This is a genomic window from Stenotrophomonas rhizophila, assembly GCF_007667275.1.
Taxonomy (GTDB): domain Bacteria; phylum Pseudomonadota; class Gammaproteobacteria; order Xanthomonadales; family Xanthomonadaceae; genus Stenotrophomonas; species Stenotrophomonas maltophilia_AE.
In genome coordinates, this window is sequence record NZ_VDQT01000002.1 from 286,956 (window position 1) to 343,950 (window position 56,995).

General features: G+C 66.5%; 52 protein-coding genes and 2 tRNA genes (2 of these 54 only partly in view). 26 read left to right on the plus strand and 28 right to left on the minus strand.

All coding sequences use genetic code 11. The annotated features are described in order from the left end of the window. The 4 genes from FSZ13_RS07385 to FSZ13_RS07400 all read right to left on the minus strand — a co-directional run. A protein-coding gene (locus FSZ13_RS07385) for a Na+/H+ antiporter subunit C (RefSeq protein WP_145478909.1) crosses the window boundary here: on the minus strand, positions 1-105 show its beginning. 282 nt of this gene lie to the left of the window's left edge; only the first 105 of its 387 coding nucleotides appear in the window; the start codon lies at positions 103-105; its stop codon lies off the left edge, out of view. Beyond that, positions 105-2,933: a monovalent cation/H+ antiporter subunit A gene (locus tag FSZ13_RS07390; protein WP_145478910.1), complete on the minus strand. Its 2,829-nt coding sequence runs from the start codon at positions 2,931-2,933 to the stop codon at positions 105-107. Before FSZ13_RS07390 ends, FSZ13_RS07385 begins: the two co-directional genes overlap by 1 nt. A gap of 387 nt (positions 2,934-3,320) precedes the next feature. Next, the gene (locus FSZ13_RS07395; protein WP_145478911.1) at positions 3,321-3,806 is read right to left on the minus strand and encodes a DUF962 domain-containing protein; all 486 of its coding nucleotides are present in this window, start codon (positions 3,804-3,806) and stop codon (positions 3,321-3,323) included. A gap of 292 nt (positions 3,807-4,098) precedes the next feature. Then, a complete protein-coding gene (locus FSZ13_RS07400) occupies positions 4,099-5,025 on the minus strand; it encodes a phosphoribosylaminoimidazolesuccinocarboxamide synthase (protein WP_186308870.1) in 927 nt (308 codons plus the stop codon). A gap of 143 nt (positions 5,026-5,168) precedes the next feature. On the opposite strand from FSZ13_RS07400, the gene FSZ13_RS07405 reads away from it, so the two are divergent. From FSZ13_RS07405 to yegS, 5 genes are all read left to right on the plus strand, one after another. Beyond that, positions 5,169-5,498 carry a J domain-containing protein gene (locus FSZ13_RS07405; protein ID WP_070207432.1) on the plus strand — a complete coding sequence of 110 codons (330 nt, stop codon included), beginning with the start codon at positions 5,169-5,171 and terminating at the stop codon, positions 5,496-5,498. 40 nt (positions 5,499-5,538) lie between these two features. After that, complete coding sequence (gene rpe, locus FSZ13_RS07410) at positions 5,539-6,216, plus strand: ribulose-phosphate 3-epimerase (protein ID WP_068854293.1); 678 nt, start codon at positions 5,539-5,541, stop codon at positions 6,214-6,216. Positions 6,217-6,218: 2 nt separating this feature from the next. Continuing rightward, positions 6,219-6,710 carry a GNAT family N-acetyltransferase gene (locus FSZ13_RS07415; protein WP_145478913.1) on the plus strand — a complete coding sequence of 164 codons (492 nt, stop codon included), beginning with the start codon at positions 6,219-6,221 and terminating at the stop codon, positions 6,708-6,710. Between the two features lie 193 nt (positions 6,711-6,903). Next, the gene (locus FSZ13_RS07420; protein WP_145478914.1) at positions 6,904-7,608 is read left to right on the plus strand and encodes an NYN domain-containing protein; all 705 of its coding nucleotides are present in this window, start codon (positions 6,904-6,906) and stop codon (positions 7,606-7,608) included. 130 nt (positions 7,609-7,738) lie between these two features. After that, complete coding sequence (yegS, locus tag FSZ13_RS07425; RefSeq protein ID WP_145478915.1) at positions 7,739-8,665, plus strand: lipid kinase YegS; 927 nt, start codon at positions 7,739-7,741, stop codon at positions 8,663-8,665. Between the two features lie 65 nt (positions 8,666-8,730). On the opposite strand, the gene FSZ13_RS07430 is transcribed toward yegS, so the two are convergent. The 5 genes from FSZ13_RS07430 to FSZ13_RS07450 form a co-directional block, all read right to left on the minus strand. Beyond that, positions 8,731-9,573: an ankyrin repeat domain-containing protein gene (locus tag FSZ13_RS07430; protein ID WP_260844115.1), complete on the minus strand. Its 843-nt coding sequence runs from the start codon at positions 9,571-9,573 to the stop codon at positions 8,731-8,733. A 72-nt stretch (positions 9,574-9,645) separates the two neighbouring features. Further along, positions 9,646-10,470 carry an ankyrin repeat domain-containing protein gene (locus FSZ13_RS07435; RefSeq protein ID WP_145478916.1) on the minus strand — a complete coding sequence of 275 codons (825 nt, stop codon included), beginning with the start codon at positions 10,468-10,470 and terminating at the stop codon, positions 9,646-9,648. Between the two features lie 93 nt (positions 10,471-10,563). Next, complete coding sequence (locus FSZ13_RS07440) at positions 10,564-11,442, minus strand: ankyrin repeat domain-containing protein (RefSeq protein WP_260844116.1); 879 nt, start codon at positions 11,440-11,442, stop codon at positions 10,564-10,566. A 35-nt stretch (positions 11,443-11,477) separates the two neighbouring features. After that, a complete protein-coding gene (locus tag FSZ13_RS07445) occupies positions 11,478-12,287 on the minus strand; it encodes an ankyrin repeat domain-containing protein (protein ID WP_186308871.1) in 810 nt (269 codons plus the stop codon). A gap of 108 nt (positions 12,288-12,395) precedes the next feature. Then, complete coding sequence (locus tag FSZ13_RS07450) at positions 12,396-13,256, minus strand: ankyrin repeat domain-containing protein (protein ID WP_260844117.1); 861 nt, start codon at positions 13,254-13,256, stop codon at positions 12,396-12,398. A 113-nt stretch (positions 13,257-13,369) separates the two neighbouring features. Here FSZ13_RS07450 and FSZ13_RS07455 point away from each other — a divergent pair, with 113 nt between their 5' ends. The 7 genes from FSZ13_RS07455 to FSZ13_RS07485 all read left to right on the plus strand — a co-directional run bounded on the left by FSZ13_RS07455 (position 13,370) and on the right by FSZ13_RS07485 (position 21,694). Next, positions 13,370-15,775, plus strand: coding sequence for an XVIPCD domain-containing protein (locus FSZ13_RS07455; RefSeq protein WP_260844118.1), 2,406 nt, complete (start codon positions 13,370-13,372; stop codon positions 15,773-15,775). Positions 15,776-16,131: 356 nt separating this feature from the next. Then, a complete protein-coding gene (gene trpE / locus FSZ13_RS07460; RefSeq protein ID WP_145478918.1) occupies positions 16,132-17,607 on the plus strand; it encodes an anthranilate synthase component I in 1,476 nt (491 codons plus the stop codon). A 65-nt stretch (positions 17,608-17,672) separates the two neighbouring features. Beyond that, positions 17,673-18,467 carry an SIMPL domain-containing protein gene (locus FSZ13_RS07465; RefSeq protein ID WP_145478919.1) on the plus strand — a complete coding sequence of 265 codons (795 nt, stop codon included), beginning with the start codon at positions 17,673-17,675 and terminating at the stop codon, positions 18,465-18,467. Between the two features lie 2 nt (positions 18,468-18,469). Then, entirely contained in the window at positions 18,470-19,048 is a 579-nt protein-coding gene (locus FSZ13_RS07470; protein ID WP_145478920.1) for an anthranilate synthase component II, read from the plus strand. A 31-nt stretch (positions 19,049-19,079) separates the two neighbouring features. Further along, positions 19,080-20,117 carry an anthranilate phosphoribosyltransferase gene (trpD, locus tag FSZ13_RS07475; protein ID WP_145478921.1) on the plus strand — a complete coding sequence of 346 codons (1,038 nt, stop codon included), beginning with the start codon at positions 19,080-19,082 and terminating at the stop codon, positions 20,115-20,117. A gap of 63 nt (positions 20,118-20,180) precedes the next feature. After that, positions 20,181-20,984: an indole-3-glycerol phosphate synthase TrpC gene (gene trpC, locus FSZ13_RS07480; RefSeq protein ID WP_145478922.1), complete on the plus strand. Its 804-nt coding sequence runs from the start codon at positions 20,181-20,183 to the stop codon at positions 20,982-20,984. After that, positions 20,981-21,694, plus strand: a complete 714-nt coding sequence (locus FSZ13_RS07485; protein ID WP_145478923.1) for a haloacid dehalogenase-like hydrolase — start codon at positions 20,981-20,983, stop codon at positions 21,692-21,694. Before trpC ends, FSZ13_RS07485 begins: the two co-directional genes overlap by 4 nt. Before the next feature lie 147 nt (positions 21,695-21,841). Here FSZ13_RS07485 and FSZ13_RS07490 read toward each other — a convergent pair whose 3' ends face one another. Continuing rightward, positions 21,842-22,603: a sulfite exporter TauE/SafE family protein gene (locus FSZ13_RS07490; RefSeq protein ID WP_145478924.1), complete on the minus strand. Its 762-nt coding sequence runs from the start codon at positions 22,601-22,603 to the stop codon at positions 21,842-21,844. A 77-nt stretch (positions 22,604-22,680) separates the two neighbouring features. Then, positions 22,681-23,346 carry a cAMP-activated global transcriptional regulator CRP gene (crp, locus tag FSZ13_RS07495; protein WP_145478925.1) on the minus strand — a complete coding sequence of 222 codons (666 nt, stop codon included), beginning with the start codon at positions 23,344-23,346 and terminating at the stop codon, positions 22,681-22,683. A 171-nt stretch (positions 23,347-23,517) separates the two neighbouring features. Here crp and speD point away from each other — a divergent pair, with 171 nt between their 5' ends. Both speD and FSZ13_RS07505 read left to right on the plus strand, forming a co-directional pair. After that, positions 23,518-24,312, plus strand: coding sequence for an adenosylmethionine decarboxylase (speD, locus tag FSZ13_RS07500; RefSeq protein WP_017354544.1), 795 nt, complete (start codon positions 23,518-23,520; stop codon positions 24,310-24,312). 169 nt (positions 24,313-24,481) lie between these two features. Then, positions 24,482-24,799, plus strand: a complete 318-nt coding sequence (locus FSZ13_RS07505; RefSeq protein WP_068854281.1) for a DMT family transporter — start codon at positions 24,482-24,484, stop codon at positions 24,797-24,799. Positions 24,800-24,883: 84 nt separating this feature from the next. Here the strand turns inward: FSZ13_RS07505 and coq7 are convergent, their stop codons facing one another. Then, positions 24,884-25,528: a 2-polyprenyl-3-methyl-6-methoxy-1,4-benzoquinone monooxygenase gene (gene coq7, locus FSZ13_RS07510; protein ID WP_145478926.1), complete on the minus strand. Its 645-nt coding sequence runs from the start codon at positions 25,526-25,528 to the stop codon at positions 24,884-24,886. Positions 25,529-25,710: 182 nt separating this feature from the next. Here coq7 and rplM point away from each other — a divergent pair, with 182 nt between their 5' ends. Both rplM and rpsI read left to right on the plus strand, forming a co-directional pair. Next, positions 25,711-26,139: a 50S ribosomal protein L13 gene (gene rplM, locus FSZ13_RS07515; RefSeq protein WP_145478927.1), complete on the plus strand. Its 429-nt coding sequence runs from the start codon at positions 25,711-25,713 to the stop codon at positions 26,137-26,139. A gap of 2 nt (positions 26,140-26,141) precedes the next feature. Further along, positions 26,142-26,534 (plus strand): 30S ribosomal protein S9, encoded by a 393-nt coding sequence (rpsI, locus tag FSZ13_RS07520; protein ID WP_017354549.1) that lies wholly within the window; start codon positions 26,142-26,144, stop codon positions 26,532-26,534. Positions 26,535-26,634: 100 nt separating this feature from the next. Here the strand turns inward: rpsI and FSZ13_RS07525 are convergent, their stop codons facing one another. Then, positions 26,635-27,270, minus strand: coding sequence for an RNA pyrophosphohydrolase (locus tag FSZ13_RS07525; RefSeq protein WP_145478928.1), 636 nt, complete (start codon positions 27,268-27,270; stop codon positions 26,635-26,637). Between the two features lie 119 nt (positions 27,271-27,389). On the opposite strand from FSZ13_RS07525, the gene FSZ13_RS07530 reads away from it, so the two are divergent. From FSZ13_RS07530 to FSZ13_RS07540, 3 genes are all read left to right on the plus strand, one after another. After that, positions 27,390-27,466, plus strand: a tRNA-Met gene (locus FSZ13_RS07530). A gap of 49 nt (positions 27,467-27,515) precedes the next feature. Continuing rightward, positions 27,516-27,590: transfer RNA gene (locus FSZ13_RS07535), tRNA-Gln, on the plus strand. Positions 27,591-27,772: 182 nt separating this feature from the next. Beyond that, positions 27,773-27,982, plus strand: a complete 210-nt coding sequence (locus tag FSZ13_RS07540; RefSeq protein ID WP_068854279.1) for a (2Fe-2S)-binding protein — start codon at positions 27,773-27,775, stop codon at positions 27,980-27,982. Positions 27,983-27,986: 4 nt separating this feature from the next. On the opposite strand, the gene FSZ13_RS07545 is transcribed toward FSZ13_RS07540, so the two are convergent. Next, positions 27,987-28,940, minus strand: a complete 954-nt coding sequence (locus tag FSZ13_RS07545) for a hypothetical protein (protein WP_145478929.1) — start codon at positions 28,938-28,940, stop codon at positions 27,987-27,989. Positions 28,941-29,082: 142 nt separating this feature from the next. Between FSZ13_RS07545 and bfr the strand changes: the two genes are divergently transcribed. Continuing rightward, entirely contained in the window at positions 29,083-29,553 is a 471-nt protein-coding gene (bfr, locus tag FSZ13_RS07550) for a bacterioferritin (protein WP_145478930.1), read from the plus strand. 1 nt (position 29,554) lies between these two features. Here bfr and FSZ13_RS07555 read toward each other — a convergent pair whose 3' ends face one another. The 3 genes from FSZ13_RS07555 to FSZ13_RS07565 are packed head-to-tail and all read right to left on the minus strand — an operon-like array spanning position 29,555 to position 34,413. Beyond that, positions 29,555-31,855 carry a hybrid sensor histidine kinase/response regulator gene (locus FSZ13_RS07555; protein WP_186308898.1) on the minus strand — a complete coding sequence of 767 codons (2,301 nt, stop codon included), beginning with the start codon at positions 31,853-31,855 and terminating at the stop codon, positions 29,555-29,557. A gap of 38 nt (positions 31,856-31,893) precedes the next feature. Then, positions 31,894-33,795 (minus strand): EAL domain-containing protein, encoded by a 1,902-nt coding sequence (locus FSZ13_RS07560; RefSeq protein ID WP_428999977.1) that lies wholly within the window; start codon positions 33,793-33,795, stop codon positions 31,894-31,896. Beyond that, positions 33,796-34,413 (minus strand): DUF4126 domain-containing protein, encoded by a 618-nt coding sequence (locus FSZ13_RS07565; protein ID WP_145478933.1) that lies wholly within the window; start codon positions 34,411-34,413, stop codon positions 33,796-33,798. Positions 34,414-34,596: 183 nt separating this feature from the next. Here FSZ13_RS07565 and FSZ13_RS07570 point away from each other — a divergent pair, with 183 nt between their 5' ends. From FSZ13_RS07570 to ampE, 5 genes are all read left to right on the plus strand, one after another. Further along, positions 34,597-35,352: a DUF6776 family protein gene (locus tag FSZ13_RS07570; protein ID WP_145478934.1), complete on the plus strand. Its 756-nt coding sequence runs from the start codon at positions 34,597-34,599 to the stop codon at positions 35,350-35,352. Between the two features lie 4 nt (positions 35,353-35,356). After that, positions 35,357-35,821 carry a bactofilin family protein gene (locus tag FSZ13_RS07575; protein WP_145479497.1) on the plus strand — a complete coding sequence of 155 codons (465 nt, stop codon included), beginning with the start codon at positions 35,357-35,359 and terminating at the stop codon, positions 35,819-35,821. A gap of 46 nt (positions 35,822-35,867) precedes the next feature. After that, positions 35,868-36,257 carry an iron-sulfur cluster insertion protein ErpA gene (erpA, locus tag FSZ13_RS07580; protein ID WP_145478935.1) on the plus strand — a complete coding sequence of 130 codons (390 nt, stop codon included), beginning with the start codon at positions 35,868-35,870 and terminating at the stop codon, positions 36,255-36,257. A gap of 36 nt (positions 36,258-36,293) precedes the next feature. Beyond that, a complete protein-coding gene (gene nudC, locus FSZ13_RS07585; protein WP_145478936.1) occupies positions 36,294-37,199 on the plus strand; it encodes an NAD(+) diphosphatase in 906 nt (301 codons plus the stop codon). 114 nt (positions 37,200-37,313) lie between these two features. Next, positions 37,314-38,207 (plus strand): regulatory signaling modulator protein AmpE, encoded by an 894-nt coding sequence (gene ampE, locus FSZ13_RS07590; protein WP_145478937.1) that lies wholly within the window; start codon positions 37,314-37,316, stop codon positions 38,205-38,207. Positions 38,208-38,278: 71 nt separating this feature from the next. On the opposite strand, the gene FSZ13_RS07595 is transcribed toward ampE, so the two are convergent. From FSZ13_RS07595 to FSZ13_RS07640, 10 genes are all read right to left on the minus strand, one after another. Then, positions 38,279-38,707, minus strand: a complete 429-nt coding sequence (locus tag FSZ13_RS07595; protein WP_145478938.1) for a DUF2752 domain-containing protein — start codon at positions 38,705-38,707, stop codon at positions 38,279-38,281. 64 nt (positions 38,708-38,771) lie between these two features. After that, positions 38,772-39,050, minus strand: a complete 279-nt coding sequence (locus tag FSZ13_RS07600; protein ID WP_145478939.1) for a CD225/dispanin family protein — start codon at positions 39,048-39,050, stop codon at positions 38,772-38,774. 43 nt (positions 39,051-39,093) lie between these two features. Then, positions 39,094-39,384 (minus strand): CD225/dispanin family protein, encoded by a 291-nt coding sequence (locus tag FSZ13_RS07605; RefSeq protein ID WP_260844119.1) that lies wholly within the window; start codon positions 39,382-39,384, stop codon positions 39,094-39,096. A 199-nt stretch (positions 39,385-39,583) separates the two neighbouring features. Beyond that, positions 39,584-41,473: an MFS transporter gene (locus tag FSZ13_RS07610; protein WP_145478941.1), complete on the minus strand. Its 1,890-nt coding sequence runs from the start codon at positions 41,471-41,473 to the stop codon at positions 39,584-39,586. A 51-nt stretch (positions 41,474-41,524) separates the two neighbouring features. Next, on the minus strand, positions 41,525-43,708 hold the full coding sequence (gene yccS, locus FSZ13_RS07615) for a YccS family putative transporter (RefSeq protein ID WP_145478942.1): 2,184 nt from the start codon (positions 43,706-43,708) through the stop codon (positions 41,525-41,527). 94 nt (positions 43,709-43,802) lie between these two features. After that, positions 43,803-44,768: a hypothetical protein gene (locus FSZ13_RS07620; RefSeq protein ID WP_145478943.1), complete on the minus strand. Its 966-nt coding sequence runs from the start codon at positions 44,766-44,768 to the stop codon at positions 43,803-43,805. A 112-nt stretch (positions 44,769-44,880) separates the two neighbouring features. Next, on the minus strand, positions 44,881-46,965 hold the full coding sequence (locus tag FSZ13_RS07625; RefSeq protein WP_145478944.1) for a TonB-dependent siderophore receptor: 2,085 nt from the start codon (positions 46,963-46,965) through the stop codon (positions 44,881-44,883). 180 nt (positions 46,966-47,145) lie between these two features. Then, the gene (locus FSZ13_RS07630; RefSeq protein ID WP_145478945.1) at positions 47,146-50,268 is read right to left on the minus strand and encodes an efflux RND transporter permease subunit; all 3,123 of its coding nucleotides are present in this window, start codon (positions 50,266-50,268) and stop codon (positions 47,146-47,148) included. Further along, complete coding sequence (locus tag FSZ13_RS07635; RefSeq protein WP_145478946.1) at positions 50,265-53,495, minus strand: efflux RND transporter permease subunit; 3,231 nt, start codon at positions 53,493-53,495, stop codon at positions 50,265-50,267. The genes FSZ13_RS07630 and FSZ13_RS07635 overlap by 4 nt, the downstream gene beginning before the upstream one ends. 86 nt (positions 53,496-53,581) lie before the next feature. Beyond that, complete coding sequence (locus tag FSZ13_RS07640; protein ID WP_145478947.1) at positions 53,582-54,826, minus strand: efflux RND transporter periplasmic adaptor subunit; 1,245 nt, start codon at positions 54,824-54,826, stop codon at positions 53,582-53,584. Positions 54,827-55,079: 253 nt separating this feature from the next. Between FSZ13_RS07640 and FSZ13_RS07645 the strand changes: the two genes are divergently transcribed. Further along, entirely contained in the window at positions 55,080-56,396 is a 1,317-nt protein-coding gene (locus tag FSZ13_RS07645) for a M20 family metallopeptidase (protein ID WP_145478948.1), read from the plus strand. A 151-nt stretch (positions 56,397-56,547) separates the two neighbouring features. On the opposite strand, the gene queF is transcribed toward FSZ13_RS07645, so the two are convergent. Beyond that, positions 56,548-56,995, minus strand: the 3' portion of a protein-coding gene (gene queF, locus FSZ13_RS07650; protein WP_145478949.1) for an NADPH-dependent 7-cyano-7-deazaguanine reductase QueF. 371 nt of this gene lie beyond the right edge of the window; the window shows 448 of its 819 coding nt (coding positions 372-819); the start codon falls outside the window, past its right edge; its stop codon occupies positions 56,548-56,550.

The following is a 56,995-nucleotide window of genomic DNA, read 5'->3' on the forward strand; positions in this document are numbered from 1 at the left end:
CAGGAACGTCATGCCGAGGATGACGTCGAAACTGCGCGCTCGCAGCAGCAGGTAGATGCCGATCGCACCGAGTACGCCGATCGCACTTGCCAGGGCCAGTTCCATCAGTGCATCTCCCCGGTGCGTGCCGAACGGCGGTTGGGATCGATCTCACCCTTGCGGGCGTTGCGGGTGCGCGAAGGCTTCACCGTGGCCATCATCGACAGCATCAGCATCGCCCCGCCGAACACCACCAGGTACACGCCGGTGTCGAAGCCGATCGCGCTCGCCAGCGGCACCGTGCCGATCAGCGGAATGTCCAGGTCGAGATGGCCGCTGGTCAGGAACGGGACCCCGAACAGCATCGAGGCGCTGCCGCTGACAATGGCGATCAGAAGACCCGCACCGATGCACCGGATGTAGTCGAAGCCGAAGCGGGATTCCACCGACGCGGTGCCCTGGATGACGTACTGGATCAGCAGCGGCACCGCCAGCACCAGGCCGGCGATGAAGCCGCCGCCCGGCGCGTTGTGGCCGCGCAGGAACAGGAAGATCGACACGGTGAGGGTCAGCGGGAACATGATCTGGGCAAGATCGGCCGGCACCGGCAGCTTGACCGGCGGCCCTGGCATGACCTGCTCCGGCGCCATCCGCGTGCGTCGCAGCATCGCGTGCACCACCAGCGCGGCGATGCCGAACACGGTGATCTCGCCGAAGGTATCGAAGCCGCGGAAGTCCACCAGGATCACGTTGACCACGTTCTCACCGTAGGCTTCGGGCAGCGCGCGCGCGACCAGTTCGCCGGCCATGGTGTTGGGGGGCAGGGTCATGGCGCTGTAGGCCATTGCCGCCAGTCCGCCGCCACCGATCACCGCGATCAACGCGTCGCGGCGTTTGCGCCAGCGCGACCGCTCCGGCGGCGACTGCGCCGGCAGGTAGTTCATGCCCAGCAGCATCAGTACCAGGGTGACCATTTCCACCAGCAGCTGGGTCAGGGCCAGGTCCGGCGCGGACAGGAACACGAAGGTGAGCGACACCATCAGCCCGACGCCACCGACCACCAGCACCGCGAGCAGGCGCTGCCGGTAGACGAACAGCGCGCCCAGCGCGCAGGCCATCATCACCCCCCACAGCGCCCAGCCCAGCAGCGGAATCGGCTGCGGCGACGGCCAGTTGGGCGAGACCGGGTTGGCCACGAACGGCGCGGCGGCCACCACGATGGCGACCACCACCAGCGCCATCAGCATGCGCTGCAGGCTGCCGTTGGCCAAGCCCTGGGTCAGCCGGTGGGCGAAGCCGAACACCAGGTCCAGCTGCTTGTGGAACAGGTTGCGCCCAATGGCATGGCTGACCACGGCATGCAGGTTGATCAGCCGGCGCAGCCCGAAGTACAGGGCGATGCCACCGAGCACGCCGGCGATGCTCATCACCAGCGGCAGGTTGAAGCCGTGCCACACCGACAGGCTGTAGGCCGGCATGGCCGGACCCAGGATCGAAGAGGCCGCCGCGTGCAGCACCGGTGCCACCGTGATCGCCGGGGCAACGCCGACCGCCACGCACACCACCACCAGGATCTCCACCGGCACCTTCATGAAGCGCGGCGGCTCATGCGGCACCCGGTCCAGGTCGTGCGGGCCCTTGCCGAAGAAGGTGTCGTGCACGAAGCGCAGGCTGTAGGCAACGCCGAGCACGCCGGCCAGCAGCGCGGCGATCGACACCGCGATGCGCATCGGCTCCGGACCCTGCGCGGTGATCGCCTCGGCAAACAGCATTTCCTTGGACAGGAACCCATTGAGCAGCGGGATGCCCGCCATCGCCAGCGAGGCGATGATTGCCAGCGCGCTGGTAAAGGGCATCAGCCTGCGCAGGCCACCCAGCCTGCGCATGTCGCGCGTGCCGGTTTCATGGTCGATGATGCCGGCGGCCATGAACAGCGAGGCTTTGAAGGTGGCGTGGTTGAGGATGTGGAACACGCCGGCCACCACCGCCATCGGCGTGGACAGGCCGAACAGCAGGGTGATCAGGCCCAGGTGCGAGATCGTCGAATAGGCCAGCAGCCCTTTCAGGTCGTGCTGGAAGATCGCGTTCCAGGCGCCGATCAGCAGAGTCAGCGCGCCAATGCCGCTGACCGTATAGAAGAACAGGTCGGTGCCGGCCAGCGCCGGGTGCAGGCGTGCCAGCAGGAACACGCCGGCTTTGACCATGGTAGCCGAGTGCAGGTACGCCGACACCGGGGTCGGGGCAGCCATGGCGTGCGGCAGCCAGAAGTGGAACGGGAACTGCGCGCTCTTGGTGAAAATGCCGGCCAGCACCAGGAACAGGGCCCACGGGTACAGCGCGCTGGCGCGGATCGCATCGCCGGCGGCCAGCACCGCGTCCAGTTCGAAGCTGCCCACGATGCGGCCGATCAGCAGCACGCCGCCGAGCAGGGCCAGGCCACCGCCGCCGGTGACCACCAGTGCCATCCGCGCGCCTTCGCGGGCATCCTGGCGATGCGACCAGAAGCCGATCAGCAGGAACGAGCTGATGCTGGTCATTTCCCAGAACACCATCAGCAGCAGCAGGTTGCCTGACAGCACCATGCCCAGCATGGCGCCCATGAACAGCAGCAGGTAGCAGTAGAAGCGGTGGGCGTTGTCGCGCGGGCTCAGGTAGTAGTGGGCATACATCACCACCAGCGCGCCGATCGCCAGCACCATGCCGGCGAACATCCAGGCCAGCCCGTCCAGCCGCAGCGAGAAGGCCAGCCCGATCTGGGGCAGCCAGTCCCCGAAACTGCGCACCACCCCGCCTTCGAGGATCGCGGGGGTGAGGGTGGCGAGCAATGCCAGTCCGCCCACGGGCGCGGCCGCAGCCAGCCAGGCGGCGGTGGCACGGGAACTGCGGCGGAGCACAACCACTGCAACCGCCATCAGGAAGGGCAGCGCGAGCAGCAGGAGAAGGGTCGGATTCATGCAGGGAATGCGGGATTCACGAGCAGGCCTTTCAGTCTAACAGGCGGGGATTTGTCGCCGATATACTCGATTACGCCATCAACTGCATGCAACGTGCGTGATTCATCTTTTTGCGGCGGCGTGCGCGGTCCATTCGGGCCCGTTCAAGGCCGTATGGAAACGCTGCCAGCGTGGCGTTCCTGGCCATGTGGCTCCGGTTCAGCCCAGCAACCACGGGGCCTCCCCCCGGTGCCGGCCTTACCGCCGATGAATGCCCCGATCTCCCCCGGAGGCCACCCACAGCCATGCTGGACCCGCAGCCGTGGAGCAGGGGTGAGCTTCATTTCGTTCAGGTTCGGCAGCGATGACGTAATGCCACGCCCTGCGTGGCAAGCGCAGTCCAATGAATCAGTATCGCCATCCCATCTGGCGATAGCCCTTGGCCATCACCCAGGCCGGTCCGATCAGCAGATAGGTCAGGTCGGTCAGGAAGCTGGGCTTGCGCCCTTCGACCTTGTGGCCGATGAACTGGGCAATCCAGGCCACCACGAACACCCCCAGCCCCAACCAGCCCAGGTTGGCCAGGCCGATTTCCGCTTCCAGCAGGCGGCAGGTGCAGCCGCACACGAACAGCAGGGCCAGCATGCCCAGCCCGAGCCGGCGCGAAAGCTTGTTGTAGAAACACCACGCGGTGAACATCGCCAGCCCCGCCCACACCCCGTACTGGAACCAGGTGATCAGCGGCGGCACGCACCACAGCAGGGCAATCACCGACCACAGGATCGCCGGCACTGCCACCACATGGATGCGCTGGTTCAGCGTGTTGCGGTGGTCGTTGGAATAGCTGGCGAAATAGCGATCGATGGGTCGCACAAGCTGGGTCGTGGTGGACATTGAGCCTCCGGAGTGACCACAGAATACTCCCGACAGCGGACGGGTAGGGCAGGGCAGGGCGGGACGGGACGGGTAGAGCGGACTGCTAGTCCGCTGCTCCGCCGCAGCCGACTAACAGTCGGCTCTACCCCGCAGCCGACTAACAGTCGGCTCTACCCCGCAGCCGACTAACAGTCGGCTCTACCGCGCAAGCCGACTAACAGTCGGCTCTACCCCGCAGCCGACTAACAGTCGGCTCTACCGTTGGAGTGCAGCACGCCGCACTCCATGCCGCCGGCTTCGACCGGCGGCATCAATCGACCGAAATACCCGCCAGCCTCTGCAGGGCCTCGGCGTACTTGGCCCGGGTGCGTTCGATGACCTCGGCCGGAATGCTCGGGCCCGGGGCGGTCTTGCCCCAGTCCAGGGTTTCCAGGTAGTCGCGGACGAACTGCTTGTCGTAGCTCGGCGGGCTGGTGCCCACTTCGTACTCGTCGGCCGGCCAGTAGCGCGAGGAGTCCGGGGTCAGCATCTCGTCCATGATGTACAGGCGACCATCGGCATCGGTCCCGAACTCGAACTTGGTGTCGGCCAGGATGATGCCGTGCTCGCGGGCGTAATCGGCGGCGAACTTGTAGATGCGCAGGGTGGCGTCGCGCACGCGCTCGGCCAGGTCCGCGCCGACGGTCTTCACCATCGCATCGAAATCGATGTTCTCGTCATGGTCGCCCACGGCGGCCTTGGTCGACGGGGTGAAGATCGGCTCGGGCAGCTGTTCGGCCTGGCGCAGGCCGTCGGGCAGTTCGATGCCACTGACCTTGCCGGTACGCTGGTAGTCCTTCCAGCCACTGCCGATCAGGTAGCCGCGGGCAATGGCTTCCACCGGCACCGGCTTGAGCTTGCGGGTCACCACCGCGCGCCTGGCGTACAGCGCCGCGTCCACGCCCTCGGGCAGCACGCTGGCCACGTCGATGCCGGTCAGGTGGTTGGGCATCAGGTGGGCGGTCTTGGCGAACCAGAAGTTGGACACCTGGCAGAGCATTTCGCCCTTGCCCGGGATCGGATCGGGAAGCACCACGTCGAAGGCCGACAGACGGTCGGTGGCGACCATCAGCAGGTAGTCCCCCGGCGGCGTGCCGGCGGGCAGCCGTTCGCGCGGAATGTCGAAAACATCACGCACCTTGCCGCGATGGCGCAAGGGCAGGCCGGGGAGATCGGATTGCAACAACGTGGTCGGCACGGGCACTCCTGGGGCTTCGTCGAGACAGCTGTCCAGGGCACCCGGAGGGCCCGCAGGGACAGCGGGCGGCCTAGTGTAAAGCGGGTTGGGGCCGCTGTGACGTAAAATGAGGTTCCTTTGTTGCCGCGGCCGACCCGACGACCATGCGCTGGTACGGAAAACTGCTCGGATTCATCGCCGGGGCCCTGCTTTTCAGGCCCAATCCGCTGTTTGGTGCCGTGGTCGGCCTGCTGATCGGGCATGCCTTCGATTCCGACTGGTTCCGGCTGAACAGGGAGAACCCCTACCGCGAGCTGGGGCTGACCTCCGAGGCCACCGATGCCGAGGTCGACCTGGCCTACCGCCGGCTGATGTCCCAGTACCATCCCGACAAGGTCGTGGGCGCCGCCCCGGAGCTGCGCCAGCAGGCCGAGCGCAGGTCGCGCCAGCTCAATGCCGCCTACGACCGCATCAAGACCCTGCGCAAGCGCTGAGCGCGCGCCGCCCCCTCTCCACGTCCTGAAGGCCCCGGCCATGTCCAACTGCATCATTGCCCCGTCCATCCTGTCCGCCAACTTCGCCCGCCTCGGCGAGGAAGTGGACAACGTGCTTGCCGCCGGCGCCGACTGGGTGCACTTCGACGTGATGGACAACCATTACGTGCCGAACCTGACCATCGGCCCGATGGTCTGCCAGGCGCTGCGCAAGCACGGCGTGACCGCGCCCATCGACGTGCACCTGATGGTGGAACCGGTGGACCGCATCATCCCGGACTTCGCCGAGGCGGGTGCCACCTACATCAGCTTCCACCCCGAGGCCAGCCGCCACGTGCACCGCACGATCCAGCTGATCCGCTCGCTGGGCTGCAAGCCGGGCCTGGTGCTCAATCCCGGTACGCCGGTGGATATCCTGGACTGGGTGCTGGACGACCTGGACCTGGTGCTGCTGATGTCGGTCAACCCCGGTTTCGGCGGCCAGGCCTTCATTCCCTCGGCGCTGGACAAGCTGCGCGTGGTGCGCCAGAAGATCGATGCCAGCGGCCGCGACGTGCGCCTGGAAATCGATGGCGGGGTCAAGGCCGACAACATCGGCGCGATCGCCGCCGCCGGCGCCGACGCCTTCGTGGCCGGCTCTGCGATCTTCAACGCGCCGATCAGCTACAAGGACGTGATCGACCAGATGCGCCACAACGTAGCCAAGGCACGGGGCTGAGCATGGGTGCGCCGGCGCTGCAGATCCGCGAGGCCACCGCTGCCGATGCCGCGCTGATCCTGCGCTTCATCCGCGAACTGGCCATCTACGAGAAGGCGGAATCGTCGGTGCAGACCGACGAGGCCGGCATCGTCGCCAGCCTGTTCGGCGAGGGCGCCAAGGCCCGCGCGCTGGTCTGCGAAGCCGGTGGCGAGGCGATCGGCTACGCGGTGTACTTCTACAACTATTCCACCTGGCTGGGCCGCAACGGCATCTACCTGGAAGACCTGTACGTGAGCCCGGCCAGTCGCGGAAGTGGCGCCGGCAAGGCGCTGCTACAGCACATCGCACGCCTGGCCGTGGCCCAGGGCTGTGGTCGCTTCGAATGGTCGGTGCTGGACTGGAATGAGCCGGCCATCAAGTTCTATGAAGCCGCCGGTGCCAAGCCGCAGAGCGAGTGGACGGTGTACCGCCTCGAGGGCGAAGCCCTGAAGGCGTTTGCCGGAGGAGGTTGAACGCATGTGCGGCGAAGGCCATGATCGGAGCTATCAATGTTCGAGCTGTAGCCGATAGGGACAAATGCCTTGTCACGCGGATGTCGCCGTAACAGAATTGGTCCATCCAGCCCTCCAAGTACGCCCCCCTACTGATCGCGGGACGGCCGAAACGGGGGCTTTTTTTTTGATCACGTTCCGCGGAGGCAAAGGCATGCCCACTGCAGTCCTCATCGACGGCGGCTACTTCATCAAGCGATTTCGGCGGATCGAGCCAGAAAATGCATACAACGCGCCCCGGGCGGCTGATCAGGCCCATCGATGGGCTTTAGCGCACCTTCGTTCGCCCACGGGCGAAACAAGGAATCTGTATCGAATCTTCTTCTACGATTGCCCTCCGCTTCTCAAACGGATGCACAATCCGATATCAGGTCAGTGCGTTGACTACTCTCGTTCACCAGAAGCGCTCTTTCGACGGGAGCTGCACGAGAAACTGCGTCAGATGCGCAAGGTTGCCCTGCGACTGGGCCACTTGACCGACTTCAATACGTGGTCTGCCAGCCCCGGGGTACTTGATGATCTGCTGAAGGGACGTCGATGTTTCGCCGATCTTGCAGCCGAAGACGTCCATCCAGTGATAAGGCAGAAAGGGGTCGACATGCGAATAGGCATCGACATCTCTTCCCTCGCCCTGAAGCGGCAGGTTCGTCAGATCATTCTGATGGCCGGCGACGCCGATTTCGTGCCCGCAGCAAAGTTGGCCAGGCGCGAAGGGGTCGACTTCGTATTGGACCCCATGTGGTCCGCCATTCCGCAAGGCCTGGTCGAGTATATAGACGGGATGCGCTCGGTCTGCCCCCGGCCCCAAAAAAAAGACCGCACCCTTGAGAATGCGGCCCTGGGAATAGCGGGAGGCTGATCCTGCCTCCATCCATCGTCCCTGCTATGGACTTCCATTCTCCGGGCGCCCGGTGACCGTTTGATGACGTTCACTGCCACTGAGCCACCGGGCTGATAGCCTGCGCCTCCCCCTCCCATGGAAGTGCGGTATGCGTGGTCCTCGCTGGCGTCTGATCCTCAATGGCAAGTCCACGGGCAACGTCGAGCTGCGCGAGGCGGTGCATGCGCTTCGCGAGCAGGGTGTGACGCTCGAGGCCCGGGTCACCTGGGAAGATGGCGACGCCGAGCGCTACGTGGCCGAGGCCATCGAGCATGGCGTGGATACCATCATCGCCGCCGGTGGCGACGGCACCCTGAGCGAAGTGGCGGAAACCCTGGCCCACCGCGACGAGGCGGCGGACGCGCTGCCGACCCTGGGGCTGGTGCCGCTGGGCACGGCCAATGACTTCGCTACCGCGGCGGGCATTCCCGACGAGCCGATCCAGGCGCTGCAGATGATCCTCGCCCAGCCGGCATGCCCGCTGGACCTGCTGCGGATCGACGCCGACGGTGACCTGTGGTGGTGCGCGAACGTGGCCAGCGGGGGCTTCGGCACCGAAGTGACGGTGGAGACCGACGAGGGCCTGAAGAAGGTGCTCGGCGGGTTGGCCTATCTGGTGACCGGCATCTCCCGGCTGGGCCGGATCGAGCCCATCCAGGCGCGGCTGCGCACCCCGGACTTCAGCTGGGAGGGCGGCTTCATCGCGCTGGGCATCGGCAACGGCCGCCAGGCCGGGGGTGGCCAGGTCCTGTGCCCCGAAGCGCTGGTCAACGATGGCCTGCTCGATCTCACCGTGATCCCGGAGCTGAGTGGCGAAGTCGCCTCGACGCTGGGCGCATTGATCCGTGGCGGCAAGCAGGGCGCGCTGGAGCAGGTGGCCGAGCGCACCCGCGCGCCGTGGGTGGAAATCGATGCCGACGAGCCGATGACCCTCAACCTGGACGGCGAACCGGTCCGCGCGCGCCGCTTCCGCATCGACTGCGTCGCAGCACGCGTGCGCATGCACCTGCCGCTCGACAGCGCGCTCCTGCAGTAGCCGTTGCCGCATCACTCGCCGTAGAGCCGGGCTCTGCCCGGCTGCTCTTGCCCTATGCAACTGCGTCACAGCAGCGGAACATCCTCTTCCCGTGACGGGAACTTGAACGCCTCACGCTTCTTGCGGATGTGTTCAGGCATCGGCGGACGCGGAATGTTGCGCGCGATCAGCCATTGCTGACATTTCTTCTGCCACGGCAGAAGATCGGGCGTGGTGATTTCCCAATAGATGTCTTCCACCATCATCTGGCGCGCGGGACTGCTTGATCCCGACGCAGCGGGTGCAGAAAGGGTCGGGTCCGCGCCGTGCTCCAGCAGCCAGTACGCCGCGTCGAAACCACCGCGGGCGGTATACCAGCTCAACACCGTATCAGCCTTGCCCAGGTTGTTCTCGTTGACCTTCGCGCCCGCTTCCACCAACTGTTGGACGTTCTTCCATTGGTTGCCGTTGATGAACGCCTGGAACAGCAACGATTCCCCGCCACTGCTCCGCGTGTTGGGGTCGCCGCCATGCTTCAGGAGCAGCTGCAGAAAGGCGGGATCCTCCAACCGAGCGGCATACATCATGGCGTTGTTGAACTTGAAGGGATTGCCGTCGATCTCCCGCACCTGTCGCGCATTCGGATCGGCCCCGTTGTCTAGAAGTGCGCGAAGGCCGTCCAGATTGCCTGCGCGGAGCGGCCACGCCACGATGGGGATCCCATCGCGACGGCCGAACGTAGAGTCAGGATCGACCCCTTCATCCTTGATCAAGCGGCGGACGGCTTCCGCGTCCCCCGTCTCGGTTGCGACGGCGAGCTGCAACGCCTTGTCGTTGAAATAATCGCCAGCGCCATGTGAAGAAGATGCCGCGCAGCCACTGACCAGATGCAAAGCCAGAAGTGCCATTACAGCAAGTGCAATTTTCACGGCAATGGTCGTCAGAGGGCGTGGAAGTAGTCTCAACTTTGGTACTCGGAAGGATCAGGATGGCCAAAATCTTCAGAGAAGAGGGACGTCCTCTTCTTTGGTTGGGAACCCAAAGGCTTCACGCTTCTTGCGGATGTGCTCAGGCATCGGTGGACGCGGGATGTTTCGTGCGATCAGCCAATGCTGACACCTCTTCTGCCACGGAAGCAGGTCGGGTGTTGTGATTTCCCAGTAGATGTCTTCGACCATCTTCTGCCTGGCGGTGCCATCCGATCTACTGGCCGCCTGCTTCGAAATCGTGGGATCCGCGCCATGCTCAAGCAGCCAGTAGGCCGAATCGAATCCCCCTCGTCTTGTGTACCAGCTCAGAACCGTGTCATCGCCCATGCTCAGGCTGGATTCGTTGATGTTCGCGCCGTTCTCAATCAGCGTCTGGATGTTCTTCCACTGGTTCCCACTAAGGAATGCCTGAAGCAGGAGAGTCTCATTGTTGATGTTGCGCGTGTTCGGGTCTCCGCCATGTTTGAGCAGAAGCTCAAGGTAGCTTGGATCGTCCATTTTGGCTGCGTAGACCATCGCATTGTTGAAGTGAATCATCTCTCCATTCATGTGCTTGGACTCACGCACATTAGGATCAGCGCCAGCCTCAAGCAGCGCCCTTAGTCCCGCCAGGCTGCGGGCGCGTAGTGGCCACGCAATCAGTGGTATGCCATCGCGGCGTGCAAAGGAAGAGTCGGGCTCTACGCCTTCATCTTTGATCAAGTGGCGGATGGTCTCCGCGTCCCCAGTCTCGGTCGCGACGGCAAGCTGCAACGCTTTGCCGTTGAAATATTCGCCAGCGCCATGTGAAGACGACGCCGCGCAGCCACTGACCATGAGCAAAGTAAGTAGCGCCATGGCGGCGAGCGCAATTTTCCTGAAAACGGTGGTTGCAGGGGGCGAAACTAGTCTCAATTCTCGTCCTCGAAAGGGGGCAGGATGGGCAAGTCTTTAGAGAAGAGGCACGTCTTCTTCTTTGGTTGGGAATCCAAACGCTTCACGCTTCTGCCGGAGGCCGTCCGGCATGGGCGGCCGTGGAATATTCCGAGCGACCAGCCACTGCTGGCATTTCTTCTGCCAGGGCAGGATATCTGGCGTGGTCACACCCCAATAGATGTGCTCGGCCATGATCATTCGATTGGGCTTACCCGACGTTTTAGGCGGGGTAAGCATGATCGTCGGATCCGCACCATGCTCCATCAACCAGTACGCATGTTCGAAGGCGCCGCGAGTGGTATACCAGCTCAACACCGTATCGGCGCTTCCCCGATTTGCCTCATTGATGTTCGCACCATTCTCGACCAGGAGTTTGACGTTCTTCCACTGGTTGCCAGAGATGAAGGCTTGGAACAACAGGGTCTCGTTGGCAGAGTTACGAGTGTTGGGATCCCCGCCATGCTTGAGGAGCAGCTCAAGGAAGCGTGGATCGTCCATCTCGGCGGCGTAGACCATCGCGTTGTTGAAGCGGAGTTCGCGACCCTCCACTTGCTTCACCTGACGCGCGTTCGGGTCGGCGCCGTTTTCCAGAAGTGCGCGCAGTCCCTCCAGGTTCCCTGCGCGCAGCGGCCATGCGACCAAGGGAATACCGTCGCGCTTGGCGAAGACACTGTCGGGATCGACCCCTTCATTTTTGATCAGGCTGCGAATGGTTTGCATATCGCCGGTTTCGGTCGCGATAGCCAACTCCAATCCCTTCCCATCGAAGTAGTCATCGGCGCCATGCGAAGAAGCTGCCGTGCAGCCGCTGAACACAAAAAGCATCAGCCATGCGGTTACCGCCAGCGCGGCCTGCACTACATGAGTCGCTTCAACCTTTGGCAAGCCTTTCAACGCCGGTGCTCCGAGGATTCAGGATAGATGCCTTGTCAGAGAAGGGGGGCATCCTCTTCTCTCGTGGGGAACCCAAAGGCTTCACGCTTCTTGCGGATGTGCTCAGGCATCGGTGGACGCGGGATGTTTCGTGCGACCAGCCATTCCTGGCACTTCTTCTGCCAAGCCAGAAGTTCGGGCGTGGTGACGCCCCAGTAAATCTCCTCAACCATCATCTGTCGCGATGGAAGGTTGGATCCAGCGGGCGGACGCGACGAAATGGTCGGGTCTGCGCCATGCTCCAGCAGCCAATAGGCAGAATCAAATCCGCCCCGGCTGGTGTACCAACTCAGAACCGTGTCATCTCCCTTGGTGAGGTTGGACTCGTTGATGTTCGCGCCATGCTCCAGCAACGTCTGGATGTTCTTCCATTGATTTCCGCTGAGGAACGCCTGCAACATCAGCGTTTCATTGGCAGAATTGCGCGTGTTCGGATCTCCACCATGCTTCAGGAGCAACTCCAGAAATCGCGGGTGTTCCATTTTCGCGGCGTAGACCATCGCGTTGTTGAAGCGAATCTCCCTGCCGTTCGTCTGTTTCACTTCGCGCGCATTCGGATCGGCCCCGTTGTCCAGCAGTGCGCGAAGACCTTCCAGATTGCCTGCGCGGAGCGGCCACGCCACGATGGGAATCCCATCGCGACGCCCGAACGTAGAGTCGGGATCGACCCCCGCATCTTTGATCAAGTGGCGGATGGCTTCCGCGTCACCAGTCTCTGTTGCGACAGCCAGCTCCAATGCCTTGCCGTCGAAATATTCGCCAGCGCCATGCGAAGAAGATGCCGCGCAGCCACTGACCAGAAGCATAGTCAGAAATGCGATAGCAGCAGATGCAACCTTCGCGGCGTGGAGTGCTTCAGGAGCGGGAAGTATTCTCAATTCTGGGGCTCGGAGAGGTCAAGGAGGGGCGCATTCTTAAAGAAGCGGAACATCCTCTTCTCTCGTTGGGAAGCCAAAAGCTTCGCGCTTCTGCCTGATTCCGTCTGGCATTGGCGGACGCGGGATGTTGCGCTGGATCAGCCACTGCTGGCACTTCTTCTGCCACGGCAGAAGATCCGGAGTGGTGATGCCCCAGTAGATGTGCTCCGCAACGAACATGCGGTCCGGCTCGCCGATTGATGACTTGAGCATCACGCTCGGGTCCGCGCCGTGCTCAAGAAGCCAGTAAACGTGTTCGAAGGCGCCACGTCCGCTGTACCAGCTGACAGGGGTATCGGAAGGGCCGAGGCTGGGCTCATTCACGTCCGCGCCGCCCTCGACCAATTGCTTAACGTTGCTCCACTGGTTGCCGCTGATGAATGCCTGGTAGAGCAATGTTTCGTTGTTGGAGTTGCGCGTGTTGGGGTCGCCACCATGCTTCAGGAGCAATGCGAGAAAGCGCGGGTCGTCCATCTTGGCGGCGTAGACCATGGCATTGTTGAAGTGGACCACCTCACCGTTCATCTGCTTCACCAGTCGCGCATTGGGGTCTGCGCCGTTTTCCAACATGGCGCGCAAGCCATCCAGGTTCTTGGCCCGCAAGGGCCACGCCAGCAGTGGAACGCCATCGCGGCTGGAAAATGACTTGTCGGGTTCAACACCGTCGTCCTTGATGAGCCGCCGAATGGCATCTACATCGCCGTCTTCGCTGGCGATCGCCAGCTTCAACTCGCTCCCCGAGAAATACTGGTCTGCACCATGTGCGGACGTCGCGGCGCACCCACTGAGCGCAAAAAGTGTGAGCCATGCCGCACTTAGAAGGGTTTTTGTCATCAAGTTGTGAAGGCCCGCGCGCATGATCATCCTGATGTTGAGCCCCTGAAGGGGTGACATTAGCAAAACGTTCTGTTATTCGATAACCAGCGCGGCTCGGGGGGAACGCGCGCCTTCACTGTGCAATGGAGCTTGCCATGAGTGGTCCCGATACTGAAACGCGCGCCCGCGCCATCCGCGAACAGAGTCGTCTTGTCGAGCAGCTGCGTGAAAGCGGCAACGATAGCGAAGCGGACCGTCTGCAGGAAACCTACCATGCGAGCGAGATGGCCGGTCTTGCCGCCGATGTCTATCAATCAGCCAAGGGTGATGGCAAACCACCTGTCGGTTGGATCCGCGCCAGTGCTGATCCGGAGGCCCTTCGAGCCGCTGGCATCAATATGACGGATGAAGAAGTTCGCAATCATCTCAGCCCCACGCAGTCTGGGTTCCGCGCAGAGATTTACATTCCTGACAAGGGCGTATTGGGTGAGGGGGCCAAGCCGGTCGTCGTATTCAAAGGCTCGACAGGCGAAATCATCGATCCTTCCGTTCCGAGTGGTCGGCGCGAATCTGGCGGCGAGGACTTCCTCAACAATGGCCAGCAGGGTATCGGCATGCGTAGCGATTACTACGATCGCGCGATGACGCTGGCGGTACGTCTGCAAGACCGGGTCGGAAACAACTTCGAAATCGCCGGCCACTCCCTCGGCGGCGGCATGGCGTCCGCCGCCTCTGCCGTCACCGGTGCCCGCGCCACTACCTTCAACGCGGCCGGCCTGCATCCCGACACGCCGGCGCGTTTCGCCAAAGAAAACGGTCTGCCGACCTTCAATCCGCAGCAGACGGTGCACACCTACCAGGCCGCTGGCGAGGTGTTGAATGATGTACAGAACGGCATGCAGAAGCTCAGCGACGAACAGCGCCGGGGCTACGGTGTGCTCGCCAATGAAATGGGCATGCTGCTGAAAGAGCCGGCCATGCAGAAGCTGGTCGGCGACAAGCTTCGCGAGATGATGCCGGCGGGGGCGCAGACCTCGGCCGCGCAGTTCGTCGAACAGCTGGCGACCAAGCCTGGGCAGGAGGCGCTGCGGAACATCCCCGTGGCGGCGGGCAAGCTTGAGTTGTTGCTTGACTCCAAGATGGTCGACAAAAGTGACAAGGACGCCAGCATCGTCGACCGCCCGAACGTGGCGGCACCCAGCCAGGTGGCGGAGCTTGCGGGCCCGCTGTCACACGCGCTGCATGCCACTGGCTACGGTATGCGTGGAGGCCGCATCATCGGCGAGCAGGTCGAGTGGGTGGGGGCAGCTGGCGCGCACGTGCTGGACAAGGCGGGCGATGGTGCCGAGGTCGTGCTCAAGACCCAGGGCATGGCCATTGGCCAAGTGGTGAACTTCGGTTCTGCCACCCTGCAGGTCGGCACCAAAGCCGGCACCACTGTAATCGCGTCCGGACGCGAGCTGACCGGCGGCATCGAAGCCACCCTGCATCGGGCCGAATCGCAGGCGCGCTCGGGTGGCATGTCGGCACTGTCATGGATTACTGACAAGGTCGGCTTGGACAGCGTGTCCGAGCGTCTGGCCAAGGAAGCCGAGCGCACCCGCCACGACGGCGAACACCGGGCACAAAGCGCTACCCGCCACGCGCAGTCCGACGCAGAAGGCATCCGTGCGGTGGGCGACCGCAGCGCCGCCGCCATTGGCCACAATGGTCAGTGGGTGGCGGGCAAGCTGCAGAACGGGTTCGCCACCGCCGGCGCCTATGTGGACAGTGGTTACGATCTGGCTGCGTCCCATGTGAAAGGCATCAGCTCGCACGCTCCGGCCGTCTTCGCTACGGTGGGCGGAGCAGGGGCAGGTCTCACCACGGCCGCGGCTACCCACGTGCCGGCGGGGCCGCCACCGCTGGCGCTGCACAACCTCTCAAACCTCGCCAGGTCTGCGCGGGTGATCGAGGGGCTCAGCCCTTCCTTCGGCGAGGCGGCAGCGCGCCACGGCATGGCCGATACCGTCATTCCGAGTCTCGATGCCGAGCTGATCAAGCAGGAAGCGCAGGCGCGCGCGCTGCTGGAGCAGCATGAGCGCATCCAGCACCCGACGGAGAAGCACGCGGCCATCGCCGCCGAGCCGTCCACGCTGGTGGTCGGCATCAACGATCCGGACCACAGGCAGTACCACATGTTCCAAGGCGCCCAAGCCGGGGTGCACGGCATCGATGCCGCCCACAACCGCGTGCCCGACCTGCAGAGCGACCAGCTGGCCGGTGCGCTGGCGGCGAAGGCCACCCAGGAGGGTCTGGAACGCATCGAGCGGGTCGTGCTCAGCGAGGACCGCACCCGCGTGTTCGCGGTCGATACCCAAGACCTCGATTCGGTCCACCGCCAGTTGGCCCAGGTGGACGTGGTGGCCGGCCGGCAGCAGCCGCTCAGCGTGAGCACCGAGCAGGTGGCCGAGGTCAACCGCCAGCAGGAACGCACCGCTGCTGCCCCGGCGCTGGTGGCCGACCTGGGGGCCGAGCAGCAGCGCGAGCAGGAGCAGCAGGCCGCGCGCCGGATGGGATGAGGCGGGGCGGGTGGGACCGGCGGCGGCCGCTGGAACGGCCGCCGGGATTGGCTGGCACGCCTGGAACGCCTGGAACGGCTGGCACGGGTGGAACGGCTGGAACGAGGGTAGCGCCGACTGTTAGTCGGCTGCCCGGTCAAGCAGCCGACTAACAGTCGGCGCTACCTCCGGCCTGAGGCCTTTGTCCATTGGGCTGCCACGCCCCGGGTTCCATCCGGTGCCGCCAATGCGGTACAGTCCCCGGGTGTCCATTCTGACGACCCCGCATACCCTTTCTTCCGCTCGCCGTGGTTGGCGATGGTGGCCTGTTGCCGTCGTCCGTCCCGCCACCGCCGTTTCCCGGAAGGAAAGTCGTCTTGATCACGCTCGAGCAGTTCCAGCAGCAGGCCGCTGAAGGCCACACCCGCATCCCCGTCGTCCGTGAAGTGCTGTCCGACCTGGACACGCCGCTTTCGGTCTATCTGAAGCTCGCCGACGGCCCGCACACCTATTTGTTCGAATCGGTCGAAGGCGGCGAACGCTTCGGGCGCTACTCCATCATCGGCCTGCCGGCCCGCCGTGTGTACGCCTTCCACGGCCACACCCTGACCGTCAGCGAAGCCGGGCAGGTGGTGGAAACCCGTGACGTGGCCGACCCGTTCACCGAAGTGGAGGCGCTGCGCAGCGCCCATTCGGTGCCCAAGCTGGCCGGCCTGCCGGGCTTCACCGGCGGGTTGGTGGGCTGGTTCGGGTTCGAGTGCATCGGCTATATCGAACCGCGCCTGGCCCCGCCGCGCGGCCGCGATGAGCTGGGTACGCCGGACATCCTGCTGCTGCACTCCGAAGAGCTGGCGGTGTTCGACAACCTCAAGGGCCGTCTCTACCTGATCGTCCACGCCGATCCGGGCCAGCCCGGCGCATGGGATGAGGCACAGGCGCGGCTGGACCGACTGGTGGCCAAGCTCCGCGCGCCCGGCGCGGGCTATCCGGCGCCCATCACCCGCGACGTACTGGACGAAAACGACTTCGTGTCCGGCTTCACCCGCGAAGGTTTCATCGCCGCGGTGGATAAATCCAAGGAATACATCCGCGCCGGTGACATCTTCCAGGTGGTGCTGAGCCAGCGCCTGAGCGTGCCGTTCAAGGCACGCCCGGTGGATGTGTACCGTGCGCTGCGCGCGCTGAATCCGTCGCCGTACATGTATTTCCTCGACACCGGCGACGTGCAGGTGGTCGGCTCCTCGCCGGAAATCCTGGTGCGCCTGCAGGATGGTGAAGTGACCGTGCGCCCGATCGCCGGAACCCGCCCGCGCGGCGCCACGGTGGAAGAAGACAACGCGCTGGAAGCCGAACTGCTGGCCGATCCGAAGGAACGCGCCGAGCACCTGATGCTGATCGACCTGGGCCGCAACGATGCGGGTCGCGTCTCCAAGGCCGGCACCGTGGAAGTGGGCGAGCAGTTCGTGATCGAACGCTACAGCCATGTGATGCACATCGTCAGCGAAGTCACCGGGCAGCTGCAGCCCGGCCTGAGCTATGCCGACGTGCTGCGCGCCACGTTCCCGGCCGGCACGGTCAGCGGCGCGCCGAAGATCCGTGCGCTGGAAGTCATCCGCGAACTGGAACCGATCAAGCGCAACGTGTACGCCGGCAGCATCGGCTACATCGGCTGGCACGGCGATGCCGACACCGCGATCGCCATCCGTACCGCGGTCATCAAGGACGGCCGCCTGCACGTGCAGGCCGGTGCCGGCATCGTCTACGACTCGGACCCGGGCAAGGAATGGGACGAGACCATGAACAAGGGCCGCGCGCTGTTCCGTGCCGTCGCCCAGGCCGCCAAGGGTCTTTGAGGTCTACGTGCCGTGGCCCAGGCCACGGTGTTCACTGCATCCATCACCCGACAAGGATCAACCGCATGAAGCTGCTGCACGCACTGCTGCTGTCGTCGACACTGGCCATGGTGGCCCCGAGCGCGTGGGCGCAGGCCAATACCGTACCGTCCGAACCGCACCTGCTGGTCAAGGGGAACGCCAGCCGCACCGTGCTGCCAGACCGTTTCGTGGTGAAGATAGCGCTGGAGTCGGTGGACATGCAGACCGATATCGCCCGAAAGCGCGTGCAGGCCAACAGCGAGCGGGTGATGCAGCTGTTTACCCAGCATGGCGCCATCGCCGATACGGTGCGCGCTGACAATCTCAGCATCGAGCCGTCCACGCGCTACGACGACGGCAAGGACGTTTTTGAAGGCACGGCCGTAAGCCGCGACCTCGAAGCCGCGTTCCCGACCGCCCAGGCCCTGCAGGCTTTTCTCGGCGAATTGAAAGCCAGTCGCGAAGTACAGGTGAGCACCGCCACGCCGACCTACTCCGGCGCAGCCCGCGTGCGTGCCGAGCTCAAGGCCGAAGCGGCGGCACAGACGCGTGCGTCGGCCAAGGGGCTCGCCGACGCCTATGGCGCGCGGATCACCGGGCTGTACAGCATCTCCGACGTGGCTCCGAGCTTCGCCTACGGTGTCCAGGCAGGCACCTGGCCAACCGCGCCCGGCGCACCGGACCGTGAGGACTACGCCGAAGGCCGCTCGCTGGATCGAGTGCAGGTCACGGGCAGCCGCGCCCCCGCGCCCGCCGCGGTGGGCGAACTGCTCGCCGCCGCCCCCATCACGTACACCGAAAACGTGTACGCCATTTTCCTCATCAAAGACGGATCCTGATCATGTTGTTGATGCTCGACAACTACGACAGCTTCACCTACAACCTCGTGCAGTACCTGCAGACGCTGGGCGCCGAAGTGAAGGTGGTGCGCAATGACGCGTTGAGCGTCGATGAGATCGCCGCGCTCGCGCCGGAGCGCATCGTGATCTCGCCCGGCCCGTGCACGCCCAACGAAGCGGGCGTGTCGTTGGAGCTGATCCGGCGGCTGGGGCCGACCACGCCGATCCTCGGCGTGTGCCTGGGCCACCAGGGCATCGGCCAGGTGTACGGCGGCGATGTCATCCGCGCCGGCACCATCATGCATGGCAAGACCTCGCCGATCCGGCACGAAGGCAAAGGCGTGTTCGCCGGCCTGCCGGATCGCTACCAGGCTACCCGCTACCACTCGCTGGTGGTGGACAAGACCACGCTGCCCGACTGCCTGGAAGTCACGGCCTGGACCGAGAACGAGGACGGCACGATCGAAGAGATCATGGGCCTGCGCCACCGGGAGTACCCAGTGGAGGGCGTGCAGTTCCATCCCGAATCGATCCTCACCGAGCATGGCCACGCCCTGCTGAAGAACTTCCTGCAGCGCTGAGGCGCCGCATCCGTACTGCAAAGGAATCCACATGACCTTCTCCCCCCAGGAAGCCCTGCAACGCACCATCGAACACCGCGAGATCTTCTTCGACGAGATGGTCGACCTGATGCGCCAGGTGATGCGCGGTGAGGTGTCGCCGGTAATGACCGCCGCGATCCTCACCGGCCTGCGGGTCAAGAAGGAAACCGTCGGCGAGATCGCGGGCGCGGCCACGGTGATGCGCGAGCTGGCGCTGGCCGTGCCGGTTGAAGACCGCACCCACCTGATCGATATCGTCGGTACCGGTGGCGATGGCTCGCATACCTTCAACATCTCCACCTGCGCGATGTTCGTGGTGGCCGCCGCCGGGGCCAAGGTCGCCAAGCACGGCAACCGCAGCGTGTCGTCCAAGTCCGGCAGCGCCGATGCGGTCGAAGCGCTGGGCGCGATCATCGAACTGCGTCCGGAGGAGGTGGCCCGCGCGATCAGTGAAACCGGCATCGGCTTCATGTTCGCGCCGATGCATCACCCCGCCATGAAGGTAGTGGCGCCGGTGCGGCGCGAAATGGGCGTGCGCACGATCTTCAACATCCTCGGTCCGCTGACCAACCCGGTCGGTGCCACCAACGTGCTGATGGGTGTGTTCCATCCGGACCTGGTCGGTATCCAGGCGCGCGTGCTGCGCGAGCTGGGGGCCGAGCGCGCCATGGTGGTGTGGGGCCGTGACAACATGGATGAGATCTCGCTCGGCGCCGGTACCCTGGTCGGCGAGCTGCGCGACGGCAAGGTGCGGGAATACGAAATCCATCCGGAGGATTTCGGCATTGCCATGTCGGCCAGCCGCAACCTGAAGGTCGGCGGCCCGGAGGAATCGATCGCCATGCTGTTGGGAGTGCTCGACAACGAAGCGGGTCCGGCGCTGGATATCGTGGCGCTCAACGCCGGCGCCGCGCTGTACGTGGCCGGGGTGGCCAGCAGCATTGCGGACGGCCTGGCCCGCGCCCGTGCGGCCATCGCCGACGGCAGCGCACGCCAGCGCATGCAGGATTACGTGGATGCGACCCAGCGCATCCGCCGCGCGGGCTGAGCCCGATTTCACGCTTTGCTGTGGGCTGGCCGATAATGGCCGGCCTGAAGGACCCCGAACGACATGAGCGACAAGAGCGACATCCTCGAGACCATCCTGGCCCGCAAGGCCGAAGAAGTGGCCGAGCGCCGTGCGCGGGTCCCGCTGGAAGCGCTGCAGGCGCGCCTGGCCGAGGCCCCGCCGGTGCGCGGCTTCGCCGACGCGCTGCGCGCGGCGATCGCGGCCGGCGACCCGGCGGTGATCGCCGAGGTGAAGAAGGCCAGCCCCTCCAAGGGTGTGATCCGACCGGACTTCCACCCGGCCGACATCGCGGTGAGCTATGAGTTTGGCGGCGCCAGCTGCCTGTCGGTGCTGACCGACGTGGACTTCTTCCAGGGCGACGACGCCTACCTGCAGCAGGCACGCGGGGCCTGCACCCTGCCGGTGCTGCGCAAGGACTTCGTGATCGATGCCTACCAGGTGTACGAAGCACGGGTGCTGGGCGCCGACTGCATCCTGTTGATCGTGGCCGCGCTGGAAGACCGCCAGCTGGCCGAGCTGTCCGACCTGGCGATGCAGCTGGGCATGGATGTGCTGGTGGAAGTGCACGACATCGACGAGCTGGAGCGCGCCATCCAGGTGCCGGTACCGCTGATCGGGATCAACAACCGCAACCTGCGTACCTTCGAGGTGTCGCTGCAGACCACCCTGGACATGCGCCAGGCGGTGCCGCGCGACCGCCTGCTGGTGACCGAGAGCGGCATCCTCGGGCCCGATGACGTGGCGCTGATGCGGGGCAACGGGATCAACGCCTTCCTCGTCGGCGAGGCCTTCATGCGGGTGGAAGAGCCCGGCGAGGGCCTGCGTCAGCTATTCTTCAACGCATGACTGCGACCTACCCGACTCCGCACGACGACGCGCCGCTGGTGGTGTTCGACTTCGACCACACCCTGTACGACGGCGATTCCGGCAGCCACCTGTTCGCGTCGCTGATCAAGCGCAACCCGTTGCGGCTGCTCGCTGCGCTGCTGGTAACGCCGGTGGCGGGGCCGCTGGTGGCGATGTTGCCGACCCGGCGTACCGGCATTTCGGTCTATGTCTGGATCGCCACGTTCGGGTTGCACCGTGCGCGCGAGTTCAACCGCGTGATCGACGCTTACGTGATCAAGCACGAGGCGCAGCTGCGCGCCAAGCTGCTGCCGGAGGCGCTGGCGGTGTTCGCCGCGCACCGGGCGCAGGGCGACCGGGTGGTGGTGGCGACCGGCGCGCCGCCGGAGCTGGCCCGCGCCATCCTGGCGTTTGTCGCCCATCAGGGCGTGCCGGTGATCGGCAGTGAAGTGGGCCCGCGCTTCGGTGCGGTTGGTGCCACGCGCCATTGCCACAACGAAGAGAAGATGCGCATGCTGCGCGAGCGCGGCTATGGCGACATCGATGTGGCCTATTCGGACAGCACCGCGGACCTGCCGTTGCTGCTGGCAGCGAAGGAGCCGGTGGTGGTGAACCCGAAGGTGTCCAAGGTCGCGTACTTCCGCCAGGTGCTGAAGCCCGGCACGCGGATCCTCAACTGGGGTTGCGTGGATCGCGGCGGCGACCGCTGAGGCGTATCGACCAACGGTCGATACCTACCGTTGGCGCGCCTTGCCGGTATGCGCAGCGGGCGCCCCGGCCACGCGCCGGTAGCGCCCCCGGCCACATCCCGGTAGCGCCCTACCGTTGGTAGGGCGACGGCGCACCGCGCCGCGCTTTTACCCCGCCAGCCAACCGCGCACCGCGCCGCCGATCTGGTACAGGCTGATCGACAGCACCAGCACGCCCACGGCCACCAGCACCCAGCGCTCCTTGACCCGCTTCACCAGCACCGCCGCCAGAGGCGCGGCCATCATGCCGCCGATCAGCAGGCCGGCCACGATGTTCAGGTACTGCAGGCCCATCGACAGCAGGAAGGTGATCGACACCGCCAGGGTCACCACGAACTCGGCGGCATTCACCGTGCCAATGGTCGTGCGCGCCTGGCCGCCACGGGCGAGCAGGGTAGAGGTGGCCACCGGGCCCCATCCGCCGCCGCCACTGGCGTCCAGCAGCCCGGCGAAGAAGCCCAGCACCGGGACCCGCTTCACTTCCTGGCGCGGCACCAGCCGCCCGGCCGCGCGCAGCAGGATGAAGATGGCCAGGATCAGCAGGTAAACGTAAATGAAGGGACGGATCGCCTCGCCTGGCAGCTGGGTCAGCACATAGGCGCCGACCACGCCGCCCACCGCGCCGGGCAGGGCCAGGCGCAGGAACAGCCGCTTGTCCACATTGCCGGCCACCAGGTGCGAAACGCCGGATGCGCCTGTCGTGAACACCTCGGCGGTGTGCACGCTTGCGCTGACCGCAGCCGGTGGCAGGCCCATGCTGAGCATCACCGACGAGGACACCAGCCCGAAAGCCATGCCCAGCGCGCCGTCGACCAGCTGCGCGCCAAGACCGATCAGGATGAACCAGTAGAATTCGCTGCCAGGAGTCATGCCATCACCCTAACGGCAACGCGTGAAAGACGCTGTCATGCCCGTCGGTAGCGCCGGCCGTTGGCCGGCAACCGGAATCAGCGGGTGCCGTACAGCACCACCGTCTTGCCACGGGCGTGCAGCAGCCCGTCGCTCTGCAGTTTCTTCAGCACCCGCCCGGCCATTTCACGCGAGCAGCCGACCAGCCGCGCCAGCTCCTGGCGGGACACGCGCAGCTGGGTGCCCTGCGGGTGGCTCATGGCTTCCGGTTCGCGGGCCAGGTCGTGCAGGGTCCTTACGATCCGGTCGGTGACGTCCAGGAAGGCCAGCCGGCTGGCCTTGCGGCTGGTGTCGAGCAGGCGCTTGGACACCTGCTGGCCCAGCGCGTACAGCAGCCGCGGGGCGTCGGTGGAGAGCGGCCCCAGGAACAGCTGGTGCAGGCGCTCGTAGCTGATCTCGGCCAGCTCGCAGGGGGTACGGGTGCGCAGGATCACCTCCCGGCGTTCGGTTTCCACGAACAGGCCCATCTCGCCCACGAACTCGCCCGAGCCGAAGTAGCCCAGGACCAGTTCGCGGTCGTCCTCTTCCTCGGCAATTATGGAGACCGAGCCGCTGATCACGTAGTACAGGGTGCCGGCGGGGTCGCCGGGACGGAAGACATCGGTGCGGGCCGGGTAGCGGCGTCGGTGGCTGTGGGCCAGAAAGCGATCTATGGTGGCGATGTCCAGGGCCAATGGACTCGTGGCAAGGCGCACAGATGACACGTTGAGGCGCTCCCTTTGCTCATGAACAATTCACGGCTATGTGCCGCGAGCTTAACGATCAGGGTTGTGAAGGGCAAACCCCAACACACCAACTTGTTTCAATGCAAGTTTCGCCCTCGATCAGTTTGCCCCATAATTGATCCTTTCCCACCACACACAGGATCGACCGCCGTGGTCAAGCCGTTGCCTCGCCTGAGGTTGCAGGGTTTCAACAACCTCACCAAGGCGCTGAGCTTCAACATCTATGACGTGTGTTACGCGCGCACCGAAGAGGAGCGCCAGCGTTACATTGAATACATCGATGAAGAGTACAACGCCGATAGGCTGACTCAAATCTTGACCGATGTCGCCGAGATCATCGGTGCCAACATCCTCAACGTCGCGCGCCAGGACTACGATCCGCAGGGCGCTTCGGTGACGATCCTGATCTCCGAAGAGCCGGTGATCGACAAGAAGCTGGCGGGCAAGGAGTTGATCTCCGATGCCGTGGTAGCGCACATGGACAAGAGCCACATCACTGTCCATACCTACCCCGAGACCCACCCGCAGGAAGGCATCGCGACGTTCCGCGCGGACATCGACGTGGCTACCTGTGGCGTGATTTCGCCGCTGAAGGCGCTGAACTACCTGATCGAGAGCCTGGAATCGGACATCGTGATCATGGACTACCGCGTCCGTGGCTTCACCCGTGACGTGAAGGGCAAGAAGCACTACATCGATCACAAGATCAACTCGATCCAGAACTTCCTGGCCAAGAACATCAAGTCGCGGTACGAGATGTTCGACGTCAACGTCTACCAGGAAAACATCTTCCACACGAAGATGCACCTGAAGGACTTCGACCTGGACCAGTACCTGTTCGAGGAGAAGGCCAAGAACATCTCGTTCAAGGAACGCATGAAGATCGAAGCGCTGCTCAAGCGCGAGATCGAAGAGCTGTTCCACGGCCGCAACCTGTCCGAGTAAGACCACGCGGAATCGTCCGGGCCCCGGCCCGGACGACGCTGCACCAGGCGGGACGTCCCGCCCTGTGGAACATCTGTTTTGCGCAGAATCATTGTTCCACGGCATGCTACCGATGACGGTCCGGTGTGAAGACACCGGGCCGTTTTGCTTTTGTTTAGGAGGCACCCCCATGCCCTGGATCTACCTGCTGCTCGCCGGCATCTTCGAAATCGGCTTCGCGATCGGAATGAAATACTCGGACGGCTTCAGTAAGCCGCTACCCACCCTCGCCACGGTTGGGGCGGCATTGGTAAGCCTGTATCTGATGAGCCAGGCGATGAAATCGATCCCGGTGGGCACCGCCTACGCGATCTGGACCGGCATCGGTGCGCTGGGCGTGGCCACGCTGGGGATCTTCCTGTTCGGCGACAGCGCCTCGGCGCCGCGGCTGGCCTGCATCGGCCTGATCGTGGCCGGTGTGATCGGGCTCAAATTGGTCTCCGGTTGATCCGGTAGCGCCGGCCGTTGGCCGGCCCTCCTGGACGTTGACGGATTGCATCGGCCGGCCAACGGCCGGCGCTACCCGTGCCTGTTATAGCCGGTACGCGATGGTCTTCATGGCGTTGGACGCCAAGGCCATCACGCCCGGGATCGGGAATGGCAGCTTCCGCGCGCCGGCATGCTCGGCATGGTCGGCATGGCGCGCCTCGTCGATCTTCATCACCTTGAGGATCTCGCGGCTGCGCTGGTCGACCGGGGGCAGGGTGTCCAGGTGTTCGTCCAGATGGGCTTCCACCTGGCGCTCGGTTTCCACCACGAAGCCCAGGTTCCAGCCATCCCCGCGCAGCCCGGCCAGCGTGCCGATGGTGTAGCTGCCGGCGTACCAGATCGGGTTGAACAGGCTGGGTCGGCTGTCCAGTTCGCGCAGGCGCTGGGCGCACCAGGCCAGGTGATCGGTTTCTTCCTGGGCCGCTTCCAGCAGGTGGGCACGGGTTCCGGGCTCCCGGGCCACTGCGGCCTGGCCGAAGTACAGGCCCTGCGCGCAGACTTCGCCGACATGGTTGATCCGCATCAGCCCGGCCGCATGGCGGCGGGCAGGCGTGGGCATGGGCACGTCCGGGGTCGCCGCGGCCGGGTAGGGGCGGCTTGCCGGCGGGTTCCCGAACACCGTGTCCAGCGCACGCTGGGCCTCGGTCAGCAGGTGGTCGAGCGGGGTGATCTGGCGGAGCGCGGTCATGCGGTTGGGCGTTGCAGCGGGGGAGGACTCGATTCTGGCCCCCCGGGGGCGCCCTGCCAACCCGCAACGGGGGCGATTTGCATGTGCGGGGGTTGGCCGGTACAATCCCGCCTCTTCACAACGCGTGGCAGAGTTCCGGCCGTTCCATGGCCGCAATGAGCCCGACCTACCTGAGTTCTTTCATGAGCACTTTCACTGCAAAGTCCGAGACCGTCCAGCGCGACTGGTATCTCGTCGACGCTTCCGGCAAGACGCTGGGCCGTCTGTCCACCGAGCTGGCCCGCCGTCTGCGCGGCAAGCACAAGCCGGTCTACACCCCCCACGTTGATACCGGTGATTACCTGGTTGTCATCAATGCAGAAAAGATTGCCGTCACCGGCAAGAAGCTGCAGGACAAGCTGTACCACCGCTTCACTGGCTACATCGGCAACCTGAAGACCGAAACCCTGGCCCAGGCGCTCGAGCGCCACCCGGAACGCGTCATCGAAACCGCCGTCAAGGGCATGCTGCCGAAGGGCCCGCTGGGCCGCGCCATGTACCGCAAGCTCAAGGTGTACTCGGGTTCCGAGCACCCGCACGCCGCTCAGCAGCCCCAGGTTCTGGATATCTAATCATGGCTATCACTCAAAACTACGGCACCGGTCGCCGCAAGTCCTCCACCGCCCGCGTGTTCCTGCGCAAGGGCGCCGGCAACATCACCGTCAATGGCCGTCCGCTGGACGAGTTCTTTGGTCGTGAAACCGCACGCATGATCGTGCGTCAGCCGCTGGAACTGACCAAGAACACCGAATCGTTCGACATCATGGTCACCGCCGCTGGCGGCGGCACCACCGGCCAGGCCGGTGCGATCCGCCTGGGCATCGCCCGCGCGCTGGTCGAGTACGACGAAACCCTGAAGTCCGAGCTGCGCAAGGCTGGCTTCATGACCCGTGACGCCCGTGAAGTCGAGCGTAAAAAGGTCGGCCTGCACAAGGCACGTCGCGCCACCCAGTTCTCCAAGCGCTGATCCATCGCGCCTGGCGTGGGATCCTCCGGGATCCCGCTGGGAGGAAAGCAAAAGCCCGGCTTCGGCCGGGCTTTTGTCGTTCAGGGATCCGCAGCGCGGCTCAGACCGCGCCCGGTTCGCCCTTGGCCTTGCTGCGTGGCCAGTAGCCGCCGCCCCGCTTGGGCGCCGGTGCGCGCTTGCGCGGGCGGTCGTGCCCCGCTGCATTGCCGGGCATCCACGCTTCCTGCGCCGACCGGGGCATCGAGTCCACGCCGCTGCCGGCCACGCCCCGCGCCAACGGGGCCAGGTGGCGCAATGCCCGCGCGTACACGCCGCGCTTGAACATCACCACATGTTCCACCGGGTACCAGAAGTCGACCCAGCGCCACTGGTCGAACTCGGGGCTGTCGGTATGGTCCAGTTTCACGTGCGATTCGTCGCCGGCAAGGCGCAGCAGGAACCACACCTGCTTCTGGCCGATGCAGACCTGCTTCTCATTGCGGCGGACAGCCCGGGCCGGCAGGCGATAGCGCAGCCAGCCCGGCGTCGCGCCAAGCACTTCCACGTGCTCGGGCAACAGGCCGGTTTCTTCATGCAACTCGCGATACATGGCTTCGACAGGCGTCTCGTCGGTATTCATGCCGCCCTGCGGGAACTGCCAGCCATCCCGGCGCACGCGTCGTGCCCAGAACACCTGCCCGTCCTGCCGCATCAGCACGATGCCGACGTTCGGTCGATAGCCGTCCGGATCGATCACGATGCGGACTCCTAGAAAATCTACTGTCCGGGACTGTGACACGCCCGCTGCCCACTCACAAGCGTGATGAAAAAGTGTTGACAGATTCCGTTTACATGTCCAGAATTGCCGGCTCCCTAGGCTATGTAGCTCAGCCGGTTAGAGCACAGCACTCATAATGCTGGGGTCGGTGGTTCGAGTCCACCCATAGCCACCAAGTCCGCTTGGTTTTGTAGGGAAAAAGTGCAATAATCGCACGCAGATATTGCCCCGTCGCCAAGCGGTAAGGCACCTGACTCTGACTCAGGCATTCGGTGGTTCGAATCCATCCGGGGCAGCCAAACACGAAAGAGACCGATCGAAAGATCGGTCTCTTTTTTTGTGTCCCGGGCCGGCCGATGCGCACGACCTGAACGGGTCCGCTGAACCGTATCGAGAATGATTCAGTTACGAAATTGACAACCATTCTCGTTTCGATTGGAATAGCCGCAGGCCGATCCGCGCCTGCCTGCCGAGTCCGCACGTGTACGTCTGCATCTGCAACGGGGTTACCGACCACCAGATCCGCGAAGCCGCCCAGAGCGGTGTCGCCAGCGTCTCCGAGCTGACCATGCGCACCGGTTGCGGTGCCACCTGCGGGTCCTGCCTGGACATGGCGGCCGACCTGCTGGCCAAGGCCCGCAACACCCACGACCTGCCGCTGCCGGTGCTGGGGTTGGCCCAGGTCGCCTGAGGTTCTACCGCATGTACAGGCGTTCGAAGGTGGACGGAAGGTCCGCCAGCTCACGCTGCAGGTAATCCACGCGGCCTATTGATTCCAGCCAGGCCAGGAACACTTCGTCGGTAACGCACGTGCGAACCTCGTCGAGCAGGTGCGTACGGACCTGCTGTGGGAGCCAGTCGGCGATGGGGATGGTCTCGCCGCTTTCGGTTGTGGTCGAGGGTCGCAGGAGATGTGACCAGCCCCACGTGATCGCCGGGTAGCCATCAAATTGCAGTTCAGACGGAGCGCGCTTCAGGCCGGTAAGCAGGTCGTGGGCGCCGATCAGCCACACGATCATCTGTGCCCGCCAATGCGGCGACTCGATGGCCAGTACGGAGCGGAACCAGCCCCTCACCTGCGATGGTGGAAGATACTTCGCGCACAGCAACAGGCATGCGCTGAGGTCGCCGCTGGCGTCCCACCACCGCCACACCTGGTTCGGGTTCCGATTCGAGCGATGCAGCAGCTGCCCGAGCACGATGTCCCCCTGCTGCCAACAGCTCGGTTCCATCAGGACGCGCCCCAGGGTCGCAAGGACATCCTGCTGGAAGCCCGGATACACGGAGTCCTTGGTGCCGTTGGGGTAGTGCGCCATGAACCCGGTGACCAGAAGCTCTGTCAGTGTCTCGCCCACCCACTCGCGGTCATCGGGCACGCGCTGTGCAAGCAGGTAGTGGAACCAGTCGCGCCACTCCTGCCGCTGGCCGAACGACACGACGCCCGACGCGATTTCTGCGAGCGGCGCCAGGATGTCGCGGGCCGGCAGTGCATTCAGGTCGCCCATCAGCTCAGGGAAGTGGCGTCGATCATCTCCCATGAACCAGGCCTCGCCCATGGGAGTCTTCGGCATGCGGCAATGGTCACGCAGCCGAGCGAGCGCCGCAGGGTCGATCCCTGTCCCCGGTCGCCACACATATCCTAGGTTCATGCGCCTTCCATCCGATGGATTTCACGTTGCCTGAATGAAACGACTTCTGGCGGGATTGCGCAACTAAGGTTGATTCGCGTTCCTTCATCGGTCAGCGCAACGCGCTACAGTGCCGGCGTTTTCACGCTGCAGGAGCAGGGTCATGAAAGGCGACGCCAAGGTCATCGAATTCCTCAACAAGGTCCTCTACAACGAGCTGACCGCGATCAACCAGTACTTCCTGCACGCCAAGATGCTGAAGAACTGGGGTCTGAAGGAACTGGCCGACCACGAGTACAAAGAATCGATCGAGGAGATGAAGCACGCCGACGTGCTCTCCGATCGCATCCTGTTCCTTGAAGGGCTGCCGAACTTCCAGGCGCTCGGCAAGCTGCGCATCGGCGAAAACCCCACCGAGATCCTGCAGTGCGACCTGGCGCTGGAACGCGAGGGCACCGTGACGCTGCGCGACGCGGTGGCCTACGCCGATTCGATTGGCGATTACGTCAGCCGCCAGCTGTTCGTGAAGATCCTCGACAACGAGGAAGAGCATATCGACTGGCTGGAAACCCAGCTCGACCTGATCGAACGCATCGGCGAGCCGAACTACCTGCTCACCAAGCTGGAAGACTGAGTCAGCGCGCGGCCGTGGCGCGCACGCTGGCCTGGTAGCCGGCCAGGGCCAGTCGCGCACGCGCGTACTCGGCAATCAGCAGCGCCACGGCCACCGCCGGGCGCTCCAGGGTGCCGGCGCGGGCGTCGTGTTCAATCCGACGTGCCGCCACCGACAATGCCATCGCACCTACGTTCGCACTCGCCGATTTGAGGCTGTGCGCCAGCGCGCGCAGCTTTTCCAGGTCGGCCGCCACCGACGCATCCTGCAACTGGCGGATCAGCGGCGGGGTGTCCTCCAGGAACACGCCGATGATGGTCGCGGTCTCGGCGCCGATCACCTCCTGCAGTTCATCCAGCACCTCGGCGTCGAGCACGGGCGGGCTGGGCTCGTCACTGCCTTCGAGCGGCGTCGGCAGCGGCAGCGGCAGCGGCGGGGGCGTGGCAAGGGCATCGGCAGTGGGCGTTGCCGCGCGCGTGTTGCGCGCGTCGGCCGCGTTGTCTTCCATCCGGAACTGCCAGCGCAGCAGGCAGGCCTGCAGCGATTCGCGGTTGACCGGCTTGGACAGGTAATCGTCCATGCCCGCCTGCAGGCAGCGCTCGCGGTCGCCGGCCATCGCATTGGCGGTCATGGCCACGATCGGCAGGCGGGTACGTCCCTGCGCCGCTTCCTGCTCGCGCCAGCGACGGGTGGCGCTGTAGCCATCCAGCACCGGCATCTGGCAGTCCATCAGGACCAGGTCGAACGGGTGCGCCTGCAGTTGCTGCAGCCCCTGTTCGCCGTCGGTGGCCGTGGTGACCGTGCAGCCCAGCACCTGCAGCAGGCGCTGGGCAACCAGCAGGTTGGTGCTGTTGTCTTCGACCAGCAGCAGGCGCAGGCCCAGCTGGGGCGCCTCGACCGGGCTGCCGTAGGACTCGACGCTGGCCAGCAGGGGCGCTGGGCGCGCGCTGACCTGGGCCGGGCGCAGCAGCGCGTGCAGCAGCGCGTCATCGGTGTCGCGCGGCAGGGCCTGGGTGTTCTCGCGCAGCAGCGCCGCCAGCGGCTCCTCGCCCTGCAGCCACAGCAACCGCGGCGCCGGGCTGCGGGTGTCGTGCAGCACCGCGCGATGCAGCGCGGTGGCGCCGTGGCGCAGCGCGTGCGTATCGGCGATCACCCAGGCCAGGTCCGGTTCGATGCCGGGCCGTACCGGGGCGCGCAGGATGTCCAGCGCGGCCGAGGCGCTGTCCACCGTGTGCAGGCGGATGTCGTGGAGCTGCAGCACGCGCTGCAGGCGCTGCACCAGCAGCGGGTCTTCGCTGATCAGCAGCGCGCGGGTGGTTGCCGGTTGCGCCGGCAGGTCGCCGGCCACCTTCAACAGCGGTATCTCGAACCAGAACGTGGCGCCGTGGCGCGGCGTTGAACTCACCCCGATCTCGCCGTGCATCAGGTCGATGATGCGCCTGCAGATCGCCAGGCCCAGGCCAGTGCCGCCGTAGATGCGGGTGGTCGAGGCGTCGGCCTGGCTGAACGACTGGAACAGGCGTGCCTGCTGGGTGCCGTCGATGCCGATGCCGGTGTCGATCACTTCGAAACGCAGCTGGTGCTGGCTGGCGGTCTCGCCCTGGCGGACTACCCTCAGGCGGATCTGGCCGCGTTCGGTGAACTTGATCGCATTGACCATCAGGTTGCCCAGCACCTGGCGCAGCCGCACCGGGTCGCCGCGCACCGACAGCCGCACCGACGGGTCCAGCTCGAGCGAGACCGCCAGGCCCTTGGCCTCGGCACTGCGCTGCATCAGCTGGACGATGCCTTCAAGCAGCTCGCGCAGGTTGAAGGTGGTGATCTCCAGGTCCAGGCCCTTGGCCTCCAGACGGGAGTAATCGAGGATGTCGTCGACGATGCGCAGCAACTGCTGCGAGCTGACCGTGGCGGTGGCCAGCATCTGCCGCTGGTCGCTGCCCAGCTGGCCGCGTGCGATCAGGTCCAGCATCGGCAGGATGCCGTTGAGCGGGGTGCGGATTTCGTGGCTCATGGTGGCCAGGAACTCGCCCTTGGCGAGCGCGGCCGCTTCGGCGGCCTGCTTGGCCTGCAGCAGCTCCTGCTCGAGCATGTCCTGCTGCTGCATGGCGCGCTGCAGGTGGTCGCGCTCGCCGGCCAGGGCCTCATGGCGGCGCTGGCCCAGCGCCAGTTGCGCCTGCAGGTCGCGCCAGCGGCCTACCGCCAGCAGTGCGGCGAGCACGCCGGTTGCCGCCGTGGCGGTGGCGATCAGCGTCCACGGACCGCTCGCGCCCGCCAGCGACATCCCGCTGGCGGTAGCGGCCAGCGCGGCGGCAACCGCCGCCAGCCAGAGTGTGAAGGGAACCCGTCCGTGGGCCGTCATGCTCAGAGCACCGCGGTGTGGAAGTCGAAGTTCAGTTCGCTCCCGGCCGACTGCACCATGTTGCCCTGGATGTAGTCGACGCCCCCCATCCACATCGCCGCCGCGGCCTGCGGATCCTCGATCTGCTGGCCGATGATCATCGCCCCGGCACGGTGCGCCGCATCGATGGCGGCGCGCAGTTCATCGCGGGTCTGCTGGTTGGCATGGGCGCTGGAGAAACGTGCGGCCATGCGCACGAATGCCAGTGGCAGCTGGCTCAACAACGCGTTGGCCTCGCCACCGGGCTCGAACTGGCTCAGGCAGAAGCGCACCCCCGCCGCGCTCATGCGCGTGCAGAACTGCTGCAGGGTGACGGTGTGGATGAGCGCATCGGGCAGGCGCACGTCGATGACCAGCGCGGCGCCGGGCAGCTGGCGCTGCTGCAGGGTTTCCAGCAGCCAGTCGGTGAAGGCGTCGCGGGCGAGGGTGCGCAGCGACTGCGACACGAACAGGCTCAGCGGCTGGGTGGCGTGCCGGTACAGGTCGAGCAGGCCGAGTGCGTGGTCCAGCACCTGCTGGTCCAGGTCGGCGATGCGCCCGGCCGCTTCCGCGGCGGGAATCACCTGGCCGGCATTGAGCACGCTGCCGTCGGCCTGGCGCAGGCGCAGCAGCACCTGGTACTGCGCGGTGTTGCCACCGGCCACCGCGACGATCGGTTGGTAGGCCGGTTCCAGCTGGCCTTCCAGCATGGCCAGGTGTTCCTGCGCGGCGACTTCCTCGCGGCGTACGTGCGCGGCCACGCCCGACGGCAGCAGGCGTGCCTGCAGGGTGGTGCGCTCCACCGCTTCCAGCGCGGTGCCGGCGTCGCTGAAGCCGGTCGACAACGGCGCATGGCCCACCACGCCGCGCAGGTGCACCGATTCCTCATCGCGGATCACGAACGCGCGCGCGGACAGCTCGTCGCGCAGCCGGTGCGCCATCGCGTCCAGGGTTTCCTCGTCCACGCCGCGGGCCAGCACCAGGAAGCTGTTGTCGTTCAACCGCGCCAGCAGGTGCGGGTGCGCGTTGTCGGCCAGGCGCTGCGCGGCCTGCACCATCAGCCGTTCGAACGCGGCATAGCCGTACCGCTCGCGCAGGCCCAGTGCACTGGCCACTTCGATGAAGAACAGGCCGCCCTGCCCGCCGTGCGCCAGCGCGTGGGTCAGCTGCTGCATCACGTGGTGGCGGGTCGGCAGGCCGGTCTCTGGGTTGTTCATGGCCGGCGCGCCCTGCACGCCGGGTTGCATCGCCGCCTGTGCGCGGGCGCGGCGGATCCGGTTGGAGACCGCCGCGATCAGGTGGCGCGGCCGGATCGGCTTGCTCAGGAAATCATCCGCACCGCTGTCGAGCACCTCGAACTGGCGTTCCGGATCGGGGTCGCCGCTGAGGAACACGATCGGCAGCAGCTGCTGGCCCGGCTGCTGGCGGATCAGCGCGGTCAGGCGCATGCCGTCCAGGCCCGGCAGGTGCAGGTCCATCAGGATCAGGTCGGGGCGCTGCTCGTTGATCACCTGCTGCACGCCTTCGGCGTCGTTGTGCACGATCGCTTCCATGCCCGCGCCGTGCAGCACGCTCTGCGCGAACAGGGCCTGGGAACGGTCATCCTCGACGATCAGCACGCGGTAAGGCGCCTCGCTGCCCAGCGGAAGCGGTTCAGCATCGTCCTGCCACTGCGCCGGCGGCAGCAGCGGCGGCGTCGGCGCGCCGGGCGCGGCGCTGCCGGCGTTGAGCGGCACCACGTTGCTGGGCGCGCGGCTCGCAGCGGGCATCTCCGCGCTGGCCCAGCGCTGCCAGTGGTCGGCGGGCGGGGTCTCGGCGCGAGTGGCGCGGGTGGATGCAACAGCGTTGTCTTGGACGGCCATCAGTACTCCCAGTCTGCGGCGCAATTATGCGGTATCGCGGGTGGCGGGATCGCGGCTCGCCGGTTGCCGCAGGAGCCAGCGCATGCCCCGCCACAACGTGCGCCAGACCAGCCAGACCACCACGGCCCCGATCAGGCTGCAGGCGACGACTACGACCAGGGCGATCCACGGATGCGCCAGCGCCAGCGCCAATCCACCCACCACCACGGTGTCTTCGGCAGCCGAGGCGACCCAGTTGCTGGCCGGCTCGGGCGAGGTGTTGAGCAGCGCGCGGGTTCCGGACTTGAGCCCATGGCTGGCCAGCGCCACCCCGGCCCCGGCGGCGAGCACGGAGGGGCTCAGCTCGCCGCTGGGCGACAGCGTCGCCGCGGCCAGGAACGCGCCGGCCGGTACCCGGGCCACGGTCTGGATGAGGTCCCAGGCCGAGTCCACCCCGGGAATCTTGTCGGCCACGAACTCGGTGACGGCCAGCGCGGCCGACGTGCCCAGCACCCACCAGGATTCGGTGGCCTGCAGGGCCGGCGGCAGCTCGACCCAGCCGAGCAGGCCGGCCAGGCCGACGCCGAACACGGTCAGGTACACGCGGATGCCGGCCAGCCAGGCCAGCAGGATGCCGATCACGAACAGGTGGGCCTCGGTCATGACAGGCGCTCCGGCGGCAAAGTGTGCACAGGCCCACACTATCGGGGATGACGTGACTGAACGCTACTGCCCGGGGTGGGGTCAGGGGCGAAAAATGTGCCACCCGTGACTTACACTAGGAAGTCGCTCATCCCGTCAGGGGTTGTGTCGGTATCGCCTACGGGCGTTGCCGCCGTATCCGCCATGAACAATCCGACACCTTCCCGAATCCAGATCCGGCGCCCGGGTACCCCGGTCGCGCCCGATCGTCGTCGGCTGCTGATCCTGGCCGGGATCTGGCTGGCCAGCCTGGTCGTGGCCGCGCTGCTGGGCCGCTGGCTGGGGAGCCCCGGCGGCGATGTCGGCCGCCAGCTGGACGCCGCGCAGACCCGCGCCGAGACCCTGCAGAAGCAGGTGGTGGAACTGCAGCAGGCCCAGGCCACCCTGCAGGCCTCCGATCGCATCAGCCGCGCGGCCAACAACGAGGTGCAGGCCTCGCTGGGCGAGCGCGACGAGGAAATCGCCGGCCTGCGCGCCGACGTGGCCTTCTATGAGCGGCTGGTCGGCGCCACCAGCCAGCGCAAGGGCCTTAACACCCATTCCATCCAGTTCTCGCCGGAAGCGGGCGGTACCTGGCAGTACGCCGTGGTGCTGACGCAGAACCTGAACCGTGGCGCGATCAGCCAAGGCCAGATGCGCTTTACGATCGAAGGCGTCAAGGACGGCAAGTTGACCTCGGTCAGCTGGGACGAGCTGCACCAGCGCACCAAGGTGCCGGGCCAGGAGTATTCCTTCCGGTACTTCCAGCAGCTCACCGGCAGCGTCATGTTGCCGAAGGACTTCACCCCGCAGCGCGTGCGGGTCACGCTGGGAACCGGCGCGGGGGGCGCCACCCAGGTATTCGACTGGAAGCAGGCCGGTGCACCGGCTGCAGCAGCAACGGCAAATGAAGGGGAGTAAACCGATGTTTGGCAGCAACAAATCCAACCGCGACGGGCACCTGGTCGTGGACGCGCTGATCGGCGCGCAGGTGATGATCCGTGGGGACGTGGAATTCAGTGGCGGGCTGTACGTGGAAGGCACCATCCTGGGCAAGGTGATCGCCCAGGAGGGCGCGACCAGCGCCACCCTGACCCTGGCCGAGCAGGGCAGCATCGAGGGTGAGATCCGTGCCCACGTGGTGGTGGTCAGCGGTCGCCTGGACGGCGACGTGCACGCCAGCGAGCGGGTCGAGCTGACCCCCAGTGCCCGCGTCACCGGCAACATCCACTACCAGGTGGTGGAAATGAACGCCGGCGCCCAGCTGACCGGTCGCCTGATCCACGGCGGCGCGCAGATGGCCCTGCCGCCGCCGGCCGAACCCGCCGACGCGGGGAAGGACGGCAAGGACGGCAACGCCCGCAGGAAGCTCGCCGACGCCATGGCCTGAATGGCCGGTGCTTGAAAGCGTGCCCATGCGCCCCCATGCTGGGTGCATGAGCACGCTTGTTTCCCTGCCCGGCGCCCCTGCCGCCGCGCCGAACTACCAGTCGCTGGACCGTCCGCTGAACTTCACCGAGGCCGCTGCGGCCAAGGTCAAGGAACTGATCCAGGACGAAGCCAGCGATGCGCTGGCCCTGCGCGTCTACATCCAGGGCGGCGGGTGTTCCGGCTTCCAGTACGGCTTCGAGTTCGACGAGAACCGTGCCGACGACGATCTCGCCGTGGACACCAACGGTGTGACCCTGCTGGTCGATCCGTTGAGCCTGCAGTACCTCATGGGCGCCGAAGTGGACTACACCGAAAGCCTGACCGGCGCGCAGTTCGTGATCCGCAATCCGAATGCGAAGACCACCTGTGGCTGCGGCAGCAGTTTCAGCATGTGACTTGCTGTTCGAGGTGAATAGCGGCAGGCTTTACCGATGTCCAACGTCTCTTTGCCGCTCGCCGGTTTCGCTTTCACCACCGATCCCCTTGAACGCGCCGACACGCTGCGCGACGACGCCGATGCGTTGCTGCGGCTGTGGCCGGCCGCGCGCGTGCTGGTCATCGACGCCGACGGCCGCGCGCTGGCCGGTGACGACGGCCAACCGCTGGCACTGACCGGCGAACAGCTCGGCGGCGGCCCCGGTACCGCCATCTTCCTGGGCCTGCGCGGTGAGCAGGCCTGGTTCTCGGTCGAATCGGCCGCCGTTGACGCCAGCGCACCGCAGCGCGTGGACCTGCGCGAATCGGCCAGCACCTGGTCGGCCGCCGACGCCAGCGCGTTCTGCTACGCCCGCGGCATGGCGTACTGGCAGTCGCGCACCCGTTTCTGCGGCGTCTGCGGCGGCGCGGTCGCCTTTACCCGCGGTGGCTTCATCGGCCGCTGCGCCAAGTGCAACACCGAACATTACCCACGCGTGGACCCGGCGGTGATCGTCGCGGTGGAGAACAATGGCCGCCTGCTGCTCGGCCGCCAGGCCAACTGGGCGCCGCGCCGCTATTCGGTGCTGGCCGGCTTCGTCGAGCCCGGCGAATCGCTGGAACAGACCGTGGTGCGCGAAGTGTTCGAGGAGAGCCGGGTGCGGGTGCGGCAGTGCCGGTACCTGGGCACCCAGCCGTGGCCCTTCCCGGGTGCGCTGATGCTGGGCTTCAGCGCCACCGCCGAGGACGACGTGCCTACCGTGGACGGCGAGCTGGAAGACGCGCGCTGGTTCACCGCCGAGGAAGTGGGCGCGGCGTTGTCCCGGGACATCGAAGATGATGGGGAAGGCATCCGCCTGTCGCCGCCGATCTCGATCTCGCGCAGCCTGATCGAACACTGGTACCGCACGCAGGTCAGCTGAGCGGGGCACTGCATTGCCGCTGCCTGAACACGCGGCGGCATACACTGCCCAGGACCCCGGGCACTGGCCGGGGCGCACGGCATAGTAGCGGCCAGAAACCGAACGGAGGCAGTCATGTTCACCACCCTGGTCGCAGTCCTGGTTGCCCTGGCGCTGGGCCATGTCGCGCCCGCCGCAGCGGTGGCATTGCGCCGGTTCGGGATCTACCGGCGGTGGCTGCAGTGGCTGGACCGGCACGCGGCCGAAGCCGGCTTCTGGCGCGGGCGGCATGGCTGGGTGGTGGCCCTGCTGCCGTTCGTGCTGGGCCTGGCCCTGCTGCAATGGCTGTTCCACGACCGCTTGTTCGGACTGCCGTCGCTGCTGCTGGGGATCGCCACGCTGGTGATCTGCTGGGGCCCGCGCGACCTGGATCGCGATGTGGAAGCGGTGATCGACGCCGACGATGCGCCAACCCGGCACGCGGCCATCGGCCAGTTGCAGTCGGCCGGTGGCAGCGTGCATGAAGACCTTCCGTCGCTGGTGGAGGTGACCCTGCGCAACGCGCTGCGGCGCTGGTTCGCGGTGCTGTTCTGGTTCCTGCTGCTGGGCCCGGTGGGCGCGCTGGCGTACCGCCTGCTCGCCCTGCTGGCGGTCGGCCCGATGCGATCGCTGGCGGACGTGGAGACCGTGGTCGGCGCGCGCCAGGTGCTGTCGTGGCTGGAATGGCCGGTGGCGCAGCTGATGTCGCTGTCGATGGCGCTGGTGGGCAACTTCGATACCGCGTACAAGGCGTGGCGACAGGCGCACGGCAACCGCTGGACAGCCTCCACCGACTTCCTCGGCGCGGTGGCGCGTGCCAGCGTCAGCGCCGAGCTGCGCGAAGACGCGCACGATTACAGCGATGCAGGCATGGTGCCGGTCTGGCGGCGGTTGCCGGAACTGCGCGATGCGATGAGCCTGGTCTGGCGCATGCTGCTGCTGTGGATGGCGGCATTGGCGCTGCTGGTGATTGCCGGCTGGGTGACCTGAAGCGCACGCCTCGTCGGTCCGGGAAACCTGTGCTTGATCGGCAGCGCCGGCAGTTGGCCGGCCCAGGCGGTCTATGCCGCGCCCGGAGCCAACAGGACAAATGGCATCCACGGCAGGTTGCGCATCACGGCATACCCCACCAGCACCACCAGCCAGACCATGGGATTGGCCAGGACCCGCATCAGCGGGTCCAGTGCCCGCATGCGCACGCCCGCGGTGTTGAGCAGCATCAGCAGCAGGAACGGCAGCGAGATCACCAGCAGCGGGTTCATCGCCATCGCGCCGGCCCAGTCCAGGTGCACCAGTGAGTACAGGCAGCGGGTACTGCCGCATCCAGGGCAGTACAGCCCGGTCAGTGCATACATCGGGCAGCCCGGCAGCGGGCTGTTGGCCGCGTACGGGCTGACGTGGCGCAGCACCACGGCGGCGCCGGCGGCCAGGGTGGCCGTGACCGCCAGGGGCGCCCAACGCGCGAGGGTGGAACGGGATGGCAGGGTCATGACGGCAGAACGGCCCGAGCCGGGCACCCTGCGCGGGTGCCGGACCGGGCCGTCCACGGGGCGATCAGTAGTTGCTGCCGCCCATCGCGCCGCCGACGCCCATCACCACCACCAGGATGATGTACAGGGTGATGGCGACCACGCCGATGATGGCCGACCACATGGCCCACTTCTTGGCGTTGTTCGACGATTCCTGCGCGCCGGCGATGTCACCGGCAGCGAGCTTGCCGTTGACCTGCGCGGCGTACACGATCGAGACGATGCCGGCCGGCAGGCAGCAGAACAGGGTGGTCAGGATCGCCCAGACCAGGTTGTTGGGGACTTGCGGGGCAGTGGCGTTCATCGGTGAAGCTCCATTTTCTCGGGTGGGTTGAACAAAGGATGTTTCACAGGTCGGAAAGAGCGCCCAGCGCGGCCATGCCGCCGAACAGGCCAAACCACGCCAGCAGCAGCACCGGCAGGGCCAGGGCCGACGCCAATGCCCAGCCACCGGCCTTGCGCGATGCATCGTACGCACCGGCCAGGTCGCCCGCCGCGCGGCGGCCATCGACCTGTGCCGCGTACACGATCGACACCACACCCAACGGCAGGCAGCAGAACAGCGTCGTCAGGATCGCCCAGACCAGATGGTTGGGAACGACAACACCCGACGGGGCAGGCGGCGGTAAATGATTCACGTGCGACTCCATTCCATTGGTTGTCTCTTGGCATCTCCCAATGCCGAGTGACATCCCCTATGGGCGGTAATCTAACCGATGTTCCTGCCAATGTATGCGTTTACATGACCGCCGCTGGCGCCTTCCGGCGGATGCGGCGGGGACGGAAGGGCGCGCCATCGACGCTGTTGGCCGCCCGTTCCGCCAGCTTTTGCCGCTTTTACCCGTGATCGCCGCGCAGCGCGCGCACCTGCGCTTCCAGCCCTTCGGCGGTCGCGCTGGCACCGTCGACCGGCGCCGCGGCGATCACCTCGATGTGGGCGCGCAGGCGGCGCGGCACCCGCATGCGACCCAGCCGGCTGTCGCGCCGGCTCCACATGCTGGCCCACATGCCGCGCAGCGCCATCGGCACCACCGGCACCGGCCGCCGCTCCAGGATCTTCTCCACCCCGGACTTGAAGGCGGCCATTTCGCCGTCGCGGGTGAGCGCGCCTTCGGGGAAGATGCAGACCAGTTCGCCTTCGGCCAGCGCGCGGTCCACTTCATCGAACGCGGCCTGCATCAGCGCGGGGTCTTCACGCGCACCGGCAATCGGAATGGCTTTGGCGGTGCGGAAGATCCAACGCATCACCGGGATGTTGAAGATCTTGTAGTACATGACGAAGCGCACCGGGCGCGGGATCGTCGCCGACAGGATCAGCGCGTCCATGTAGCTGACGTGGTTGCACACGATCAGCGCCGCGCCCTCGTCGGGCACATGGGCTTCGATGCCGTGCGGGCGCAGCCGGTACAGGAAGCGCACCATCACCCAGCTGAGGAAGCGCATCAGGAATTCGGGGACGATGGTGAAGATGTAGATCGCCACCACGGCGTTGGCGATGGCCAGGGCCAGGAACAGCTGCGGGATGGTCCAGTGCAGGAACTTCTGCGTGGCCAGCGCGATCAGGGCGGCGGCGACGATGAAACCGGAGTTCTGGATGTTGAGCGCGGCGAACACGCGCGACATTTCCGACTTCGGCGTGCGGCTCTGGATCAGCGCGAACAGCGGCACCACGAAGAAGCCGGTGAACAGGCCGATGCCGACCAGATCGATGATGATGCGTACGCTGCCCGGCGCCGCCACGAAGGCGGCCACGCCGAGGCCGGCGGTGGTCGCGGTGCCCGCGCGCGCGAAGTACAGGTCCAGCATGAAGGCGGTCATGCCGAACGCGCCCAGCGGCACCAGGCCGATTTCAACGGTGCGCCCGGACAGCTTCTCGCACAGCAGCGAGCCCACGCCGGTGCCGACGGAGAACAGCGCCAGCGCGAAGATGTACAGGGTCGGCTGACCGCCCAGGTTGACCACCGCATAGGTCGGCAGCTGCGAGGTAAGCATGGTGCCGACGAACCAGAACCAGGACACGCCGAGGATCGCGTTGGCCACGGCCTTCTGCTTCTTGGCCAGGCGCAGTACCGCGAGCGATTCGGGGATGGGGTTCCAGTTGATCTTCAGGTCCGGCGCGCCGGCGTCCACCCTGGGAATCATGCGTGCGGTGATGTTGCCGGCAATGGCCAGCGCGATCACCGCCGTTGCGGCCACGATCGGGCCATGGCTGCCGGCCAGGGTGAAGATGATGCCGCCGCTGATCATGCCGGTGAGGATCGACATCGAGGTGCCCATTTCGACCAGGCCGTTGCCGCCGGTGAGTTCTTCGGGCTTGAGTACCGAGGGCAGCACTGAATACTTCACCGGGCCGAACAGGGTCGACTGCAGGCCCGTGCAGAACAGCGCGACCAGCAGGACCGGCATGCTCTGGGTGAGGAAGCCGACCGCGGCCAGCGACATGATCGCGATCTCCATCGTGGTGGTGATCACGATCAGGCGCGATTTCTCCAGCTTCTCGGCGATCTGCCCGGCCAGGGCGGAGAACAGGAAGTAAGGCAGGATGAAGATGGCCGGCGCCAGCGTGGTGTACAGCGACTGCTCGGCCTGGCTGACGCCGAGGTAGAACAGCAGGCCGATGATGGCCTGGCGGTACACGTTGTCGTTGAACGCACCCAGCGACTGGACGATGAAGAACGGCAGGAAGCGGCGCTGCTTGAGCAGGGCGAACTGGCTATGGCCGGACATGGGATCTCCTTGCGAGCCGGCAGCCTACCATTCCGGGGGTCACACCCGACATCAGCGGGGCGGGGACCTGCCGCCGATTTCATTCGCGGCCGCGCGCAGTCTGGGCAGCAGGCGCAGCATCAGGCCGATCTGGGTGCGGATCAGCTGCAGCTTGGGCGGCATGTCGTCGCTCAGCTGCTCCAGCTGTTCGGCCAGGGCGCGGTCGCTGTCGTTGCCGTCTTCGGGAACGGGCTCGCGCCGTTCCAGCGCGCCGGCGATCTGCTGCATGGCCTGCTGCACGCGTTCGCCGCTGGAGCGGGCGAGCGGATCCTGGGCATAGCTGTCGAGCTGGGCACGATGGGCGCCGAGCGCGGAGAGGTGACCCAGCAGGGTGTTGGACAAGGCCAGGAAACGGAAGCCGGCGTCGAGGTTGCCGCGCACGTGGCCGGGCTCGCGCAGCATGTTGGACAGGGCGGTGGACAGGGCGACGTCTGCGTTGTGCATGTCGCGGCGCGCGATGCGGTAGGCCAGGTCGTCCTGCATGCCGCTGCCGTACTGGCCGAGCACGGCCTGCAGGTAGCCGGCGCAGCGCTGCAGCACGCGGGCCATGACCAGGTCGAGGCGGCGGCCCTGCCAGTCGGGCAGGATCAGGAACGCGGCGGCCGCGGCGATGGCGCAGCCGAGCAGCGTGTCCACCAGGCGCGGCCAGATCAGCAGGAAGCCGTCGCCGATCAGGTTGAAGCAGGTCAGCGCCATGACGGTGATGGCCGCGGAGGCGACCAGGTAGCGGTCGCTGCGGGTGAAGAAGAACAGCAGGGCCGAGAGCAGGGCGATCAGCAGTTCGATGCGCAGGTCGTGGAACAGCTGCAGCAGCGCCCAGGTGAGGACCAGGCCGATCAGGGTGCCGGCGATGCGTTGGGCCAGGCGTTGCCGGGTGGCGCCGAAGCTGGGGCGGCAGACGAACACGATGGTAAGCAGCACCCAGGAGCCGTTCTGGGTGTTGAACAGGCGGATGGCGATGAAGCCGACGATGAGGGCCAGTGCCATGCGCAGGCCGTGGCGGAACAGCACCGAGCCGGGGGTGAGCTGCTGGCGGATGCGGACGCCCATTTCGCGCAGGGTGTGCGGGTTGGTGTCGCGCAGGCGGGTGTCGACGTTGTCGAGGGTGGATTCGGACCGTGCCGCTTCGGACAGGCGACGTTCGATGCTTTGCAGGTTCTGCCCGAGCAGGTCGAGCGAGGACAGCAGGCGCTGCCACTGGGGGTTGTGCTGGGCGCGCAGCCAGGCGAGCGAGTCGGTGAGGTCGGCGGTGGCCTGGCGGGTGCGCTCGCCGTAGTCGAAAGGACGGCGCAGGCGGATGGCGGTGCCGAGACTGGCGCAGGCCTCGCCCTGCAGCGCGAGCAGGCGCTGGCAGCGGTACAGCACGTCGCTGTGGAAGAAGGCGTCGGTGAGCGCGCCGTAGGGATAGTGGGACGAGCTGGCGCGTTCGTGGAAGTCCTGCGCCATGTAGTACAGGCGCAGGTACAGGCCGGACTGCACGCCGGGCCGGCCGGAGCGGCCGAAGCGGGCCAGGATCGCGGTCTTGGCGATGTTGAGGGCTTCGACCACGCGGCGGTTCTGTTCGGCCAAGGCGAGCTGGCGCTTCTGAACGTCGGCGTCGCGGACCGGTTCGAACAGGTCGGCCTTGAGCTGGAGGTAACGGCCGAGTTCGAGGAAGACGCGGGCGACGCGTTCGCGCACGGGGCGGTTGGCGAACAGCGCGGTCCAGAGGATGGAGAGCAGGCCGTACCAGAGCGCACCGGCGAGCAGGTGGCTGACCGCGCTGAAGGCCTGGGCGCGGTCGGCGGCACCATGCTGCTCGAGGCCGATCATGGTGTAGATGGCGAGGGTGACGGTGGCCTGGGCGATGGAGGCGTAGCGCTCGCCCAATGCGCCGAGCAGGGTCAGGCCGAAGGTGGCCACCGCGAGGGCGGCGATGAACAGCCAGGGCCAGGCGAACAGTTCGACCACGGCGGCGGCGGCCAGCACGAAGCAGAGCAGGGACAGCGCGACGGACTTGGTGCGGCCCCACCAGTTGTCGTCGGTTTCGGCAATGGCGCTGGCGATGATGCCGAGGAACACGCCGGGCAGGGCGGGCAGCTGGTCCAGGTGCCAGCACACGCCCATGGCGACCGACAATGCGATGAACACCCGCAGGCCATAGCTGGCCTTTTCATGCGCCCAGAGGCGAGTCAGGCGGGATTCTCGGGCGGACATGCGGACTCGTGGGGCGGGGGCGCCTCATTATTGCGTCATCGCAGTGAAGTCGACATAGCCGGTTGGTAGCAGCCCAACCGGGCAGACGCGCTGCCTAGGGCGCGGCGACCGCAGGCAGCGCCATGCCGGGCAGCGTGCAGTGCAGGGCGGCTTCCCGGTAGCCGAGGCTGCCGGGGTTGCCCGGCATGCGCGGGACATCCTCGGTTGCCGTGACCGTGGTCTGGAGGTTCCTGCCTTCCGGACCGATCACCGCCATCAGCCGCGAGAGCAGGGGGCTGCGGTATCCGGCCTCGGGCATCACCAGGCAGGCGCGGACCTTGCGGTCTGCGACGCTGGCCACGCGGCGTTCGAACGCCTGCGCGAACGCTTCCTCGTCGGCGACGGTTTCCGGCGGCGCCAGCAGGCTGCCTTCGACCTTGTACTGGACCGCGCCCGGCTCGAACAGGAACACCATCAGATCGCTGCCGGGAAACGCCGCCGTGTCGCCGCAGGACTCCTCGCGGGGCGACGTCGCCAGCGGGTAGGTCACGCCGTCGGCACCGATCCGCCGTGCCTCCAGGGCGCAGCGGCCGCTGGTGGTGGTCATGGCAAACTCGTAGTCCATGCCGGCGACCGGGATGAACGCCATGCTGAGGCCTCGTTTGCAGTACGCAGTACTGGTCAGGTAGCTGGCATAGACCGACGCAGGCAGACCGGCAGGCACCGTGATCTCATGGAAGTAGGGCTTGGTACGGCTGAACATGCCCGTGCTGCCGCTCACCTGGCGTGAGTAGCTGGTGTCTGGCATGCCGATGCGCAGGTTGTCGGGTGCCTTGAGCAGCCCCGGGGCGACCCGGATGTCGTGCGACTCGCCGGGCTCGGGGCGCTTGCCGCATTGGCGACGGGTGATCACCGAAACACTGGCGCCGTTGGTACTGAAAACGCGCACCCGGGCGGTGCCGGTAGCCTGGAGGTCAGGTGCCGTCGTCGCGGGCGCTTCCGCTGCCTCGGCGGCTGCAGGGGTCTGGGCACCTGCAAGGGGGCAGAACAGGGAAAGCAGCAGAACGGTCTGAAGACGCATGTAGAAAATCCAACCTCCGTGTCATGAACGCCCTGTCGACCGTGACGCCACGGCAGGGCGGCGCGCAGTATAGCCAAAGCCCGCACACACCGCCCGTTCCACGCCGACCTGTTTACAGGTCGAACCGCACGCTTACCGCGAACGTGCGTGGCAGGCCGACGCCGGCATTCGACCAGTACTTCCTGTTGCCCAGGTTCTCCACGCCGGCGCGCCAGGTGAGCGGGTGGCCGCTGACCTGCATGCGGTAGCCGACACCGGCGTTGAACAGGGTGTAATCGGGCAGTTTGAGGGTGTTGTCCGCGTCGTAGTAGACATCGCCGTAGTAACGCGCCACAGCGTAGACGTCCATGCCGTCGACCCAGGGCAGCTGGTAGTTGGCGTGCATGACGCCGTTCCAGCGCGCTGCGCCGGTGGTGCGGTTGCCCTGCTGGCTGGCGCTGTCGGGCGAAAGCTTGTCGTAGGTGGGGTCGAGCCAGGTGACGCCGCCACCCAGGGTGAAGGCGTCGGTCAGGTGCACGGCGCCGCTGGCCTCGACACCTTCGTACAGGGTGATGCCGTCCTGCACCAGCAGCACCCCGGCCGGGGTGATGCGGTCGATGTTGGCGCCGCGCTCGAGGCGGAAGGCGGCCAGGTTGGCGTTCCAGCGCGCGTACTCCATCTTTGCGCCGATTTCGTACTGCCTGCTGATGGTCGGGTCGAGCACGTCGCCGGCATTGATGTAGTCGCTGCCCACCCGGTTGCCCGCTTCGAGCGATTCGACGTAGCTGGCGTACAGCGTGACCTCCTCGGCCGGCTTGTACATCACCGCATAGGTGGGGGTGACCGGGTAGGTGTGGTAACTGCCCTTGTTCTCGAAGTCGTTGTAGCGCGCGCCCGCCAGCAGCGACCAGCCGTGGCCGACGTCGACGGTGTCGCTGACGAACACGGCCTGCTGGATGGTCTCGCTGCTACGTGTCAGCACCTGCGAGCCGACCGCGTCATGGCGCAGGGTCGGCCGCTGGTACAGGTTGCCACGGCCGATGGTGCTCCATTCGTACGGGCGGTCCCAGCCCAGCCCGGTCTGGTGCGAGACGCCCGCCACCAGCTGGTGCGACAGCGGCCCGGTGTGGAAGCGGCCCTGCACGATCGCCTGGGCCAGCTTCCATTCGCTCTTGCCGCCCAGCTCGTAGACGTTGACGTCGTAGTCGCCGTTGACGTCGTCGATGTAGGCGAAGATCTTGTTCACGTCGTTCCACGACGAGGTGTAGCCGTAGCTGAGGCTGGCCTTCCAGTCGTTGTTGATCTGCCAGTCCAGCGCCGTGGACAGCAGGCTGGAGCGGGTGTCGTAGAAGGTACCGGGGATGGCGTTGTCGACATCACCGGCGATCGGGCGCGGCAGTCCGGTCAGGCCGATGAAGTAGTACTGTGGCGACTCTTCGCTGAGGTCGCGTTGCTGGAACACGCCATCGAAGGTCCAGGTGAGCGAATCGCCCAGCCGCGCATCCAGCGACAGCGCGCCGACCTTGCGGTCCACCTCGCCGCCGTTGAAGGTCTCACCCTTCTCCTGGTAGGCGTTGAAGCGGTAGCCGAACATATCCTCGTTGCCGAAGCGGCCGCCGGCATCGACCTGGCCACTGGCGATGCCCTGCTCGCGCCAGCCGAGCTGCGCGGAGAAGGTGGGGGTATCGGTGGGCTTCTTCGTGACGTAGTTGATGATGCCGCCGGGCTGGCCGAAGCCGTACATGAAGCCGCCCGGGCCCTTGAGCAGCTCCACCTGCTCCATCACTTCCAGCGGCCACTCCGTGCCCCACGAGGACACCTGCAGGCCGTTGACGCGGTAGCTGTCATAGCTCAGGTCGATGCCGCGGTTGCGGATCGGCGAACTCCAGCCACTGGCATAGGCGCTGACCTGGGTGACCACCGAGGGATCGGTCAGGAACGCTTCGCCCAGCGACACCACCTGGCGCTGTTCGATGTCTTCGCGGCCGACGACGGAGATCGCGAATGGTGTATCGCGTATCGCGCGGTCGCCGAGCGCACCGGTGTCGGCATGGGTGCGCTCGCCGGTGACCCTGATCGCATCCAGTTCGGTAGCCGCGCGCGTGCGCGTTGCACTGCCGTCAGCGGTGCTCTGGGCGTGGGCCGCACAGGCCAGGGACAACGACAGCGCAAGCAGGGCCGGGCGCAGGGCGCGGCGCGGAAGGGTAGAGACAGGCATCTAGCGGGGGTCCTCTGCGGACAGCAGCACACCGTCCGCGATCAGTTGAAAGCGGAAGAAGAGGGCGTGGCTGAGTCGGGGCACTGTCCGCAGGAGGCGGAATCAGCGCGGTGCGCGAAGCGCGGCAGGACCGTGGCTGATGCGAATTGTTCTCTTTTGAGTGGTCCGCGTCAAATATCGTTACGCGCGCGCTGCCCGCCTTACCAAGGCCTTCTCGCGCCGGCGCGCGCGCCAGCCGCGCCAGTGCTGCTGCAGGCACGAGAAGATCACATACAGCGCCGGCGTGCTGAGCAGGGTCAGGCTCTGCGAGAACAGCAACCCGCCGATCATCGCGATGCCCAGCGGCCGGCGCAGCTCGGACCCTTCGCCCAGGCCGATCGCCAACGGCACCGCGGCCAGGATCGCCACCATGGTGGTCATCATGATCGGGCGGAAGCGCACGATGCTGGCTTCGCGCACCGCTTCCAGCGGGCTCTTGCCGTGTTCGCGCTGGGCCACCACCGCGAAGTCGATCATCATGATCGCGTTCTTCTTGACGATGCCGATAAGCAACACCAGCGCGATCATCGAGATCACCGACAGCTCTGTGTTGGTCACGAACAGCGCCAGCAGCGCGCCCACGCCCGCCGCCGGCAGCGTGGACAGGATGGTGACCGGATGCACCAGGCTTTCATACAGCATGCCCAGGACCAGGTAGACGGTGATGATTGCCGCCAGCACCAGGATCAGCATCGAGTTCGGGTTGAGCTGCACGTTGAAGCCGCCGCCGTCGCTGATGCGGATGTCGCCCGGCAGGCGCAGTCCGTCCACGGTGGCCTTGATGATCGCCTCGCCTTCGCCGGTGCTCACGCCCGGGGCCAGGTTGTAGCTCAGGTCCATGGTGGTGTACTGGTTCTGGTGGGTGATCTGCGGCGGCGCCAGCCCCGGCACCTGCCGTGCCACCGCGGTGATCGGAATCATCTCGCCATTGCCGGCGCGCACGTGGATCTCGTCCAGAGCACGCGGGGTGGCGGTCTGTTCCGGCATCGCGTTGACCACTACGCTGTACTGGTTGATGTCGGAGTAGATCGTGGAGATCTGGCGCTGGCCGAACGCGCCGTACAGCGCGCCATCGATCGCACCCACCGACACGCCCAGGCGTGCGGCCTTGGCGCGGTCGATCTCGATGTTCTGGCGCAGGCCGGCGGTGTCCACATCGGTCCCGACGTCGCGCAGCATCGGGTTCTTCTTCAGCGCGGCCTGCACCTTGGGCAGCCACTCCTGCAGCTGGGCCAGGTCGTTGCCCTGCAGCGACACGCGGTACTGCGCACCCTGGCTGTTGCCGCCGCCGCCGTCGCTGGGAAGGTCCTGGATCGCGCGCAGGCGCAATTCCAGGTCCGGGTAGCGGTCGGCCTTGGCACTCAGTCGGGCCAGTGCCTGCGCCGTGGTTTCTCGACGACCCTCCTTGCGGGTCTTCAGCTCGATGTTGAACTGCGCGCTGGAGCCCTGGCGCCCGCTGCCCAGGCGCACGCCCACGGTCTTGACCGCCGGGTCGGCCATCAGCATGTCGGTGATGCGGCGCTGGCGGTTGACCATGTCCTCGAACGAGACCGTGGCGCTGGAGTTGGCGCGGCCCCAGATCAGGCCGGTGTCCTGCGGCGGGAACGAGCCCTTCTTGACCGCGCCGGCCAGCATCACCGTGGCCACGATCAGCAGGATAGGGGTCAGCGACAACAGCAGCGCATGCCGCAGCGAGAAATCCAGGCAGACGGTGTACACGCGAAGCATGCGGTCGTGCGCGGCATCCAGGAAGCGGCCGATCCGCGACGGCTTGTCCGGCTCGGTGTGCGCGCTCAGGAAGCGGCTGCACAGCGCCGGGGTGAGCGTCAGCGAGACGATCATCGAGACCACGATCGCCGCGACCAGGGTTACGGTGAACTCGCGGAAGAAGGCGCCGACCATGCCGCTGGCGAACAGCAGCGGAATGAACACCGCCACCAGCGAGGCGGTGATCGAGACGATGGTGAAGCCGATCTCGCGCGCGCCGGTGAGCGCCGCCTGCATGCGCGGCATGCCCTCGTCGAGGTGGCGCATGATGTTTTCGATCACCACGATCGCATCGTCGACCACGAAGCCGATCGCGATCACCAGCGCCAGCAGGCTCAGGTTGTTCAGGGTGAAGCCGAACACGTACATCACCAGTGCCGCACCGGCCAGCGACAGCGGCACGGTGATCGCCGCGATCAACGTCGGCGCCAGCCGGCGCAGGAACAGCGCCATGGTCAGTACCACCATCGCCAGGCTGATCAGCAGGGTGATCTGCACTTCATGCAGCGACGAGCGGATGGTCGGGGTGCGGTCGAAGTACGGCGTGAGCGTGGTGCCCGGTTGCAGGTAGTCGCGCAGCATCGGGATCTGCGCCTTGACCCGGTCCACGGTCTCCACGATGTTGGCGCCGGCGCGGGTGAACACGTACATCACCACCGCCGGTTTGTGGTCGAACCACGCCGCCTGGTAGGCGTCCTGCTGGCCGTCGTAGACGGTGGCCACGTCCTTCAGGCGGATCACCCGGCCGTCGTCCTGGGTCTTGATCACCAGGTTGGCGAAGTCGGCCGCGCGTGACACCGAATCGTTGGCGATGATCGCCGTGGTGGTGTTGCCGTCGGTCAGGAAGCCGGTCGGCGAGGTCACGTTGGCCGCGCGCACCGCATTGCGCAGGTCATCCGGGGTCAGGTTCAACGCATTGAGCAGGCGCAGGTTGACGTCGACCCGCACCGCCGGGGTGGAGGCACCGGCGATGTCCACCGACGACACCCCGCTGATCTGGCGGATGCGCTGGGCCAGCAGTGAATCGGCCACGTTGTACAGCTCATCGGCCGACTGCGTCTGCGAGGTCAGCGCGATGGCGATGACCGGATCGTCGTTCGGGTTGGCCTTCTGGAACATCGGCGAGCCCAGCCCGGAGGGCAGGTCGGCCTGGGCCGAGTTGATCGCGGTCTGCACGTCCAGCGCGGCCGAATCGATGTCCACCCCGCTCTGGAAGATCATGAAGACCAGCGAGCTGCCTTCGGAACTGGAGGAGCGCATCTGGTCCACGCCGGGCAGCTGGCCTAGGTGGCGTTCCAGCGGGGCGGTGACCGTGGAGGCCATGGTGGTGGCGTCCGCGCCGGACTGGCTGGCGTGCACGAAGATCACCGGGATCTGGATGTTCGGCAGTGCCGACACCCCCAGCTTCAGGTAGCACATCAACCCCACCACGAACAGGCCGATGGCCAGCAGCGCGGTGCCGATCGGGCGGCGGATGAACGGACCGGAGATGTTCACGCGCGGTCCTGGGCAGCGGCGTGGCGCAGCGCGCGCTGTTCACGGCGCTCGCGCAGCCATTCCGAATAGCGCTCCATGTACAGGTAGATCACCGGCGTGGTGTACAGCGTGACCAGCTGCGAGATCAGCAGGCCGCCGACGATGGCGATGCCCAGCGGGCGGCGCAGCTCCGAACCGATGCCGGTGCCCAGCGCCAGCGGCAACGCACCCAGCATGGCCGCGGCGGTGGTCATCATGATCGGGCGGAAGCGCAGCAGGCAGGCGCGGCGGATCGCTTCGTGCGCGTTGGCACCGGCGCGGCGCGCCTCGATGGCGAAGTCCACCATCATGATGCCGTTCTTCTTGACGATGCCGATCAGCAGCACGATGCCGACGATGCCGTCTACCGACAGGCTCAGCCCACACACCATCAGCGCCAGCAGCGCGCCCACGCCCGCCGGCGGCAGGGTGGAAATGATCGTGATCGGGTGGATGTAGCTCTCGTACAGCACGCCGAGCACGATGTAGATCACCACCAGCGAGGCCAGCAGCAGCCAGACCACGTCGGTCTGGCTGCCGGTGAACTCGGCGGCCTTGCCGATGAACTGCGCGTGCACCTGCGCCGGCATGTCCAGGCTGGCACGGGTTTCCTCGATCGCCTTGACCGCATCGGACAGCGAATAGCCCGGGGCGATGTTGAACGAGACCGTCACCGCCGGCAGCTGCTGCTGGTGGCTGACCACCAGCGGGGTGCTGGTGACCTTGCCTTCGGCCAGCGCGGCCAGCGGAATGATGTTGCCCGCACCGACCGGGATGCCGGTGTTCTGCGCGCCGATGCCGGTGGCGGTGGACGAGTTGGACGAGGTGACCTGGCCGAAGTTGGTCGCGTTGCTGCCGGTCAGCGCGCCAGCGCCGTTGGAGGCCACCGCCAGCTGGTTCATCAGGGCGGTGCTGGTGCGGAACTCCGGTGCCACTTCCAGCACCACGCGGTACTGGTTGAGCTCGGTGAAGATGGTCGAGATCTGGCGCTGGCCGAACGCGTCGTACAGGGTGTCGTCGATGGTCTGCATCGGCACGCCCAGCACGCTGGCCTTGTCGCGGTCGATGTTCAGTTCCAGCGCGCGGCCCTGGTTGGACAGGTTGTTGTCCACGTCGGCCAGCTCCGGACGCTGCCGCAGCGCCTCGGTCAGGCGGGTGGCCTGCAGCGCGACCTGCGCGCTGTCCACGTCCGACAGCGAGTACTGGTACTCGGTCGCGGCCACGCGGGTATCCAGGGTCACGTCCTGGACCGGCTTGAGGTACAGCGCCACCCCGGGGATGTCGGCCACGGCCTGCTGCAGGCGCGGCAGGATCTCCTCCAGTCCGTCGCGGTCGCCGCGCTCCTTCAGCACGATCGACAGTTGGCCCTGGTTGAGCGTGGGGTTCATGCTGCCGGCGCCAATGAAGGCGGCCACGCCGGTCACCGCCGGGTCGCTGCGCAGCGCTTCGGCCACCGCCTTGGTGCGCTGTTCCATCTGCGGGAAGGCGATGTTCTGGTCGGCCTGCACGACGCCGGTGATCAGCCCCGTGTCCTGCTCGGGCAGCAGACCCTTGGGAATGACGATATAGAGCACCACGGTCAGCACCAACGCCCCGGCGGCCACCGCCAAGGTCATGCGCTGGTGCTCCAGCACCCAGTCCAGGCTGCGCTCGTACAGGCCGACGGTGCGGCTCCAGACGGTGCGCTTGCCGGCTGCGGCGGTGCGCTCGTGCGCGTCGTCGCCTTCAGGCAATGCGTCGGGCTTGAGCAGGTAGGCGCACATCATCGGGGTGAGCGTCAGCGAGATCAGCATCGACAGCACCACCGCGATGCTCAGCACCCACGCAAACTCATGGAACAGCCGTCCGGTCACGCCCGGCATCAGCAACAGCGGCAGGAACACCGCCACCAGCGAGACGGTCAGCGAGAGCACGGTGAAGCCGATCTGGCGCGCGCCGATCTCGGCCGCTTCCGGGCCGCTCTTGCCCTGTTCGATGTAGCGCACGATGTTCTCGATCATCACGATCGCATCGTCGACCACGAAGCCGGTGGCCACCACCAGCGCCATCAGCGACAGGTTGTCCAGCGACATGCCGGCGAACGCCATCACCCCGAAGGTACCGGCCAGTGACAGCGGCACCGCCACCGACGGAATGATCGTGGCCCACAGCCGGCGCAGGAACACGAAGATCACCGCCACCACCAGGCCGATGGTGAGGATCAGGGTGAACTGCACTTCATGCACCGAGGCACGGATGGTTTCGGTGCGGTCGGAGAACACCTCCAGCTGCACGTCGGCCGGCAGGACGTTCTGCAGCTGCGGCAGCAGCGCGCGGATGCGCTCCACCGTCTGCACGATGTTGGCACCGGGCTGGCGGCGGATCTCGAGCAGCACCGCCGGCTTGCCATCGGCCCAGGCGGCGAGCTGGTCGTTCTCGACCCCGTCGATCACCTGCGCCACGTCCGACAGCCGCACCGGCGCGCCGTTCTTGTAGCTGATGATGGTCTCGCGGTACTCGGCGGCGCTGGTCAGCTGGTCGTTGGTGCCGATGCTGTAGGACTGGGTCTTGCCGTTGAGCGAGCCCTTGGGCGCGTTGACGTTGGCCTGGGTCAGCGCGCTGCGGAGGTCTTCCAGGGTCAGGCCCATGTTGGACAGCTGCGCCGGATTGACCTGGATGCGCACGGCCGGGCGCACGTTGCCGGCGATCGAGACCAGGCCCACGCCCTGCACCTGCGACAGGCGCTGGGCCAGGATCGAGTCGGCGTAATTGTTCACATCGCGCAGCGGGCGCGTGTCGGAGGTGAGCTTGAGGGTGATGATCGCCGCGTCGGCCGGGTTCACCCGGTTGTAGACCGGCTGGTAGGGCAGCGACGAGGGCAGGGTGGCCTGGCGGATCGCGGCCTGCACGTCCTGCGCGGCGATGTCGATGTCCCGGTCCATCGAGAACTGCAGGATGATCGTGGACAGGCCGGCCGACGAGTCGGACGTCATCAGCTCCAGCCCGGAGATCTGCCCGAACTGGCGCTCCAGCGGCGTGGTCACCAGCGAGGCCATGGTGGTGGCGTTGGCACCGGGGTACTGGGTGGTGACCACCAGGCTGGGCGCATCGATTTCCGGCAGCGCCGACACCGGCAGCTGGCGGTAGCCGAGGATGCCGAGCAGCAGCAGGCCCGCCATCAACAGCGAGGTGGCGATGGGGCGGCGGATGAAGATCGTCGAAAAGCCCACGGGCGGATCCTTGCTGTTACGTCACGCTGCGATGCGGAGAGCCCACGCCGGAACCAGGTCCGGCGTGGAAAACGGGGAACGCGCGGTCAGCGCGGGCCACCGCCACGGCGGCCACCCGGACCCTGCTTCTGCTGGGCGGCCTTGAGTTCGGCTTCGGTCGGCGCGGCCGGGGTTTCGCCCGGCTTCAGCGCGGTCACCTTGCTGCCCGGCTTGAGCCGGAACTGGCCCTCGCTGACCACGCGCTCGCCGCCCTTCAGCCCTTCGGTGATCTGCACCGCGCTGTCGCCCACTTCCACGCCGCTCTTCACCGTCTGCATGGCCACGGTGTTGTCCGGCTTGACGATGTAGACGTATTCGCCGTCCGGGCCGCGCATCACCGCCTGGGTGGGAATGACCACGCCGCCGGCGATGGTCCGCAGCTGCATGCGCACGTTGACGAACTGGCCCGGCCACAGCGTGTTGTCGGTGTTGTCGAACACCGCGCGGGCGCGGAAGGTGCCGCTGTCGCTGCTGATCTGGTTGTCCACCACGTCGAGCCTGCCGCCGTCGGTGAGCACGTGGGCGTCGTTGCGGTCCAGCGCGGCAATGGCAACCGGGCCGGCCTGCTGGGCCTGGCGCACGTCCGGCAGCTGGCGTTCCGGCAGGTTGAACACCACGTGGATCGGGTGGATCTGGGTCAGCGTGACCAGCGCGGTGCCGGCGCTGACCACGTTGCCCGCGTCCACCGCACGGATACCCGCGATGCCGGAGATCGGCGCGGTCACCCGGGTGTACTGCAGCTGCACCTGGGCCGCACGCATGCTGGCCTCGTTGGCCGACACCGCGCTTTCGTACTGGGCCACCTGGTTGCGCTGCGTGTCCAGGTCGGTCCTGGCCACGTACTGGCGGTATTCGGGCGAGTTGGAGCGCTGGTAGTTCGAGCGCGCCGTGGCCAGCAGGGCCTGGTTCTGCTTCTTGGCGGCGGCGGCCTCGTCGAAGCTGGCCTGCAGGGTGCGCGGATCGATCTGCGCCAGCAGGTCGCCCTGTTTCACTTCCTGGCCTTCCTTGAAGTTGATGCTGATCAGCTGGCCACCCACCTGCGGGCTGACGGTGACCGTGTTCATCGCACTGACCGTGCCCAGCGCGCTGGCGTACACCGGCACGTCCTGGCGCGCCGCATCGATCACGGTGACCGGCACCGGGCCGTTGTCGCGCTCGCCGTCCCTGCCGGCCTCGGCCTGCGGACCGGCCTTGGCATCCTTACCCTTGCCGCCGCCGAGCATGCGCATGCCCACCAGCCCCACCACCAGCACTGCGATCACCAGCAGCACGATCTTCCAGAAACGCGACATTCAAAAACTCCTGAGGCTGGCGAAGGGCAGGGCCCGGTTGGCAGGGTGAAAGCATACCTGCCGCCCGCGACCTTTCATGCATGACGGATGGGACGGGCGGTCAGACCGGGAAGCGCCGCCAAGGTTCAACGGGCACCGCCGGTCGGTCTGCTGCCGTCCGGGAAACGCCTGGAGACGCGGAAAGTTACAGCGAAAACCACCCTGATGCCCTACATTCAGGTTCATCCCCTCGACGCGCCCTGGAGACCCCCGAATGCCCCGTCTGTCGCTGCTGCTGTCCGCCCTGCTGCTTGCCTCGCCCGCGCTGGCCGCCACCGCCCCGGCCGAGCGCCCGGAAGTCACCGCCGCCGCCGCCCGCCTGCAGGCCCAGGTCGTGCAGTGGCGCCGCGACTTTCACCAGCACCCGGAGCTCTCCAACCGCGAGGAGCGCACCTCGGCCAAGGTCGCCGAACAGCTGCGCGCGATGGGCCTCAAGCCGAAGACCGGCATCGCCCATCACGGCGTGGTGGCGATCATCAAGGGTGGCAAACCGGGTCCACGCATCGCCCTGCGTGCGGACATGGACGCGCTGCCGGTGACCGAGCAGACCGGCCTGCCGTTTGCCTCCAAGGCCACCAGCACCTACCGCGGCGAGCAGGTCGGGGTGATGCACGCCTGCGGTCACGACGCGCACACCGCCACCCTGCTCGGCGTGGCTGATGCGCTGGTAAAGATGCGCGAAAACCTGCCCGGCGAAGTGATGCTGATCTTCCAGCCCGCCGAAGAAGGGGCGCCGCCGCCGGAAGAGGGCGGGGCGGCGCTGATGCTCAAGCAGGGCCTGTTCGCCGATTTCAAGCCGGATGCGGTGTTCGGCCTGCATGTGTTTTCCAGCGTCCAGGCGGGCCAGATCGCAGTGCGCGGCGGCCCGCTGATGGCGGCCTCGGACCGCTTCGGGATCAAGGTCATCGGCCGCCAGACCCATGGCTCGGCACCGTGGAACGGGGTGGATCCGATCGTCGCCACCGCCGACCTGGTCGGCACCGCGCAGACCATCGTCAGCCGCCGCTCCAACATCTCCAAGCAGCCGGCGGTGGTGTCCTTCGGCGCGATCAAGGGCGGCATCCGCTACAACATCATTCCCGACGAAGTGGAGATGGTGGGCACCATCCGCACCTTCGACGAGGGCATGCGCCAGCAGATCTTCGCCGACCTGCGCAACGTCGCCGAGCACACCGCTGCCGCGCATGGCGCCAAGGCGGAGACCGAGATCTTCGAAGCCGAAGGCAACCCGGCCACGGTCAACGACCCAGCGCTCACCGCGCGCATGCTGCCGAGCCTGCAGGCGGTGGTCGGCGAGTCCAACGTCTACGAGCCGCCGCTGCAGATGGGCGCCGAGGACTTCTCGCTGTACGCCCAGCAGGTACCGGCCATGTTCTTCTTCGTGGGTTCCACCAGCGAAGGGATCGACCCGGCCAAGGCCCCGGCCAACCATTCGCCGAAGTTCCTGCTGGACGAGAAGGCGCTGGACGTGGGCCTGCGCGCGCTGCTGCAGGTGAGCCTGGATTACCTCAACGCGCCGAAGGGCGGCTGAGGCAACACGAGCGCCAGGCCGCACGACCAACGGTCGTGCGCTACCCGCGAACCGTGGTTTGGGGCGCCGGACGCCCATCGCGGCCGCACGCCCCTGCCGGTAGGGCCCGACCGTTGGTCGGGCCGCGGCGCACCGCGCCCGGCCGTTGAACTTATTGCCGCAGGTCCCTTACGGTCCGCCCCGGCTGCTCGATCCCCGCCGTGGCGCGCCACGGGTTGATGTCCAGTCCGCCACGGCGCGTGTAACGCGCTTCCACTTCCAGCCATTCCGGCCGACAGCGCAGGCTGATCTCGTTGAAGATGCGCTCCACGCACTGCTCGTGGAATTCGGCATGCTCGCGGTAGCTCACCAGATACCGCAGCAGGCCTTCACGGTCGATGCGCGGGCCGCGGTAACGCACGCTCACGCTGGCCCAGTCCGGCTGGCCGGTGACCGGGCAGTTGGACTTGAGCAGCGCCGAACTCAACGTTTCGGTCACTACCTGCCCGGCATTGGACGACAGGTATTCCGGTGCCGGCGGGCCGTAGCGTTCAATGACCACGTCCAGCCCATCCACGGATTCGCCTTCGGCATCGTCCACCAGCGGCGGCACCCCGACC

Coding starts and splice junctions, on each gene's coding strand:
- rplM (WP_145478927.1), top strand. CDS start 25,711: ATGAGCACTTTCACTGCAAAGTCCGAGACCGTCCAGCGCGACTGGTAT.
- FSZ13_RS07640 (WP_145478947.1), bottom strand. CDS start 54,826: ATGTCGCGTTTCTGGAAGATCGTGCTGCTGGTGATCGCAGTGCTGGTG.
- FSZ13_RS07600 (WP_145478939.1), bottom strand. CDS start 39,050: ATGAACGCCACTGCCCCGCAAGTCCCCAACAACCTGGTCTGGGCGATC.
- FSZ13_RS07445 (WP_186308871.1), bottom strand. CDS start 12,287: ATGCTTCTGGTCAGTGGCTGCGCGGCATCTTCTTCGCATGGCGCTGGC.
- nudC (WP_145478936.1), top strand. CDS start 36,294: ATGTCCAACGTCTCTTTGCCGCTCGCCGGTTTCGCTTTCACCACCGAT.
- FSZ13_RS07490 (WP_145478924.1), bottom strand. CDS start 22,603: ATGACTCCTGGCAGCGAATTCTACTGGTTCATCCTGATCGGTCTTGGC.
- FSZ13_RS07470 (WP_145478920.1), top strand. CDS start 18,470: ATGTTGTTGATGCTCGACAACTACGACAGCTTCACCTACAACCTCGTG.
- bfr (WP_145478930.1), top strand. CDS start 29,083: ATGAAAGGCGACGCCAAGGTCATCGAATTCCTCAACAAGGTCCTCTAC.
- FSZ13_RS07610 (WP_145478941.1), bottom strand. CDS start 41,473: ATGTCCGGCCATAGCCAGTTCGCCCTGCTCAAGCAGCGCCGCTTCCTG.
- FSZ13_RS07545 (WP_145478929.1), bottom strand. CDS start 28,940: ATGAACCTAGGATATGTGTGGCGACCGGGGACAGGGATCGACCCTGCG.
- FSZ13_RS07450 (WP_260844117.1), bottom strand. CDS start 13,256: ATGCGCGCGGGCCTTCACAACTTGATGACAAAAACCCTTCTAAGTGCG.
- FSZ13_RS07570 (WP_145478934.1), top strand. CDS start 34,597: ATGAACAATCCGACACCTTCCCGAATCCAGATCCGGCGCCCGGGTACC.
- FSZ13_RS07625 (WP_145478944.1), bottom strand. CDS start 46,965: ATGCCTGTCTCTACCCTTCCGCGCCGCGCCCTGCGCCCGGCCCTGCTT.
- FSZ13_RS07405 (WP_070207432.1), top strand. CDS start 5,169: ATGCGCTGGTACGGAAAACTGCTCGGATTCATCGCCGGGGCCCTGCTT.
- yccS (WP_145478942.1), bottom strand. CDS start 43,708: ATGTCCGCCCGAGAATCCCGCCTGACTCGCCTCTGGGCGCATGAAAAG.
- FSZ13_RS07415 (WP_145478913.1), top strand. CDS start 6,219: ATGGGTGCGCCGGCGCTGCAGATCCGCGAGGCCACCGCTGCCGATGCC.
- rpe (WP_068854293.1), top strand. CDS start 5,539: ATGTCCAACTGCATCATTGCCCCGTCCATCCTGTCCGCCAACTTCGCC.
- FSZ13_RS07645 (WP_145478948.1), top strand. CDS start 55,080: ATGCCCCGTCTGTCGCTGCTGCTGTCCGCCCTGCTGCTTGCCTCGCCC.
- yegS (WP_145478915.1), top strand. CDS start 7,739: ATGCGTGGTCCTCGCTGGCGTCTGATCCTCAATGGCAAGTCCACGGGC.
- FSZ13_RS07455 (WP_260844118.1), top strand. CDS start 13,370: ATGAGTGGTCCCGATACTGAAACGCGCGCCCGCGCCATCCGCGAACAG.
- FSZ13_RS07465 (WP_145478919.1), top strand. CDS start 17,673: ATGAAGCTGCTGCACGCACTGCTGCTGTCGTCGACACTGGCCATGGTG.
- FSZ13_RS07620 (WP_145478943.1), bottom strand. CDS start 44,768: ATGCGTCTTCAGACCGTTCTGCTGCTTTCCCTGTTCTGCCCCCTTGCA.
- FSZ13_RS07435 (WP_145478916.1), bottom strand. CDS start 10,470: ATGGCGCTACTTACTTTGCTCATGGTCAGTGGCTGCGCGGCGTCGTCT.
- FSZ13_RS07575 (WP_145479497.1), top strand. CDS start 35,357: ATGTTTGGCAGCAACAAATCCAACCGCGACGGGCACCTGGTCGTGGAC.
- rpsI (WP_017354549.1), top strand. CDS start 26,142: ATGGCTATCACTCAAAACTACGGCACCGGTCGCCGCAAGTCCTCCACC.
- trpD (WP_145478921.1), top strand. CDS start 19,080: ATGACCTTCTCCCCCCAGGAAGCCCTGCAACGCACCATCGAACACCGC.
- FSZ13_RS07595 (WP_145478938.1), bottom strand. CDS start 38,707: ATGACCCTGCCATCCCGTTCCACCCTCGCGCGTTGGGCGCCCCTGGCG.
- trpC (WP_145478922.1), top strand. CDS start 20,181: ATGAGCGACAAGAGCGACATCCTCGAGACCATCCTGGCCCGCAAGGCC.
- FSZ13_RS07505 (WP_068854281.1), top strand. CDS start 24,482: ATGCCCTGGATCTACCTGCTGCTCGCCGGCATCTTCGAAATCGGCTTC.
- FSZ13_RS07420 (WP_145478914.1), top strand. CDS start 6,904: ATGCCCACTGCAGTCCTCATCGACGGCGGCTACTTCATCAAGCGATTT.
- FSZ13_RS07565 (WP_145478933.1), bottom strand. CDS start 34,413: ATGACCGAGGCCCACCTGTTCGTGATCGGCATCCTGCTGGCCTGGCTG.
- coq7 (WP_145478926.1), bottom strand. CDS start 25,528: ATGACCGCGCTCCGCCAGATCACCCCGCTCGACCACCTGCTGACCGAG.
- erpA (WP_145478935.1), top strand. CDS start 35,868: ATGAGCACGCTTGTTTCCCTGCCCGGCGCCCCTGCCGCCGCGCCGAAC.
- ampE (WP_145478937.1), top strand. CDS start 37,314: ATGTTCACCACCCTGGTCGCAGTCCTGGTTGCCCTGGCGCTGGGCCAT.
- FSZ13_RS07390 (WP_145478910.1), bottom strand. CDS start 2,933: ATGAATCCGACCCTTCTCCTGCTGCTCGCGCTGCCCTTCCTGATGGCG.
- FSZ13_RS07395 (WP_145478911.1), bottom strand. CDS start 3,806: ATGTCCACCACGACCCAGCTTGTGCGACCCATCGATCGCTATTTCGCC.
- FSZ13_RS07485 (WP_145478923.1), top strand. CDS start 20,981: ATGACTGCGACCTACCCGACTCCGCACGACGACGCGCCGCTGGTGGTG.